The organism is Neoroseomonas oryzicola (assembly GCF_012163135.1).
In the GTDB taxonomy this organism is placed as follows: Bacteria; Pseudomonadota; Alphaproteobacteria; order Acetobacterales; family Acetobacteraceae; genus Neoroseomonas; species Neoroseomonas oryzicola.
Window position 1 is genome coordinate 775,667 of sequence record NZ_JAAVUP010000002.1, and the last position, 54,879, is coordinate 830,545.

Annotated in this window: 56 protein-coding genes and 1 tRNA gene (2 of these 57 only partly in view); 34 read left to right on the forward strand and 23 right to left on the reverse strand. The window is 72.5% G+C overall.

Annotated elements, in window-relative coordinates:
* The 4 genes from lpdA to GWK15_RS10215 form a co-directional block, all read left to right on the forward strand.
* Nucleotides 1-896, forward strand: partial view of a dihydrolipoyl dehydrogenase gene (gene lpdA / locus GWK15_RS10200; protein ID WP_168041174.1) — the 3' portion only. The gene continues 499 nt to the left of window position 1, outside the view; the window shows 896 of its 1,395 coding nt (coding positions 500-1,395); its start codon lies off the left edge, out of view; its stop codon occupies nt 894-896.
* A 73-nt stretch (nt 897-969) separates the two neighbouring features.
* Nucleotides 970-1,944 carry a lipoyl synthase gene (gene lipA, locus GWK15_RS10205; protein ID WP_168041175.1) on the forward strand — a complete coding sequence of 325 codons (975 nt, stop codon included), beginning with the start codon at nt 970-972 and terminating at the stop codon, nt 1,942-1,944.
* A 1-nt stretch (nt 1,945) separates the two neighbouring features.
* Entirely contained in the window at nt 1,946-2,425 is a 480-nt protein-coding gene (locus tag GWK15_RS10210) for a type II toxin-antitoxin system RatA family toxin (protein WP_168041176.1), read from the forward strand.
* Nucleotides 2,426-2,610: 185 nt separating this feature from the next.
* Nucleotides 2,611-3,261 carry a glutathione S-transferase family protein gene (locus GWK15_RS10215; RefSeq protein ID WP_168041177.1) on the forward strand — a complete coding sequence of 217 codons (651 nt, stop codon included), beginning with the start codon at nt 2,611-2,613 and terminating at the stop codon, nt 3,259-3,261.
* A gap of 7 nt (nt 3,262-3,268) precedes the next feature.
* Here the strand turns inward: GWK15_RS10215 and GWK15_RS10220 are convergent, their stop codons facing one another.
* From GWK15_RS10220 to GWK15_RS10230, 3 genes are all read right to left on the reverse strand, one after another.
* Complete coding sequence (locus GWK15_RS10220; RefSeq protein WP_168041178.1) at nt 3,269-3,916, reverse strand: hypothetical protein; 648 nt, start codon at nt 3,914-3,916, stop codon at nt 3,269-3,271.
* A gap of 105 nt (nt 3,917-4,021) precedes the next feature.
* Nucleotides 4,022-4,582 carry a DUF4337 family protein gene (locus tag GWK15_RS10225; protein WP_168041179.1) on the reverse strand — a complete coding sequence of 187 codons (561 nt, stop codon included), beginning with the start codon at nt 4,580-4,582 and terminating at the stop codon, nt 4,022-4,024.
* 61 nt (nt 4,583-4,643) lie between these two features.
* Nucleotides 4,644-5,189: an amino acid synthesis family protein gene (locus GWK15_RS10230; RefSeq protein ID WP_168041180.1), complete on the reverse strand. Its 546-nt coding sequence runs from the start codon at nt 5,187-5,189 to the stop codon at nt 4,644-4,646.
* A 75-nt stretch (nt 5,190-5,264) separates the two neighbouring features.
* Between GWK15_RS10230 and GWK15_RS10235 the strand changes: the two genes are divergently transcribed.
* Entirely contained in the window at nt 5,265-6,332 is a 1,068-nt protein-coding gene (locus GWK15_RS10235; protein WP_168041181.1) for a threonine aldolase family protein, read from the forward strand.
* A 34-nt stretch (nt 6,333-6,366) separates the two neighbouring features.
* Here the strand turns inward: GWK15_RS10235 and GWK15_RS10240 are convergent, their stop codons facing one another.
* The 6 genes from GWK15_RS10240 to GWK15_RS10265 all read right to left on the reverse strand — a co-directional run bounded on the left by GWK15_RS10240 (nt 6,367) and on the right by GWK15_RS10265 (nt 11,926).
* Entirely contained in the window at nt 6,367-7,005 is a 639-nt protein-coding gene (locus GWK15_RS10240; RefSeq protein ID WP_168041182.1) for a YcbK family protein, read from the reverse strand.
* Nucleotides 7,006-7,106: 101 nt separating this feature from the next.
* A complete protein-coding gene (locus GWK15_RS10245) occupies nt 7,107-8,087 on the reverse strand; it encodes a Bug family tripartite tricarboxylate transporter substrate binding protein (RefSeq protein ID WP_168041183.1) in 981 nt (326 codons plus the stop codon).
* Nucleotides 8,088-8,185: 98 nt separating this feature from the next.
* Complete coding sequence (locus GWK15_RS10250) at nt 8,186-8,668, reverse strand: CinA family protein (RefSeq protein WP_168041473.1); 483 nt, start codon at nt 8,666-8,668, stop codon at nt 8,186-8,188.
* A gap of 2 nt (nt 8,669-8,670) precedes the next feature.
* A complete protein-coding gene (locus tag GWK15_RS10255; protein WP_168041184.1) occupies nt 8,671-9,120 on the reverse strand; it encodes a phosphatidylglycerophosphatase A in 450 nt (149 codons plus the stop codon).
* Nucleotides 9,117-9,968, reverse strand: coding sequence for an alpha/beta fold hydrolase (locus GWK15_RS10260; RefSeq protein WP_168041185.1), 852 nt, complete (start codon nt 9,966-9,968; stop codon nt 9,117-9,119). The genes GWK15_RS10255 and GWK15_RS10260 overlap by 4 nt, the downstream gene beginning before the upstream one ends.
* Nucleotides 9,965-11,926 carry a lytic transglycosylase domain-containing protein gene (locus tag GWK15_RS10265; protein WP_168041186.1) on the reverse strand — a complete coding sequence of 654 codons (1,962 nt, stop codon included), beginning with the start codon at nt 11,924-11,926 and terminating at the stop codon, nt 9,965-9,967. Before GWK15_RS10265 ends, GWK15_RS10260 begins: the two co-directional genes overlap by 4 nt.
* 107 nt (nt 11,927-12,033) lie before the next feature.
* Here GWK15_RS10265 and dapA point away from each other — a divergent pair, with 107 nt between their 5' ends.
* From dapA to GWK15_RS10290, 5 genes are all read left to right on the forward strand, one after another.
* Nucleotides 12,034-12,912: a 4-hydroxy-tetrahydrodipicolinate synthase gene (dapA, locus tag GWK15_RS10270; RefSeq protein WP_168041187.1), complete on the forward strand. Its 879-nt coding sequence runs from the start codon at nt 12,034-12,036 to the stop codon at nt 12,910-12,912.
* A 161-nt stretch (nt 12,913-13,073) separates the two neighbouring features.
* Nucleotides 13,074-13,565, forward strand: coding sequence for an SsrA-binding protein SmpB (smpB, locus tag GWK15_RS10275; RefSeq protein ID WP_168041188.1), 492 nt, complete (start codon nt 13,074-13,076; stop codon nt 13,563-13,565).
* Nucleotides 13,562-14,446, forward strand: a complete 885-nt coding sequence (locus GWK15_RS10280; RefSeq protein ID WP_168041189.1) for a hypothetical protein — start codon at nt 13,562-13,564, stop codon at nt 14,444-14,446. Before smpB ends, GWK15_RS10280 begins: the two co-directional genes overlap by 4 nt.
* A 90-nt stretch (nt 14,447-14,536) precedes the next feature.
* Complete coding sequence (locus GWK15_RS10285; protein WP_168041190.1) at nt 14,537-15,205, forward strand: sulfite oxidase-like oxidoreductase; 669 nt, start codon at nt 14,537-14,539, stop codon at nt 15,203-15,205.
* Nucleotides 15,198-15,746: a glutathione peroxidase gene (locus GWK15_RS10290; RefSeq protein ID WP_168041191.1), complete on the forward strand. Its 549-nt coding sequence runs from the start codon at nt 15,198-15,200 to the stop codon at nt 15,744-15,746. Before GWK15_RS10285 ends, GWK15_RS10290 begins: the two co-directional genes overlap by 8 nt.
* 62 nt (nt 15,747-15,808) lie before the next feature.
* On the opposite strand, the gene GWK15_RS10295 is transcribed toward GWK15_RS10290, so the two are convergent.
* A complete protein-coding gene (locus GWK15_RS10295; RefSeq protein WP_168041192.1) occupies nt 15,809-16,441 on the reverse strand; it encodes a uracil-DNA glycosylase family protein in 633 nt (210 codons plus the stop codon).
* Entirely contained in the window at nt 16,438-17,073 is a 636-nt protein-coding gene (locus GWK15_RS10300; RefSeq protein WP_168041193.1) for a LabA-like NYN domain-containing protein, read from the reverse strand. Before GWK15_RS10300 ends, GWK15_RS10295 begins: the two co-directional genes overlap by 4 nt.
* 65 nt (nt 17,074-17,138) lie before the next feature.
* Between GWK15_RS10300 and folK the strand changes: the two genes are divergently transcribed.
* The 10 genes from folK (at nt 17,139) to GWK15_RS10350 (ending at nt 29,328) form a co-directional block, all read left to right on the forward strand.
* Complete coding sequence (gene folK, locus GWK15_RS10305; protein ID WP_168041194.1) at nt 17,139-17,657, forward strand: 2-amino-4-hydroxy-6-hydroxymethyldihydropteridine diphosphokinase; 519 nt, start codon at nt 17,139-17,141, stop codon at nt 17,655-17,657.
* A 175-nt stretch (nt 17,658-17,832) separates the two neighbouring features.
* Nucleotides 17,833-18,225 carry a DNA-directed RNA polymerase subunit omega gene (gene rpoZ, locus GWK15_RS10310; protein WP_168041195.1) on the forward strand — a complete coding sequence of 131 codons (393 nt, stop codon included), beginning with the start codon at nt 17,833-17,835 and terminating at the stop codon, nt 18,223-18,225.
* Nucleotides 18,226-18,235: 10 nt separating this feature from the next.
* Nucleotides 18,236-20,518: a RelA/SpoT family protein gene (locus GWK15_RS10315; protein ID WP_168041196.1), complete on the forward strand. Its 2,283-nt coding sequence runs from the start codon at nt 18,236-18,238 to the stop codon at nt 20,516-20,518.
* Complete coding sequence (gene acpS / locus GWK15_RS10320) at nt 20,515-20,922, forward strand: holo-ACP synthase (RefSeq protein ID WP_168041197.1); 408 nt, start codon at nt 20,515-20,517, stop codon at nt 20,920-20,922. The genes GWK15_RS10315 and acpS overlap by 4 nt, the downstream gene beginning before the upstream one ends.
* Before the next feature lie 86 nt (nt 20,923-21,008).
* Nucleotides 21,009-21,758 (forward strand): signal peptidase I, encoded by a 750-nt coding sequence (gene lepB / locus GWK15_RS10325; protein ID WP_168041198.1) that lies wholly within the window; start codon nt 21,009-21,011, stop codon nt 21,756-21,758.
* Between the two features lie 142 nt (nt 21,759-21,900).
* A complete protein-coding gene (gene rnc, locus GWK15_RS10330; RefSeq protein WP_168041199.1) occupies nt 21,901-22,569 on the forward strand; it encodes a ribonuclease III in 669 nt (222 codons plus the stop codon).
* A complete protein-coding gene (gene era, locus GWK15_RS10335) occupies nt 22,566-23,456 on the forward strand; it encodes a GTPase Era (RefSeq protein ID WP_168041200.1) in 891 nt (296 codons plus the stop codon). Before rnc ends, era begins: the two co-directional genes overlap by 4 nt.
* Nucleotides 23,453-24,196: a DNA repair protein RecO gene (recO, locus tag GWK15_RS10340; protein ID WP_168041201.1), complete on the forward strand. Its 744-nt coding sequence runs from the start codon at nt 23,453-23,455 to the stop codon at nt 24,194-24,196. Before era ends, recO begins: the two co-directional genes overlap by 4 nt.
* Before the next feature lie 32 nt (nt 24,197-24,228).
* Nucleotides 24,229-26,526 (forward strand): DNA topoisomerase IV subunit A, encoded by a 2,298-nt coding sequence (locus GWK15_RS10345; RefSeq protein WP_168041202.1) that lies wholly within the window; start codon nt 24,229-24,231, stop codon nt 26,524-26,526.
* Between the two features lie 96 nt (nt 26,527-26,622).
* Nucleotides 26,623-29,328, forward strand: a complete 2,706-nt coding sequence (locus tag GWK15_RS10350) for a hypothetical protein (protein WP_168041203.1) — start codon at nt 26,623-26,625, stop codon at nt 29,326-29,328.
* A gap of 7 nt (nt 29,329-29,335) precedes the next feature.
* On the opposite strand, the gene tyrS is transcribed toward GWK15_RS10350, so the two are convergent.
* Nucleotides 29,336-30,562, reverse strand: coding sequence for a tyrosine--tRNA ligase (gene tyrS / locus GWK15_RS10355; protein ID WP_168041204.1), 1,227 nt, complete (start codon nt 30,560-30,562; stop codon nt 29,336-29,338).
* Between the two features lie 67 nt (nt 30,563-30,629).
* Between tyrS and GWK15_RS10360 the strand changes: the two genes are divergently transcribed.
* Both GWK15_RS10360 and GWK15_RS10365 read left to right on the forward strand, forming a co-directional pair.
* Entirely contained in the window at nt 30,630-31,724 is a 1,095-nt protein-coding gene (locus GWK15_RS10360) for an anhydro-N-acetylmuramic acid kinase (RefSeq protein WP_209442155.1), read from the forward strand.
* A gap of 50 nt (nt 31,725-31,774) precedes the next feature.
* Nucleotides 31,775-32,833: a site-2 protease family protein gene (locus GWK15_RS10365; protein ID WP_168041206.1), complete on the forward strand. Its 1,059-nt coding sequence runs from the start codon at nt 31,775-31,777 to the stop codon at nt 32,831-32,833.
* Nucleotides 32,834-32,938: 105 nt separating this feature from the next.
* On the opposite strand, the gene GWK15_RS10370 is transcribed toward GWK15_RS10365, so the two are convergent.
* A complete protein-coding gene (locus GWK15_RS10370; RefSeq protein ID WP_168041207.1) occupies nt 32,939-33,832 on the reverse strand; it encodes a dihydrodipicolinate synthase family protein in 894 nt (297 codons plus the stop codon).
* A 4-nt stretch (nt 33,833-33,836) separates the two neighbouring features.
* Nucleotides 33,837-34,796 (reverse strand): tripartite tricarboxylate transporter substrate binding protein, encoded by a 960-nt coding sequence (locus GWK15_RS10375; RefSeq protein WP_168041208.1) that lies wholly within the window; start codon nt 34,794-34,796, stop codon nt 33,837-33,839.
* A 104-nt stretch (nt 34,797-34,900) separates the two neighbouring features.
* On the opposite strand from GWK15_RS10375, the gene GWK15_RS10380 reads away from it, so the two are divergent.
* From GWK15_RS10380 to GWK15_RS10390, 3 genes are all read left to right on the forward strand, one after another.
* Nucleotides 34,901-35,809, forward strand: coding sequence for a LysR family transcriptional regulator (locus GWK15_RS10380; protein WP_168041209.1), 909 nt, complete (start codon nt 34,901-34,903; stop codon nt 35,807-35,809).
* An 89-nt stretch (nt 35,810-35,898) separates the two neighbouring features.
* On the forward strand, nt 35,899-36,762 hold the full coding sequence (locus GWK15_RS10385) for an alpha/beta fold hydrolase (RefSeq protein WP_168041210.1): 864 nt from the start codon (nt 35,899-35,901) through the stop codon (nt 36,760-36,762).
* Nucleotides 36,759-37,283, forward strand: a complete 525-nt coding sequence (locus GWK15_RS10390; RefSeq protein WP_209442109.1) for a GlcG/HbpS family heme-binding protein — start codon at nt 36,759-36,761, stop codon at nt 37,281-37,283. The genes GWK15_RS10385 and GWK15_RS10390 overlap by 4 nt, the downstream gene beginning before the upstream one ends.
* 169 nt (nt 37,284-37,452) lie before the next feature.
* Here GWK15_RS10390 and GWK15_RS10395 read toward each other — a convergent pair whose 3' ends face one another.
* A complete protein-coding gene (locus GWK15_RS10395) occupies nt 37,453-38,121 on the reverse strand; it encodes an alpha/beta hydrolase (protein ID WP_168041211.1) in 669 nt (222 codons plus the stop codon).
* Between the two features lie 385 nt (nt 38,122-38,506).
* Between GWK15_RS10395 and GWK15_RS10400 the strand changes: the two genes are divergently transcribed.
* The 7 genes from GWK15_RS10400 to GWK15_RS10430 all read left to right on the forward strand — a co-directional run bounded on the left by GWK15_RS10400 (nt 38,507) and on the right by GWK15_RS10430 (nt 43,530).
* Nucleotides 38,507-38,995, forward strand: a complete 489-nt coding sequence (locus tag GWK15_RS10400) for an Rrf2 family transcriptional regulator (protein ID WP_168041212.1) — start codon at nt 38,507-38,509, stop codon at nt 38,993-38,995.
* On the forward strand, nt 38,970-40,088 hold the full coding sequence (locus GWK15_RS10405; RefSeq protein ID WP_168041213.1) for a cysteine desulfurase family protein: 1,119 nt from the start codon (nt 38,970-38,972) through the stop codon (nt 40,086-40,088). Before GWK15_RS10400 ends, GWK15_RS10405 begins: the two co-directional genes overlap by 26 nt.
* 17 nt (nt 40,089-40,105) lie before the next feature.
* Nucleotides 40,106-41,296, forward strand: a complete 1,191-nt coding sequence (locus tag GWK15_RS10410; RefSeq protein WP_168041214.1) for a cysteine desulfurase family protein — start codon at nt 40,106-40,108, stop codon at nt 41,294-41,296.
* A 2-nt stretch (nt 41,297-41,298) separates the two neighbouring features.
* Nucleotides 41,299-41,628 (forward strand): ferredoxin family 2Fe-2S iron-sulfur cluster binding protein, encoded by a 330-nt coding sequence (locus tag GWK15_RS10415; RefSeq protein ID WP_168041215.1) that lies wholly within the window; start codon nt 41,299-41,301, stop codon nt 41,626-41,628.
* A gap of 1 nt (nt 41,629) precedes the next feature.
* On the forward strand, nt 41,630-42,334 hold the full coding sequence (locus GWK15_RS10420; RefSeq protein ID WP_168041216.1) for a thiaminase II/PqqC family protein: 705 nt from the start codon (nt 41,630-41,632) through the stop codon (nt 42,332-42,334).
* Nucleotides 42,331-43,434, forward strand: coding sequence for a tRNA 2-thiouridine(34) synthase MnmA (gene mnmA, locus GWK15_RS10425; protein WP_168041217.1), 1,104 nt, complete (start codon nt 42,331-42,333; stop codon nt 43,432-43,434). Before GWK15_RS10420 ends, mnmA begins: the two co-directional genes overlap by 4 nt.
* Before the next feature lie 19 nt (nt 43,435-43,453).
* Nucleotides 43,454-43,530, forward strand: a tRNA-Met gene (locus GWK15_RS10430).
* Nucleotides 43,531-43,602: 72 nt separating this feature from the next.
* Here the strand turns inward: GWK15_RS10430 and GWK15_RS10435 are convergent.
* Nucleotides 43,603-44,070: a YybH family protein gene (locus GWK15_RS10435; RefSeq protein ID WP_168041218.1), complete on the reverse strand. Its 468-nt coding sequence runs from the start codon at nt 44,068-44,070 to the stop codon at nt 43,603-43,605.
* Nucleotides 44,071-44,213: 143 nt separating this feature from the next.
* Between GWK15_RS10435 and GWK15_RS26305 the strand changes: the two genes are divergently transcribed.
* A complete protein-coding gene (locus GWK15_RS26305) occupies nt 44,214-45,002 on the forward strand; it encodes a thermonuclease family protein (protein WP_209442110.1) in 789 nt (262 codons plus the stop codon).
* 4 nt (nt 45,003-45,006) lie between these two features.
* Here the strand turns inward: GWK15_RS26305 and GWK15_RS10445 are convergent, their stop codons facing one another.
* Nucleotides 45,007-45,774, reverse strand: a complete 768-nt coding sequence (locus GWK15_RS10445; protein ID WP_168041219.1) for an arginyltransferase — start codon at nt 45,772-45,774, stop codon at nt 45,007-45,009.
* A gap of 51 nt (nt 45,775-45,825) precedes the next feature.
* Entirely contained in the window at nt 45,826-48,207 is a 2,382-nt protein-coding gene (locus GWK15_RS10450; RefSeq protein WP_338147228.1) for a penicillin acylase family protein, read from the reverse strand.
* Nucleotides 48,208-48,289: 82 nt separating this feature from the next.
* Between GWK15_RS10450 and GWK15_RS26310 the strand changes: the two genes are divergently transcribed.
* The gene (locus tag GWK15_RS26310) at nt 48,290-49,867 is read left to right on the forward strand and encodes a tetratricopeptide repeat protein (protein WP_168041221.1); all 1,578 of its coding nucleotides are present in this window, start codon (nt 48,290-48,292) and stop codon (nt 49,865-49,867) included.
* A gap of 165 nt (nt 49,868-50,032) precedes the next feature.
* Here GWK15_RS26310 and GWK15_RS10460 read toward each other — a convergent pair whose 3' ends face one another.
* The 5 genes from GWK15_RS10460 to GWK15_RS10480 all read right to left on the reverse strand — a co-directional run.
* Nucleotides 50,033-50,524 carry a surface-adhesin E family protein gene (locus GWK15_RS10460; RefSeq protein WP_168041222.1) on the reverse strand — a complete coding sequence of 164 codons (492 nt, stop codon included), beginning with the start codon at nt 50,522-50,524 and terminating at the stop codon, nt 50,033-50,035.
* The gene (gene bchJ / locus GWK15_RS10465) at nt 50,521-51,171 is read right to left on the reverse strand and encodes a bacteriochlorophyll 4-vinyl reductase (protein ID WP_338147229.1); all 651 of its coding nucleotides are present in this window, start codon (nt 51,169-51,171) and stop codon (nt 50,521-50,523) included. Before bchJ ends, GWK15_RS10460 begins: the two co-directional genes overlap by 4 nt.
* A 4-nt stretch (nt 51,172-51,175) precedes the next feature.
* Complete coding sequence (gene bchE, locus GWK15_RS10470; RefSeq protein WP_168041224.1) at nt 51,176-52,834, reverse strand: magnesium-protoporphyrin IX monomethyl ester anaerobic oxidative cyclase; 1,659 nt, start codon at nt 52,832-52,834, stop codon at nt 51,176-51,178.
* A gap of 146 nt (nt 52,835-52,980) precedes the next feature.
* Entirely contained in the window at nt 52,981-54,492 is a 1,512-nt protein-coding gene (locus GWK15_RS10475; RefSeq protein ID WP_168041225.1) for an aldehyde dehydrogenase family protein, read from the reverse strand.
* Nucleotides 54,493-54,567: 75 nt separating this feature from the next.
* A protein-coding gene (locus GWK15_RS10480; RefSeq protein WP_168041226.1) for a tripartite tricarboxylate transporter substrate-binding protein crosses the window boundary here: on the reverse strand, nt 54,568-54,879 show its 3' portion. It continues 660 nt past the right edge of the window; 312 of the gene's 972 nt are visible here — the last part of the coding sequence; its start codon lies off the right edge, out of view — the gene reads right to left on this strand; its stop codon occupies nt 54,568-54,570.

Below are 54,879 nucleotides of genomic sequence, written 5' to 3' on the forward strand. Positions count from 1 at the left end.
TGGTGCCGCCGGCGATGCCGAAGCGGCTGATCGTCATCGGCTCGGGCGCGATCGGGTCGGAATTCGCCTCCTTCTTCCTCAACATGGGCGCCGAGGTGACCCTGATCGAGGTGATGGATCGCATCCTGCCGGTCGAGGATGCGGAGGTCTCGGCCTTCGTCCAGAAGGCCTTCACGAAGCAGGGGATGAAGGTCATCACCGGCGCCAAGGTCCAGGGCGTGCGGAAGGAGGGCGACGGCGTCGCCGCCATCGTCGAGGCCGGGGGCAAGGTGCAGGAGATCAAGGCCGACCGTCTGATCTCGGCCGTCGGCATCGTCGGCAATGTCGAGAATCTCGGCCTCGACGGCACCAAGGTGCAGGTCGACCGCACCCATGTCGTGACCGACGCCATGGGGCGCACCGGGGAAGCCGGGGTCTATGCCATCGGCGACCTGACCGGCCCGCCCTGGCTGGCCCACAAGGCGTCCCACGAGGGCATCATGGTGGTCGAGGCCATCGCCGGGCTGCACCCGCATGCCATGGACACCTCGAACATCCCGGGCTGCACCTATTGCCGCCCGCAGGTGGCGTCCGTGGGCCTGACCGAGGCCGCCGCCAAGGCCAAGGGCCACGAGGTCCGCGTCGGCCGCTTCCCCTTCATCGGCAACGGCAAGGCGATCGCGCTGGGCGAGCCCGAGGGCTTCGTGAAGACGGTGTTCGACGCCAAGACCGGCGCGCTGCTCGGCGCCCACATGGTCGGGCCCGAGGTCACCGAGATGATCCAGGGCTACACCATCGCCCGGACCCTCGAGACCACCGAGGCCGAGCTGATGCACACGGTCTTCCCGCATCCGACCATCAGCGAATCGATGCATGAGAGCGTGCTCGACGCCTATGGCCGGGTGATCCACATCTGAGGCAGGGCGGCCCTGCGCGGGGAAACCTCGCAGGGTCGGCCCGGACGGCCTATATGCCCGGCCGGAAGGCCCCATGACGACCCGCATCGAGATCGACCACCGCAAGCCGCGCACCGGCGCCGAACGGCACCCGGAAAAGGCGCACCGCCCGGACAACCCCATCCAGCGCAAGCCTGCCTGGATCCGGGTCAAGGCGCCGACCCACCCGGTCTATCACGAGACGCGGGCGCTGATGCGCGACCAGCGCCTGACCACGGTGTGCGAGGAAGCGGCCTGCCCGAACATCGGGGAATGCTGGTCCCAGCGTCACGCGACCATGATGATCATGGGCGAGATCTGCACCCGCGCCTGCGCCTTCTGCAACATCACGACCGGCCTGCCGAACGCCCTCGATGCCGACGAGCCCCGCCGGGTGGGGGAGGCGGTGGCGGCGCTCGGCCTGCGGCACGTCGTCATCACCTCGGTCGACCGCGACGACCTGGCCGATGGCGGGGCGGAACATTTCGCGCAGACCATCCGGGCCATCCGCGCCGCCGCGCCGGACACGACCATCGAGATCCTGACGCCCGACTTCCTGCGCAAGGAGGGTGCGCTCGAGGTCGTCGTCGCCGCCCGCCCGGACGTGTTCAACCACAACCTCGAGACGGTGCCGGCGCTCTACCCGACCATCCGCCCCGGGGCCCGCTACTATCATTCGCTGCGGCTGCTCGATCGCGTGAAGCAGCTCGACCCGTCGATCTTCACCAAGTCCGGCATGATGGTCGGCCTCGGCGAGAAGCGGATCGAAGTGCTGCAGGTGATGGACGACCTGCGCTCGGCCGAGGTCGATTTCCTCACCATCGGCCAGTACCTCCAGCCCACCGTGAAGCACGCCGCGGTCGACCGCTTCGTCACGCCCGAGGAGTTCGAGGACTACGCGACGACCGCCCGCGGCAAGGGCTTCCTGCTGGTCTCCGCCACGCCGCTGACGCGATCCTCCTACCACGCCGACCGCGACTTCGCCGCGCTGCGCCAGGCGCGCGAGGAACGCCTCGCGGCCCGCGCCTGACATGCCGACCCACGCCGAAAAGAAGGTCCTGCGCTACACGCCGGAGCAGATGTTCGACCTGGTCGCGGATGTGCGTCGCTACCCGGAATTCCTGCCCTGGTGCGTCGGTGCGCGTGTGCTGTCCCGCACCGAGGGCGAACTCGTCGCCGACCTGACCATCGGCTTCCGGATGTTCCGCGAGACCTTCCGCTCCCGCGTCACGCTGGAACGCCCCGGCCACATCCACGTCACCTACGAGAACGGGCCCTTCCGCTACCTGAACAACCACTGGCGCTTCCATCCCTTGCCGCAGGGCTGCGAGGTCGATTTCTTCGTCGATTTCGAATTCCGCTCCCGCATCCTGCAGATGGCGATCGGCGTGGTGTTCAACGAGGCGGTGCGCTTGATGGTCCGCGCCTTCGAACGCCGCGCCATGGCGCTCTATGGCCGCAACACCGCGCCGGTGACGCCGGGCACGCCGGCGCCTTCCGCGACGGGCTGAACCTGCACCGCGCCGTCATGCTGCTGGCGGGGGCGACGCTACTCCTCGCCCTGGCCTTCCTGATTGTCGCGCCCTTGCTGCCGACGGTGAACTTCCTCCATCACCGCTGACCTTCAGCGGCGCTGATCGCATCCATCACCGCTTTGCGTTGGCGCCGCCCCGGCGCGATGCGGCAGGCTCCCGCCATGACCTACGTCCTTTACGGCGACCGCGGCTCGGGCTCGGCGCCGGTCGAGATGGCCCTGGCCGAGATCGGCGCGCCGGTCGAACTGCGCGCGGTGCCGCTCGCCACCGATGCGCAACTCGCCGCGGAGTACCGGCGGATCAACCCGATGGGGCGCATCCCGACCCTGCTGCTGCCCGACGGCACGGTGGTGACCGAGACCATCGCCATCCTGATCACGCTCGCCGACCGCCACCCCGAGGCCGGGCTGCTGCCCCCGCCGGCGGAATCCGCCCGCGCCGTCGCGTTACGCTGGATGGTGCTGGCAGGCGCGGAGGGCTACCCGCATGTCACGCGATGGGACTACCCGGCCCGCTTCAGCCCCGACCCGTCCCATGCCGAGGCCATCCGAGACCGCGCGCAGGCGATGTATCGCGACCTCTGGAGCCTGGTCGAAGCCGAGGCCGGGCTGACCGGCGATCCCGCCGCCCCCTACCTGCTCGGCGCCCGCTTCACCGTGGCGGACGCGTACATCGCGGTGCTGTCGCGCTGGCTGAAGGGGGCGGACTGGCTGCCCGGGGCCTGCCCGAAGATCGCGGCCCTGGGGCGGGCCGTGGCCGCGCGGCCGGCCATCGCGCCCGTCTGGGCGCGGCATTTCCGCCCGCCGGGCTGACGCCGCCTCAGCCGCCCATGACGTATTTCCCGCCCGACCCGTAGGGCCAGCGCAGCGCATGGGCGCGGTAGAAGTTCTCGCAATGGATCGGGTCCGGCAGGTAGACGCCGTCACCCATGCGGATGGCCAGGAAATGGTCCGCCATCTTCACGCCGGGGTTCTTCTCCGAGGCGAAGTCGTCCTGGCAGCCATGCTGCAGCTTGCTCACCAGCGACTGGTTCATCTCGCGCACCAGGTCGCGGGCCTCGTTCGACCAGACGCCGCGCGCCGCGCCGGGGACGAGCGCCGAGACGTGGATCTTCTGGTACCCCGTCCCGGTCGAGCGCCAGACGCTCATCATGTCGTAGTCCGAGACCATCAGCGTGCCGCCATGGCCCATGACCGTGCCGGTCTCGTTTGTCTTGGCCTTGGTGGCGAAGGTCTTGGCCGGCAGCGTGCCGTGGAAGGCGCGGGCCGACGGCTTGGGGCAGCGGAAGACGATCAGCAGGCCCTTCTGCTGCGTGAAGCGGCGCAGGAACATGATGTCGCGCGCGTCCATGCCGCTGTCCTGCGACAGCCGGATGTCGAGCCCGTCCGCGCCGGCCGCGCGAGCCTCCTGTTCCTTGCCGCGGGCGAGGTCGGCGACGCCGCCGGGGCTGATGCGAAGTCCACTCATGGCGCTCTCCTCCCGAACCGGGCGGACCCTAGTCCGGCGCCGGGCCGGTCTGGAAGCGCCGCGGGCGCCCGGGCGGTTCCGCCCGTGACGCCCATCACACCCGCCCTACAGGTGCACCAGCGTTGGCGCGAAGAAGCCCAGCGCCGCGAAGCCGACGCCGACCACGCCGAGCAGCCCGCCGGCGACCGCCAGCAGCCCGACCCCAGTGATGACGCTCGCCGAGGCCAGCACGATGCCGACCTGGAAGGCGGCGGAGCCGATTTCGTACTGGTGGTAGGCGGCGAGTGACCGGTCGCGCTTCTCCTCCGCCGCGCGGGCGCGGGCGGCGAGTTCGCGGCGGCCCTCGCCGGTCTCGGGCTCGCTTTCCCAACGGGCGGCGGTGGCCCGCCAGGCTTCCTGCTGGCGCATCACATGCGGATGCGCTGCCTCGGGCAGGGCGAGGCGCGCGATCTCCGCCTGCTCGGCCGCCGTGCGGACATTGGTCTGGCGGATGGTGCGGGCCTGGAAGAAGGCCCAGAGGTTCGCCGCCTCGATGTTGCGGCTGATCGCCTCGGTCTGCTGGCTCTTCGCGCCGGTCTCGGCCAGTGCGAGGAACAGCGCCAGCACCGCGATCAGCAGCGCGACGCCCTTGTTGGAGTTGTGGTCGACATGTGCGCCCCCGGCCATGGCACGCCCCCTTTCGTTACAGGATGCTCATCTGCCGGGGCCGCGCGATTCGGGGAAGGGGTCAGCGCGGCGCGCCCTCCCCGATGCGATGCAGCAGCCGTCCGCCGTCGGCCAGCGCGATGGCGACCAGGATCTCATCCGGCCGCGGCCCGTCGCCCAGCGAGACGGTGATGGCGTCGAAATGTCCTCGCGACCAGGCGTCGTCCTTGTGCCCCAGCGGCAGGTCGAGCGTGCTGCCCGGCGGCCCGATCTTCACCGCCGAGGGCATCAGCGCCGCACCCCCGCCGATCGCCGCGCGCAGCGGCTTGCCCAGCTTCGGATGCAGCACGGCGTGCCCGTGCTCGAGTTCCCCCGAGCTTCCGACGATCGCCCCCTTGCCGTAGGCGACGGCGGGCCCGTCGAGCATCTTCACGAGGTCCGGGGCGACGCGCTCGGACAGCGCCGCGCCGGCCTCGATCAGGTCGGTGAGGTCCCGCACGAAGCGCCCCGCGCAGGGATTGACGATGGCGATGAGCGCGACCGCGCGCACGACCGGGCGGTCGACGGTGTGTCCCATCTCGGCAAAGGCCTGCTCGCGCAGCAAGGCGAGCTTGCGGATCTGGACCATGGCGTCCTCCCCCTCTGGCCGGATCGTGGCGCCGGGGGCATGCTTCCCGCAACCGGTCACAACACAGGTTTGATCATGGTCCACGCCCCGAACCGCCCGCCCGCCGGCGCCCCGCCCGTGCGCATCAACCTCTATTCCGACACGCAGACGCGCCCGACGCCCGCGATGAAGGAAGCGATGATGCGCGCCGAGGTCGGCGACGAGCAGCATGGCGACGACCCGACCGTGCACGAGCTGTGCGACCGCATGGCCGCGCTCATGGGCAAGGAGGCGGCCGTCTACCTGCCGTCCGGCACCATGTGCAACGTGATCGCGATCCTCACGCATTGCTCGAAGGGCGACGAGGTCATCGCGCACGAGACCTCGCACATCCTGCATTCCGAGGGCGGCACCCATGCCGCGCTGACCGGCGTGCAGATCATGCCGATGAAGGGCCCGCGCGGGATGTTCACGGCCGACGACGTGCGCGCCGCGATCCGTCCGAAGACGCGCTACGCCCCGCCGCAGCGGTTGCTCGAGGTCGAGCAGACGGCGAACATCGGCGGCGGCGCGATCTGGCCGCTCGCGCAGCTCAACGCGGTCGCCGCGGTTGCGCACGAACAGGGCTGGTCGACCCACATGGACGGCGCGCGGCTGATGAACGCCTGCGTAGGGGCCGGGATCTCGGCCAAGGACATGGTCGCGTCCTACGATTCCGTCTGGCTCGACTTCACCAAGGGGCTCGGCGCGCCGCTCGGCGCGGTGCTCTGCGGGTCCGAGGAATTCATCGGCCGTGCCTGGCGTTGGAAGCAGCGCCTGGGCGGGTCGATGCGCCAGGCCGGCATCTGCGCGGCGGCCTGCATCTACGCGCTCGACAACAACATCGACCGGCTGGCCGAGGACCATGCGAACGCCAAGGCGCTCGCCCGCGGCCTGCGCCAGATCCCGGGCGTGGTGGTCGAGGAGCCGGACACCAACCTGGTCTTCTTCGACATCAAGGGCGCGGGCATGACCGTCGAGCAGCTGCAGGCGAAGCTGCAGATGCGCGGCATCGCGGTGTCGGGCCTTGGCGGGCGGGTGCGCGCCTGCACGCATCTCGACGTGACGGCGCCGATGATCGAGGAAGCGGTGACGGAGATCCGCGCGGCGCTCGCCGCCGCCTGAACCGGGCAGGGGAGGCGCCGGCGGCGTTTCCCCTTCAGTTGATCATCCGGGCCCAGTTCGCCTTCGGCCCGATGTCGACATGGGTGAAGGACCCGTACCAGCCGATCCCCATGAAGCCGAGCATGTTGGACAGGGCCATCGCCTGGTTCACCACGTCGGTCTGCGAGAAGCCCGGCACGATGATGTCGGCGGCCATGCCGCGCATGTGCAGCGAGTTGGGCGCGGCGAAGGGCAGCGTCGCGTTGGTCTGCGGCGTGCGGTAGCCGGAGATCAGCTTGAGCGGCCGCGTGTAGCCGAAGCGTTCCTGCAGCAGGGACAGCATGTCGACCAGCAGCGCGGGGATCGGTCCGGCCGTTTCCGCCCGCAGGTCGCGGAACAGGCGCTGCAGGCGCACCAGCGCGGCGACGTTGTAGTTCTGCCCGGCGCGGTAGGCGACGGCGACTTCCTCGCCGGCATTGTTCTGCACCCAGATCCAGCGTTCGCGCTCCGGCGCCGCCTGGACTTGCGGTTCGGGCTGCGGGGCCGGGGGCGCGGGATCGGTCACCCCCGCCGGCGGCGTCTGCACGGACGGCACGACATCGGCCCGGGCCACCCCGCCGCCGATGGCGGAAGCGCCGAGGCCGGCAAGCAGCGCGCGGCGCCGCAGCCGCGCCAGGCTGGTAACATTAACCATGGCTGAACCTTGCGCCCGCCGACGGGGCGGGAGCAACGGGCGTTGCGATTCCCGCGATACGTGCGCGCCGAGTGTTGCCTGCGCGCCGCGCGCGCGGCGTCTCAATCGGCGCTGGCGCCGGTCAGGCGGACGAGTTCCTCCATCAGCACCAGGTCGCGACGCTGCAGGTCGGCCATCGCCTCCGGCCCGCCGCCGACCGGCAGGTAGCCGAGGCTCGTCATGCGCTGGTTCACCTCCGGCGAGCGGACGCCGGCGGTGATCGCCTGCGACATGGCCTGCACGATGTTCGCGGGCAGGCGCGCCGGGCCGAAGATTCCGATCCAGGAATTGAAGGCGTAGCCCGGCACGGTGTCGGCGATCGGCGGGATGTCGGGCAGCGCGGGCATCCGTTCCGTCCGGCTGATGCCGAGGGGACGCACCTGGCCGCTCTGGATGAAGGACATGGTCTCGGCGAGGGGCGAGAAGACCAGGTCGAGCCGGCCGGCAACGAGATCCGACATGGCGGGCGCGCCGCCGCGATAGGGGATGTGGGTGAACTGCACGCCGGCGCGCTGTTCGAACAGCGCCGCGGCGAAATGCTGCGTGCTGCCCACGCCGCTGGTGCCGATGTTGATCTTGCCCGGATTGGCACGCGCATAGGCGACGAGGTCGGCCACGCTGCGCACCGCGAGCGAGGGATGCACCACCGCCACCGCGCCGCTGACCAGCACCAGCGACACCGGCGTGAAGTCGTTGGCGACGTGGAAGGGCAGGCTCTTGTAGAGGAACTGGTTGGTGGCGTGCGTGCCGACGGAGGCGACGACGTAGGTCAGCCCGTCCGGCGCGCTGCGCGCGACGTGCTCGGACCCGATATTGCCCGCGCCGCCGACGCGGTTCTCCACCACCACGGGCTGGCCGAGCGTCCCGCCGATCGCGTTCGCCACCAGCCGCGCCGTCGTGTCCGTGCTGCCGCCCGCGGCGAAGCCGACGATGAAGCGCACCGGCCGATCGGGCTTCCAGCCCGGTGTGCCCTGCGCGACGGCAGGCAGGGCGGGCATGAGCGGCGCAGCGCCGAGTGCGCGCAGCAGGCTGCGACGATCCATGGGGCGTTTCCTTCCGATCCGTTTGCTTGCGCCGCATGACACGGCGTTCATGCGGGCAGGGAGCCCGGTCGGAAGCGCGCTGTCAAATCAGCGCCGGGTCATCCCGGCATCGCCATCCGCAGCGCCGCTGCGACCGTCGCCGCGCGCACCGCGGCGCGGTCGCCGGGGAAGACGTGGCGTTCGACGATCGTCGCCGCGCCGCGCCGCGCGCGGCCGACGAAGACCAGGCCGACCGGCTTGCCGGGCGTCGCCCCACCCGGCCCCGCGATGCCGGTGCAGGACAGCGCGACGTCGACGCCCGCCTCACGCAGCGCGCCGTCGGCCATCTCGCGCGCCACCGCCTCGCTGACCGCGCCATGCGCGGCGAGCGAGGCCTGCGTCACGCCGACCATGCGTATCTTCGCCGCGTTGGAATAGGTGACGAAGCCGGCCATCACGACGCTCGAGGATCCGGCGATCGCCGTCAGCGCCGCGGCGATGAGCCCGCCGGTGCAGGATTCCGCGGTGGCGAGGGTCTCGCCCCGCGCCTCCAGCGCCGCGAGCAGGGCGCGCGCCTGGTCCAGCGTCTCCTCGGGCAGCATGGTCACAGCACTCCCGGCGCCGCGGCGCCCAGCAGGATCAGCAGCGCGCCGGCGATGGCGCCGGCCAGGATGTCGTCCAGCATCACGCCCACCGGCCCGCCGAGGTTGTCGGCCCAGGAGACCGGCCAGGGCTTGAGGATGTCGAAGGCGCGGAACAGCAGGAAGGCGAGGCCGACGCCGGTCCAGCCCGCCCCGGCCGGCAGCGCCGCGAGCGCGAGCAGCATCCCCGCCGCCTCGTCCACCACCACCCAGCCGGGATCCTGGTCCGGATCGCCGGCGAACAGGTCGCGCAGCGCGATCCAGCCGACGATGGTCACCGCCACGGCGAGGCCGAGCGCCCAACCCGGCCCCAGCAGCGCCGCCGGCAGCACCGCCGCCGAGCCCCAGGTTCCGGGCGCCGGCTTCAGCCGCCCGATGCCGCCCAGCGTCGCGACGGCCAGGGAAGGGCTCACGGCACCGCCTCGAGGAAGGCGTCGATGGCGGCCGCGGCCGGGCCTTCGTCCAGCGTCGGCGCATGGCCCGTGCCCGGCAGCGAGACCACCTGCATGTCCGGTCGCATCTCCTGCATCTCGGCGACCGTGTCGGCCGAGAGCAGCGTGCTCGCCTCCCCCCAGACCAGCATCAGCGGCAGACGCCCCAGGCCGCGGAAGAAGGGCCAGAGGTCGGGCGGCGGCCCGGCCGCGGCGCCGATCGCCTGCTGCGCGATGCGGATGTCCCAGCGCGGATGCCAGGTGCCGTCGGTGCCCTCGCGGTAGGTGCGTCCGGCGAAGCCGCGCCAGCCATCCTCGTCCAGCAGCGGCATCGGCGGGTGATGCTCGCGATACCAGGCGAGGGCCGCCTCGAAGGAGGGGAAGCGATGGTCGCGGCCGATGAATTCGACGATGCGCGAGCGCCCGACATGCTCGATGCGCGGCCCGATGTCGTTCAGCACCACCGCCTGCAGGGAGGCCGGCCGCAGCGCCGCGATCGCCATCGACGCCAGCCCGCCGAAGGACGTCCCGACCAGCGCGACGCCGTGCAGGTGCAGCGCCGCCATCATGTCGATCACGTCGCGGATCAGCAGTTCCGGCTGGTAGCGGCGGGGGTCGGAGGGCCGTTCGCTCTCGCCATGCCCGGCATAGTCGAAGGCCACGAGGCGCCGGCGCCCCGCCAGCCGCGCGGCGAGCCCGCTCGCGTCGAGCGCGTTGCGGCAGATTCCCGGCAGCATCAGCACCGGCGCGCGGCCCGGCGCCCCCGGCCAGTCCAGTGCCGAAAGGGCCAGACCGTCGCGTGCCGAGACGGTGACGCGCCGCGGCGTCACGGACCGCGCCGCAGGTACTGCGCGAGCGGATGCGCGCGCCCCGCGGCCGAGGGATCCTGCGCCCGGTAGACGATGACGTTCTCGATCACGCGCTGGACGTAGTTGCGCGTTTCGGTGAAGGGGATCTGCTCGATCCAGTCGATCACGTCGACATCGCTGCCGCGCGGGTCGCCATAGGTGCCGAGCCACTGGTCGACCCGCCCCGGCCCCGCATTGTAGGCGGCGGCCGCGAGCGGCAGGGCGCCGCCGTAGCGCGCCAGCATCTCGTCCAGATAGGCGGCGCCGAGGCGCATGTTGGTCTCGGGGCTCGCCGTGAGCTGCGCGAGCTGGAAGGGCGTGCCGAGCCGGCGCGCGACCAGCGTCGCGGTCGAGGGCAGCAGCTGCATCAGCCCGCGCGCATTGGCGCCGGACACCGCCTCGGTGTCGAAGTTGCTCTCCTGGCGGGTGATGGCGTTGATGTAGGCGGGCTCGGGGCTCGAGACCGGTGGGCGATAGGGCGCGGGCCAGCCTTCGGGCAGCAGGATGTCGCCATCCGCGCCGGCGCGGCGCGCGATCCAAACCGCATGGTCCGGCCGGCCGATATGCGTCGCGAGCCGCGCGGCGAGCATCCGGTCGGTGCCGTCGTTCGCGAGGTCTTCCAGCCGCAGCAGGAAGATCCGGGCGCGCCGGGTGTCGCCGAGATCGGCGAGCGTCAGCACCGCGCGCGTCAGTTCCCGCGCGGTGAAGTCGGCCGCGCGCGGCGTCGTCACCGGCGGGACGGAGGCGCGGGCGACGCGCGCGGCCAGACGCGCCTCGTCCTCCCCGATCGCGAGCGCGGCGAGTTGCCCGTAGAAGGCGACCGGCAGCTCGGCGGCCTGGGCGTAGCGCGTACGCGCGCCGTTCTGGTCGCCGCGGGCCGAAAGCGCGCGTCCCTGCCAATAGGCGCTCCGCGCGCGGGTGATGACGGAACGGCTGTCCTGCCCGACCGCGACGAAGTGCCGCTCGGCGAGGGCGGGGTCGTTCAGCCGGCGCAGCGCGATGAAGCCGGCGAGGAACTCGCCGTCCTGGCGCGGCTCGCCGGCCGCGGACTGGCCGTGCGCGGCGGCGACGCGATAGGCGTCGCGTTCCTGGCCCAGGCGCAGCAGCTTCCGCGACAGCACCTGGCGTTCCGCCCAGACGGCACGCGCGGCCTCGCCCTGCAACTCGGCCTGCAGGCGCTCGGCGGTGGACCAGACGGCGGCCGCCTCCTGGTCCCGGTCGCGGCGGCGCAGCAGGCGGGCCTGTTCATAGGCGACGCCGATGTCGGGGGCGCGAACGGCGAGCGCGGCATCGTCCTCCCGCGCCAGGGCGAGGCGCAGGTCGGCGGCATTGCGCCGCGCGCCGGACAGGCGCTGCGCCGCGCGGCCCGCGCCGGCGAAGTCCCGCGCGAAGGCGAGCCGGTCGAAGCGGCGCCACTGGTCGTCCTCGGTCAGGGCGGAGCCGAAACGCAGGAGGATGGCTTCCTCGGCGATCGCGTCGCCCGGCGTCTCGGTCCAGCCGCGGCGGAGGACGTCCCGCGCCTCCTGGCCACGGCCGGCGCGGTCCAGGGCCTCGGCGTGGCGCAGCGTGCCGGGCAGGGTGCGGGCCGGGTAGCGGGCGAAGTGCCGCAGCGCGAGGCCGTCGTCGCCCTCGACCGTCAGGGCGGCCTCGGCCCGGCGGGCCATCGCGTCGGGCAGCGGCCAGTCCGGGTTGTCGGCCAGAAAGGAGACGAGCTCGGCGGCCGAGGCCGGCGCCGCCCGGTTCGACAGCCGCATCCACAGCACGATCTTGGCGGCCAGGGGGTCGGCGGCGCCGACATAGGATTCGGCTTCCCCCCAGCGCCCGGCGCCGGCGGCGGCGATGGCCTGGCGGCCGGCGACGCGGGCGCCCTCGGGTGCCCAGGGCTGCGCCGCGGCGGGCAGCGGCAGGGCCAGGGCGGCGATGATCAGCAGTCTGCGCATGGCCGCCTTCCTAGCCGATCCGGGGGGCGCTTGTCCCGCGGCCTTGCCCCGGGGTGGGCCCGCGCCTAGGTTCCCCGATCGCCGCGGCACAAGAGGAGGACGTCGTCATGTTCAGGGGCTCGATGGTTGCGCTGATCACGCCCATGAAGGCGGACGGCTCCCTGGACGAGAAGGCGTTCCAGGACCTGGTGGAATGGCAGATCGTCGAGGGCACCGAGGGCCTGATCCCCGTCGGCACGACGGGCGAGAGCCCGACCCTGTCGCATGACGAGCACAAGCGCGTCGTGGAACTGTGCGTCGAGGCGTCGAACGGCCGCGTGCCGGTGATCGCGGGCGCGGGCAGCAACTCGACCGCCGAGGCGATCGACTTCGCGAAGCACGCGAAGAAGGCGGGCGCGGATGCGACGCTGGTCGTCACGCCCTACTACAACAAGCCGACGCAGGAAGGGATGTACCTGCACTTCACCGCCGTCGCGAATGCCGCGGACCTGCCGCTGTTCATCTACAACATCCCCGGCCGCAGCGTGATCGACATGTCGGTCGAGACCATGGCGCGGCTGGCCAAGCACAAGAACATCGTCGGGGTGAAGGACGCGACGGCGAACCTCACCCGCCCGCTGCACACCAAGCGCGCCTGCGGGGCCGACTTCATCCAGCTCTCGGGCGAGGACCACACGGCGCTGTCCTTCAACGCCGCCGGCGGGGTGGGCTGCATCAGCGTGACCGCGAACGTCGCGCCGCGCCTGTGCGCCGAGATGCACAAGGCCTGGCGCGAGGGCCGCACCGGCGAGGCGATGGCGATCCAGGACCGCCTGGTGCCGCTGCACGACGCGATGTTCAGCGAGACCTCTCCGGGCCCCGTGAAGTACGCCGCGAGCCTGCTGGCCAAGAGCACCGAGCATTGCCGCCTGCCGCTCGCGCCGGTGTCGGACGCCAACAAGGCGAAGGTGCGCGAGGCGATGGTCTCGGTCGGCCTGCTGAACTGAACGGCGGGACTCCCCACATCTAGGCGGCCCGAGGCCCCTGCCTCGGGCCGGGAGCACGAAGCGCGACCGCGCGCGACCAACACCCGCCCCGCGTGCTACACGGGCGCGCGAAGCCAAGGGCCGCGGATGCGGCCCGCCCGGCGTTTGAGGGCAAGGAACGAGTGACCGAACCGCGTAAGAAGGGCCTGATCTCGCACGGCATCGCCGCGCAGAACCGCAAGGCCCGCTTCGACTACAAGATCGGCGAGACCATCGAGGCCGGGCTTCAGCTCATCGGCCCCGAGGTGAAGAGCCTGCGCGCCGGCCGCGCCACCCTCGCGGAAGCCTGGGCCGGCGAGCGCGAGGGCGAGATGTGGCTGTTCAACTGCTACATCCCCGAATGGCAGGCCGGGTCCTTCATGGCGAAGTTCGAGCCGCGCCGCCCGCGCAAGCTGCTGCTGCACCGCAAGCAGGTGCAGTCGCTGACGGGCGCGATCACGCGCGAAGGCGCGACGCTCGTGCCGCTCGACATTCACTTCAACGACCGCGGGCGGGCGAAGGTCCTGCTCGGCCTCGCGGAGGGCAAGAAGAAGCACGACAAGCGCGCGGCCATCGCCGAGCGCGACTGGCAGCGCGACAAGTCGCGGATGATGCGCAACAAGGGCCAGGAATGAGGGCCTGGCCAGCGGCGATCGCGCTGCTGCTGGCGTTGCCGGCTGCTGCCGCGCCGCTCGATGCGCCGCAGGGCGAGTGGCGCGAGCAGTCGCATGCCATCCCGCTGCCGGGCGGGGAGGTGCTGCGCGCGCGCGCCTGCCGCCCGCCGGGGGAGGAGGCGCGGCCGCTCGCACTTCTCACGCACGACGATCCGGCGGTGACGCCGGCGACCCGCCGCAGTTCCTCTTCCATCGCATCGGTCGAGATCTTCTGCTGGTCGAACGAGGCACGCTTTTTCCTCGATCGGGGCATGGCCGTGATCGCCGTCGTGCGCCGCGGCTTCGCCCCGAGCGGCGGCCGGCGCAATGCTCTCGGCCCCGGTTGCCCCGAGGACGGCGCGGCGGGGCTGGCGCGAGCCGAGGCGGCGGACCTCGCCGTCGCACTCGCCTATGGCCGGTCGCTGCCCGGGGTGGCGCCTGCGGGGACGGTCCTGGCGGGGGTCGGCAGCGGCGGCTGGGCCCTGCTCGGCCTTCTGGGTCTGCCCGAGGCGACCGGCATCGCAGCGGCCATCGTCGCGGCACCATTCGCACCGCGCAGCGCGGCGATGCCCGACGCCGGTTGTGCCCCCGAGCCGCTGGCTGCCGCCGCCGGGCGGCTTGCGGCCGGCGCCGCCGCCCCGGTGTTGTGGCTGCAGGTCGAGGGGGAGCGGCGTGGCGGCGGCCAGGGACGGGCGGCGGCGACGGCCTGGGCCGCGGCGGCGCGCGCGCCGCTCCGCTTCGAGGCGCTGCCCCCGCCCGATCCGCGCGGCGTCCCGACCGCCTACCAGCTCATCAACCGGCTCGACGATCGCCCGGTGCCGGCAGGTGCCGCGGCGGCGCGCTTCCTCGACGGGCTGCGCTGACGCCTCGCGGCGGCGGGCGCGCCTCATCCGGCCGGTGGCCCTTGCAACGGGCGGCGCGGGCCGCATTTGATCCAGCGAAGGGAGCCTCCGATGCCCGACGACGACGTCCCCCTGACCGGCCAGGTCAAGGACAAGCTGATCCGCACCAAGGAGCGCTGGGCCGAGGAAGGCCGCCTCCTCACCGGCACCACGGCGGACCCTGAACGCGACCGCCTGCCGCCCGGCCAGACCCTGGTGAAGGACTGGCCGGTGCTCGACCTCGGGGTGCAGCCGGACGTGTCCAAGGCGAAGTTCCGCCTGCGGGTGGAAGGGCTGGTGGAGAACCGCCTCGCCTACGACTGGGACGGTTTCATGGCCCTGCCGCAGTCGGAGATGGTCGTCGACATCCACTGCGTGACCCAGTGGTCCCGCTACTACAACCGCTTCGAGGGGGTGAAGGTCGCCGACATCCTGGCCCTCGCCCGGCCGAAGCCCGAGGCGCGCTTCGTCTCGCTCACCTGCTACGACGGCTACACGACGAACCTCAGCCTCGAGGACTTCGCCGGCGCCGACGTCATGTTCGCCCATGCCTGGGAAGGCCAGCCGCTGACGCGCCAGCATGGCGGTCCGGTGCGCCTCGTCCTGCCGAAGCTCTATTTCTGGAAGAGCCCGAAATGGATCACGCGGGTGGAACTCCTCGCCGCCGACCGGCCCGGCTTCTGGGAGGTCCGCGGCTACCACAACCGCGGCGATCCCTGGATGGAGGAGCGCTATGGCTGATGTGCTGCGCCGTTCCCTGCTGGCGGTGCCATTCGTGACCGCGGCCGCATCGGCGGCCGAGCCCGACGCCTGGTCCTTCCGCTTCCCCTCCCTGGAGGGCGGCGAACTCGATCTCGCGGCCTGGCGCGGGCGCGTGCTGCTGGTGGTGAACACCGCGTCCTTCTGCGGCTATACGCCGCAATACGCGGCACTGCAGCGGCTGCACGAACGCTCCCAGGCGCGCGGCCTCGTCGTGCTCGGCGTGCCGTCCAACGACTTCAACCAGGAAGCGGGATCGAACCAGGAGGTTAAGGCCTTCTGCGACGCGCAGTTCGGCATCGACTTCCCGATGGCCGCGATCTCCCATGTGCGCGGGGCGCAGGCGCATCCCTTCTTCCGCTGGGCGGCGGCCAGGGGCGGCGGGGAGCCGCGGTGGAACTTCCACAAGTACCTGGTGGCGCGCGACGGGCGCAGCGTGCGCGGCTTCGCCACCCGGGTGACGCCGGACAGCATCGAACTGACGCGGGCGATCGATACGGCGCTCGCTGCACCCGGCGCCTGAAGGCGAGGGGGCTCTGCCCCCTCGCGCTCCCCTGCCGAGGGCCGAAAGGCCCTCGGAACCCGTTACTTGAGGCGCTCCAACAGCGCCGAAACGGCATTATCGAACATCTCGGGCGTCAGGCGGCGCGTCGAGGTGTTGTAGCGGCTGACATGGTAGGAATCCGCCAGCAGCAGGCCATCGGGCAGCTCATGGATCGCGCCGTGACCGAAGGCGAAGCGGCTCGCCGGAATGCCCTTCGCCCGCAGCAGCGCGTTGTGCGCCACCACGCCAAGTGCCAGCACCGCCCGCAGCCGCGGCATCGCTGCGAGTTCCGCCTTCAGGAAGCCATTGCAGGTGCGGATCTCGGCCGGCGTCGGCAGGTTCTCCGGCGGCACGCAGCGCACTGCGTTCGCGATGCGGCAGCCCGTCAGTTCCATCCCGTCATCCGGCGATTCCAGGAACTGCCCGCTGGCCTGCCCGAACTTCAGCAGCGTCCCGTAGAGCAGCCGCCCCGCATAATCCCCCGTGAAGGGCCGCCCCGTCCGGTTCGCCCCGCGCACGCCCGGTGCAAGGCCGAGCACGAGCAGCGGCGCGTCCCGTGGCCCCCAGGACGGCACCGGCCCGTTGTGCCAGGCGGGGTTCGCGGCGCGGTTCGCCTGCCGATAGGCGACCAGGCGAGGGCAGAGCGGGCAGTCCTGCCCCGGCGCCTCGCTCACGCCTCGGGCTCCGGCGCCGCGTCGCCATAGGGATCGGCGGGCGTCGCCCGGCCCGGGCGCGGCGCGGCGGGCTGGGCCGGGGCGCGCGTCCGCGGCTCCGTCTGCCGCCGGGTCAGGTCCGGCGCGATCTCCGCCAGGTCGATGAAGGCATCCGCCTGCCGCCGCAGCTCGTCGGCGATCATCGGCGGCTGGGACCGCACGGTGGACACGACCGTGACCCGCACGCCCATGCGCTGCACGGCTTCCACCAGCCGGCGGAAATCCCCGTCGCCGGAAAACAGCACGGCATGGTCGAGTTGCGGGGCGAGTTCCAGCATGTCCACCGCGAGTTCGACATCCATGTTGCCCTTCAGGCGCACGCGCCCGGTCGGGTCGGATTGCTGCTTGGCCGGCTTCGTCACCACCTGCCAGCCATTGTAGGCGAGCCAGTCGGTCAGCGGCCGCAGGGGGGAGTAGTCCTCCGTCTCGAGCAGCGCCGTGTAGTAGAAGGCGCGCACCAGGTAGGTCGACCGCCCGAAGAACTCGAGCATCGCGGCGAAGTCGACCTCGAACCCCAGCGCGCGCGTCGTGTGATACAGGTTCGCCCCGTCCACGAAGACCCCGACCCGTTCCGCACCGCCCGATCGCCGCATGAATCCGTCCGTTCCGTCGCAAAGCCCGTCCGCGGCGTCCGCTACACGCATCCGCGGGGCCTGTCATGGCCGTTGAACGCGCGATCGTCGCCATCGGGGCCAACCTGCCGCGTGCCGACGGCACGCCGGCGATCGAGACCTGCCGCTGGGCCGCCGGGCGGCTTGCGACCATTCCGGGGATGCGGCTGGTCGCCGTCTCCTCCTGGTGGGAATCGGCGCCGATCCCGCCCGATCCGCGCTCGCCCGCCTATGTGAACGGCGCGGCGCTGCTCGAGGGCGAAACGACCCCCGAGACCCTGCTCGCCGCCCTGCACGCCATCGAGGAGGAGGCGGGCCGCGCCCGGCCCTATCCCAATGCGCCGCGGGTCCTGGATCTGGACCTGATCGACCTCGGCGGCCGGGTCCGGGAGGCGGTCGCGCCCATCCTGCCCCACCCGCGCGCCCATCTGCGCGCCTTCGTGTTGCGCCCCCTGGCGGAGCTGGCGCCGGACTGGGTCCACCCTGTCCTGGGCCGGCCGGTCGCCGCCCTGCTGCCCGGGGTGGCCGACCAGGCCATCCGGCGGCTGGGCGGGAAGGGGGCCTGATCCGGCCAGGACGCCCTGTTTCGCGGCCGTCATCCGTCGTCCCGGCGGCGACAGGCCATAGGCTGGCCTGTCTCGTCTTGCACCGCAGCGTGCCGCTGTCTATTTGGAGAGGTTACCGGACATGCCGGGCGCCCGGATCCCCCATCCGCGCGCCCCGAACGTATTTGGAGCCTCCATGGCGCGCGTCACTGTCGAAGACTGCATCGAGAAGATCCCCAACCGCTTCGAGCTCGTGCTGCTCGCCGCCCAGCGGGCGCGCAACATCAGCCGCGGCGAGGCGATCGAGGTCGACCGCGACAACGACAAGAACCCCGTCGTCGCGCTGCGCGAGATCGCCGAGGAGAAGGTCGAGCTGCCCTCCCTCGAGGCCGACCTGATCAAGTCCCTCAGCCGTGCGCCGGAGCCCGAGCCCGCCGAGGAGGAGGTGATGGACATCATCGCCACCGACGAGAACATCTTCGGCATCATGGAAGTCCAGGAGGAAGCCCTCCCGGAGGCCGCGTCCGAGGACATGTCGGCCGACGACATCGAGGCGGCGATCGCCGCCGAGCTGGGCGGCAAGCGCTAAGGCCGCCCGGATGGGCCAGGGCGCCGGCGGCACCCGACGAACCGGCCCCGCGCTGGCCCCCGAGGGGCTGCGCACCGACACGACCGAGAACCCTGGCGCCGAGCTCGCGCGCCAGGTCCTCGCCTACGATCCCCGCGCCGACGCGAAGCTGATCGAGGCCGCCTACCGCCTCGCCGAGGAAGCCCACGCGCCGCAGAAGCGCGAGGACGGGCAGCCCTACATCGTCCATCCGCTCGCCGTCGCCGGCATCCTCGCGGGCTACCGGCTCGACGCCGCGACCATCGCGACCGCCCTGCTGCACGACACGGTGGAGGACACCGGCGTCACGCTCGCCGAGCTCGAGAAGCGCTTCGGCAAGGAAGTGGCGCGTTTGGTCGATGGCGTGACCAAGCTGACGCGCCTCGAGCTGCAGTCCGAGCGCACCAAGCAGGCCGAGAACTTCCGCAAGCTGGTCCTGGCGATGAGCGAGGACATCCGCGTCCTCATCGTCAAGCTCGCCGACCGTCTGCACAACATGCGCACCCTGGGCGGCAAGGCGAGCCCGGACAAGCGCCGCAAGACCGCGCGCGAGACGCTCGAGATCTATGCCCCGCTCGCCGAGCGCATCGGCATGGACGCGCTCAAGACCGAGATCGAGACGCTGTCCTTCCGCGAGATGAACGCGGATGCCTGGCAGACCATCGCCGCGCGCCTGACCTACCTGCGCGGCCAGGGTGCCGACCTGATCGAGGAGATCGAGCAGGACGTCCGCCGCGTGCTGCGCGACGCCGACGTCGAGGTGGTCGAGGTGCAGGGGCGCGAGAAGTCGCCCTATTCCATCTGGCTCAAGATGCAGCGCAAGAACGTGGCGTTCGAGCAGCTGTCCGACATCATGGCCTTCCGCGTCATCGTGAAGGACAAGCACGACTGCTACGCGGCACTCGGCGCCATCCATTCCGCCTATCGCGTGGTGCCGGGCCGCTTCAAGGACTGGATCTCCACCCCCAAGACCAACGGCTACCAGTCGCTGCACACCGGCGTGACCGTGCCCGAGCGGCGCAACGCCAAGATCGAGATCCAGATCCGCACCGCCGAGATGCACGAGGTCGCCGAATTCGGCGTCGCCGCGCACTGGATCTACAAGCAGGGCGCACCCGGCACGGCGCCCAACCGCAAGCGCTACCCCTGGGTGCGCGATCTGCTCGAGATCCTGGAATCGGCCGCCGACCCGCAGGATTTCCTCGATCACACCAAGCTCGAGCTCCATCGCGACCAGGTCTTCTGCTTCACGCCCAAGGGCGACCTGATCGAATTGCCGCGCGGGGCGACGCCGGTCGACTTCGCCTACCAGGTGCACAGCCAGGTCGGCGACAACACGGTCGGCGCCAAGGTCAACGGCAAGATCGTCCCGCTGCGCCACACGCTCGAGAACGGCGACCAGGTCGAGATCATCACCGCCCGCGGCGGCACGCCGAACCCGGCCTGGGAACGCTTCGTCGTCACCGGCAAGGCGCGCGCGCGCATCCGCCGCTTCGTCCACGCCCGCCAGCGCGCCGAGCAGCGCGAGGAAGGCCGCGCGGCGATGGCCAAGATCTTCCGCGCGGCGGGCCTCGACTTCTCGGAGAAGATCGTCGACCCGGCGGTCAAGGCGCTGAAGCAGCCGGACTTCGAGACGCTCTGCGTCGCCGTCGCCTCCGGCCACATCTCCGCGCGCGACGTGCTGCATGCGGCGGTGCCCGAACTCCGCACCCCGGCGCGCAGCGTGGATCAGATGCCGCTGGCCCGCCCCCGCGGGCGCCTCGGCGCCGGGCCGACGCTGACGGCGGGCAAGGCGGACCGCAACGCGGCCCTGCGGCGCGAGACGGCGATGGGCGTCACCGGCCTCGTCGCCGGCATGGCGGTGCATTTCGCCGGCTGCTGCCACCCGCTGCCCGGGGACCGCATCGTCGGCATCGTCACCACCGGCCGCGGCGTGACCATCCACAAGCATGACTGCCACGGGCTCGAGGCCTTTTCCGCGACGCCCGAGCGCTTCATCGACGTGGACTGGGAATACGACAGCGACGCCAAGGGCGGGCATGTCGGGCGCATCGAGCTCACGGCCGAGAACAACGCCGGCGCGCTGGCGGGCCTGACGACCGCGATCGCGCGGCAGGACGGCGCGGTGAACAGCCTGCGCATCGTCAACCGCGCCGGGGATTGGTGCGAGGTGCTGGTCGACGTCGAGGTGCGCGACACCGGGCATCTCGCGGCGATCCTCGCCGCGCTGCGCGCCTGTCCCGGCGTCACCCAGGTGGAAAGGGCCAAGGGGTGATCATCGGCATCGGCTCGGACGTGCTCGACATCCGCCGCCTCGAGAAGACCATCGAGCGACATGGCGAAAGATTCATCGAGCGCATCTTCACCCCGGTGGAGCGCGCCAAGGCCGAACGCCGCACCGAGCGCATCCGCGTGGCCACCTACGCCAAGCGCTTCGCGGCGAAGGAGGCGGCGTCCAAGGCGCTCGGCACCGGCTTCCGCGCCGGGGTGTTCTGGCGCGACCTCGGCGTGGTGAACCTGCCCTCGGGCCAGCCGACGCTGCGGCTGACGGGGGGCGCGGCCGAACGGCTCGCGGCGATCACGCCGGCCGGCCACCGGGCCGAGATCGCGCTGACCATGACGGACGAGTTTCCTTACGCCCAGGCCATGGTGGTGATCACCGCCGTGCCGCTTCCTTGACAGCGGCCGCGCCCGCTGGTTTCCCTGCCGCGCCCGCGCCATCCGGCCGGCGCGGAACCCCCTGACCAGGCCGTCCGGTACCCACCATGGCGAAGAAGAAGTCCGGCGGCTGGCTGGAAAGCATCAAGACGATTGTCTACGCGGCGCTGATCGCCATCGGCATCCGCACCATCGCCTTCGAGCCGTTCAACATTCCCTCCGGCTCCATGATCCCGACGCTGCTGGTGGGCGACTACCTCTTCGTCTCGAAGTTCTCCTACGGCTATTCGCGCCATTCGATGCCGTTCAGCCCGAACCTGTTCAGCGGGCGCATCTTCGGCAGCCTGCCGCAGCGCGGCGACGTCGCCGTGTTCAAGCTGCCGCGCGACCCGAGCCAGGACTACATCAAGCGCATCATCGGCCTGCCCGGCGACCGCATCCAGGTCCGCGGCGGCATCCTGCACATCAACGGCCAGCCGGTGCGGCGCGAGCTGCTCGGGCCCTACACCGCCGATGACGGCGTGCGCATGACGGTGCGCCTGTATCGCGAGATGCTCCCCGGATCCGACGGCCAGCCCGGCGTCACGCACCGCATCATCGAGCAGTCGGACGACGGCCCCTTCGACAACACCATCGAGTTCCGCGTGCCCGAGGGCCATGTCTTCGCCATGGGCGACAACCGCGACAACAGCCTCGACAGTCGGGCGCAGGACGCGGTGGGCTTCATTCCGATCGAGAACCTGGTCGGCCGCGCCGAGTTCATCTTCTTCTCGGTCGACGGCTCGGCCGCCTGGTGGGAGGTCTGGGGCTGGCCCTTCGCGATCCGCTGGAGCCGCCTGTTCTCGGCCGTTCGTTGAGTCCGGGTCCGGCCTCAGGCGCCGGCGCTCGCATCCGCGGGCTTGGCTGGCGGGCCGGAGCGCCGGGCGTCGATGTGGTCGCGCTGTGCGCTCCCGGTCCCAAGCGTGGCTTCGTGCCGCCTGGATGCGGTAGGGAAGGGCGATGACCCCCATCGAGGAACGCCTTGGCCACCGCTTCGCCGACCCGGCGCTGCTGTCGCATGCCCTGACCCATCGCAGCGCGGCGGATGCGCGCGGCGGGCAGCTCGATTCCAATGAAAGGCTCGAATTCCTGGGCGACCGCGTGCTCGGCCTGCTCATCGCCGAATGGCTGATCGAGCGCTATCCGGAGGAGCGCGAGGGCAACCTCACGCGCCGCCTCTCGGCCCTGGTCGCCTGGGAGACGCTGGCCCGGGTCGGTGAGTCCATCGGCCTGGCCGAGGCCATCCGCATCCCGCCCGGCGAGGAGCGCGCCGGCCTGCGCGCGCGCCAGACTGTCATGGCCGATGCGGTGGAGGCGCTGCTCGGCGCCGTCTATCGCGACGGGGGGCTCGAGGCCGCGCGCGGCGTGATCCGCCGGCACTGGTCCGTGATGCTCGACGCCGCGACCAAGCCGCCGGTCTCGGCCAAGAACCGGCTGCAGGAATACACGCTGGGGCGCGGGCTCGGCCTGCCGGCCTATCGGGTCGTCTCGGCTTCGGGGCCGTCCCATGCGCCGCTGTTCGTCGTCGCCGTCGCGGCCGAGGGGCGGGAGGCTGAGGGGGCCGGGGAGACCAAGCGCGCGGCGGAACTCGCGGCCGCGGAAGCCTGGCTTGTCGGAGTGACGCCATGACGCGCTGCGGCCTCGTCGCCATCGTCGGCGCGCCCAATGCGGGCAAGTCGACCCTCGTGAACCGCCTGGCCGGGACGAAGGTGACGATCGTCTCGCCCAAGCCGCAGACCACGCGCTTCCGCATCCGCGCCGTGGTGATGCACGAAGGCGCGCAGATCATCCTGGTCGACACGCCAGGCATCTTCGCCCCGCGCCGGCGGCTCGACCGCGCCATGGTCGCGGCCGCGTGGGGCGGGGCGCAGGACGCCGACCTGTCGCTGCTGGTGGTCGATGCCCGCGCGGGGCTGACCGACGCCGTGCGCAAGATCGCCGAGGGGCTGGCGAAGGCGCGCGGCCCGGTCTGGCTCGCGCTCAACAAGACCGACCTGATCCCGCGGGAGCGGCTGCTACCGCTGACCGCCGAGCTCAACGCCATCCTCGCCTTCGCCGAGACCTTCATGATCTCGGCGGAGAAGGGCGACGGCCTCGATCGCCTGCAGGACAAGCTGGCCGCGGCGATGCCGCCCGGCCCCTACCTGTTCCCCGAGGACGAGCTCACCGACCTGCCGAACCGCATGCTGGCGGCCGAGATCGTCCGCGAGCAGATCCTCCGCCAGACGCACCAGGAAGTGCCGCACCACGCCTCGGTCGAGACCGAGCAGTGGACGGAGAACGAGGACGGCTCGGTGCGGGTCGACTGCACCATCTACGTCTCCCGCAAGACGCAGAAGGCGATCCTGATCGGGGAGAAGGGCAGCCGCATCCGTGCCATCGGCCAGAGCGCGCGGATCGAGCTGACCAAGCTGCTGGAGCGCCCCGTCCACCTGTTCCTCAACGTGAAGGAACGGGAAGGCTGGGACGAGGAACGGGCGCGGATCCGGGCGATCGGGCTGGACGACGCGGGATGAGCGTCGAGTGGGCCGCCCCGGCCGTGGTGCTGGAGGTGCGACCCCATGGCGAAGGCGGCGCCGTCGTCACCCTGCTGACGGAGGAGCACGGACGACATGCGGGCCTCGCCAAGGGCGGAGCCTCGCGCGCCCAGGCCGGGCTGTGGCTGCCGGGCAACCTGATCGAGGCGCGCTGGTTTGCCCGTCTGCCGGATCAGCTCGGCGCCCTGGCGGGCGAGATGGTCCACCCGGCGGCCGCGCTCGCCATGGAGGACCCGCTGGCGCTGGCGCTGCTCTCCTCGGCCTGCGCCATTGCCGCCGATGCGCTGCCGGAACGCGAGCCGCATCCGCGGGCCTTCCGGGCGCTGGTGTCGTTGATCGGCCACCTCGCCGGCGGGGCCGAGGGCATCATGGCCGACTATGTCCGCTGGGAGGCCCTGGTCCTGACAGAATTGGGCTACGGCCTCGACCTGTCCGCCTGCGCATTGACCGGGGCAACGGAGGGGCTGACCCATGTCTCCCCCCGCACCGGCCGGGCGGTCTGCGGGGCGGCGGCGGAGGCCTATCTCGACCGCCTGCTGCCGCTGCCGGGGTTCCTGACGGCAGGTGACGACCCTGGCGATGCGGCGGCCTGGGATGCCGGGCTGCGCCTGACCGGCCATTTCCTGGAACGCGATGCCTTCGGCGCCCGCCACCGCCGGGTGCCCGAGGCGCGGCACCGGCTGGCGGACCGGGTGGCGGCGCTGGCCGCATCCGTGTAATCCGGCGCCCAAGAGAACGAAGCGCGAATCCCATGCCCGACGACATCAAGGACCTGCCCGAAGGCGGCGCGACCCGCGAGACGCGGCTCGCCGATGCTTTGTCCGAGCGCTACCTCGCCTATGCCCTGTCCACCATCACCGCGCGGTCGCTGCCGGATGTGCGGGACGGGCTGAAGCCGGTCCATCGCCGCCTGCTCTGGGCGATGCACCAGCTGCGGCTCGACCCCGAGGCCGGGTTCAAGAAATGCGCCCGCATCGTCGGCGACGTGATGGGCAAGTATCACCCGCATGGCGACAGCAGCATCTACGAGGCGCTGGTGCGCCAGGCGCAGGATTTCGCCGCGCGCTACCCGCTGGTCGAGGGCCAGGGGAACTTCGGCAACATCGACGGCGATAACGCCGCGGCCATGCGCTACACCGAGGCTCGCCTGACCGAGGTCGCGCAGGCGATGCTCGACGGCATCGAGGAGAACGCCGTCGACTTCCGCGCCACCTATGACGGCGAGGAACGCGAGCCGGTCGTCCTGCCCGCCGCCTTCCCGAACCTGCTGGCGAATGGTGCGGCGGGCATCGCGGTGGGCATGGCGACCTCCATCCCGCCGCACAACGCCGGCGAGCTCTGCGACGCCGCGCTGGCGCAGCTCGAGGAATTCCACCGGCGCAAGCTGACGCGCGAGGCGCTGAACGCGGGGGCTGCCGACGCGCGCGCCGCCTTCTTCGAGGCCAGCCTGCCGCTGATGCTGGACGTGCTGTCCGGCCCGGATTTCCCGACCGGCGGCGTGCTGGTGGAATCGAAGGACTCCATCCGCGACGCCTACCTCACGGGCCGCGGCGGCTTCCGCGTGCGCGCGAAGTGGGAACGCGAGGCGCTCAAGAACGGCACCTGGCAGATCGTCGTCACCGAGATCCCCTACCAGGTTCAGAAGGCGAAGCTGATCGAGCAGATCGCCCAGTTGCTGGAGGAGAAGAAGCTCCCGCTGCTCGGCGACGTCCGCGACGAGAGCACCGACGTGGTGCGCCTGGTGCTGGAGCCGAAGTCGCGCACGGTGGAACCCGCCGTGCTGATGGAGACGCTGTTCCGCGCGACCTCCCTGGAATCCCGCTTCCCGCTCAACATGAACGTGCTGGATGCGGAGCGTACCCCGCGCGTGATGGGCCTGCCGGAGGTGCTCTGGTCGTGGCTGGACCATCGCCACGTCGTGCTGGTGCGGCGGACCGAGCATCGCCTGGCGGCCATCGCGCGGCGGCTCGAGATCCTCGACGGCTACCTGATCGCCTATCTCAACCTCGACGAGGTGATCCGCATCATCCGCACTGAGGACGAGCCGAAGCCGGTGCTGATGGCGGCCTTCTCGCTGACCGAGCTGCAGGCGGAATCGATCCTCAACATGCGCCTGCGGTCGCTCCGCAAGCTCGAGGAGATGGAGATCCGCAAGGAGCACAAGAAGCTCAGCGCGGAACAGAAGAAGCTGCAGGGGCTGATGGGCTCCGAGACGAAGCGCTGGACCGCGATCGCCGAGGAGATCGCCGCGACGCGCGCGAAGTTCGGCGACGGCGCGCTCGGCAAGCGGCGCACCGAGACCGGCCGCGTCCTGCCCGCCGTGCTGGTGGACGAGACCGCCTTCGTCGAGAAGGAGCCGATCACCGTGATCCTGTCCGAGAAGGGCTGGATCCGCGCACAGAAGGGGCACATCCCGCTCGACGGCGAGATCCGCTTCAAGGAAGGCGACAGCCTGCTCGCGGCGATGCACGCGCAGACCACCGACCGCATCGTGATCTTCGCGACCAACGGCAAGGCCTACACGCTGAAGGCCGAGGCCATCCCGCGCGGTCGCGGCGACGGTCAGCCGGTGCGCCTGATGATCGACATGACGAACGAGGACGCGGTGGTGCATATGTTCGTCCACGAGGACGGCAAGCGCTTCCTGGTCGCCGCCTCGGACGGGAAGGGCTTCGTCGTGAAGGGCGAGGACCTGCTGGCGGAGAAGCGCACCGGCAAGCAGGTGCTCAACGTCGATCCGCCGGTGGAGGCCGCCGCCTGCGTCCTTGTCGAGGGCGACAGCGTCGCGGTGATCGGCGACAACCGGAAGCTGCTGGTCTTCCCGCTCGAGCAGGTGCCCGAGATGGTGCGTGGCCGTGGCGTGCAGCTGCAGGCCTATCGCGATGGCGGCCTGTCGGATGTGCGCGTCTTCGCGCGGTCCGAGGGCCTGTCCTGGACCCTCGGCGGACGGACGCGGACCGAGGCCGACCTGCGGCCCTGGCTCGGCAACCGGGCGGGCGCCGGCAAGGCGCCGCCCAACGGCTTTCCGCGGTCGAATCGTTTCGACTGAGGGGGCGGAGTCGGGGGATAAGAATTCCCTGGAAACGGCACCGCCCGATCCGGGATGCTAGGTTCGTCACCCTGGCAGCCACCCCCGGACCGAGCGGTGAACGACCACCCTGATCGCGACTCCATCGCCGAGATGCGCGACGTGGGCGACAGCCCGCGAAGCGCCGCGCGCGCGCGGTGGCGCCGGTGGGTGGGGGCTTCGATTGTCGTCCTGGCGCTGGCGATCGCGACACCGGCGGGCGCGGATGCCCCGGTGATCGGGCTGCGGGTCGGCTCGCATGAGAATCACGGGCGCCTCGTCTTCGATTGCCCGGCGCCGATCGGCTACCGCGTGGAGCAGGACGGCCAGCGCATCGTCCTGCAGTTCGAGGAGCCGGCGGAATTCCGCCTCGGCGCCGCGGCGCGCGGCGGCATCCGGAACCTGGTCTCGGTACGCGAGGATGGCGGGGCGGTGGTGCTGGAGACGGCGCCGGGCGCACGCCTGCGGCACTTCCGGCTGGGCAACCGCGTGGTGATCGACCTGGTGGACGGCCCGCCCGGGGCAGCGCAGGCCGAGGCGGCACCACGCCCGACCCCGGCGCCGGCCGAGGCGCCCGCGGTGGCCGAGCGCGCCGCGGCCCCGGCGGGCGACCCTCCGGCCCCGCATGCCGCCGGCCCGCCGCCCGAGGCGGCCGCTGCGGCGCCGTCGCGCAGCACGCGGGGCCGCCGGGCCGAGCCGGTCCTCGCGGCACCCCCGCCGGCCGCGACGCCGGCCCCCGCCGATGCGCCGGCGCACGACGCGCCTGCCCCGGCCGCGCTCGCCGCAGCCCCGCAGGTGGAGGCCGCCCCGGGCCCGGCCGCGGCGACGCCATCGCGCAGCCCGAGGGGGCGGCGCCCCGCGACGGCCGAGCCGGCGCCGTCTCGGCCTGCCGTCGCGCCAGCGCCGGCCGCCGCGCCGGCAAGCGACGCTCCGTCGCCGGCCGCCGTCGCCGCCGCGCCGCAGCCGGAGGCGGCCCCGGCCCCTGCCGCGGCGGCACCGTCGCGCAGCCAGCGTCCCGCGACCGCCGGGCCGGCCCAGCCGCCGATCGCGACACCCGGCCCAGTCGCGGAGCCTGCGGAACCGCCGCCCGCGGCCCACGTCGCGCCGGGACTGCCTGGGCCGGTCGCGGCCGCCGCGCTCGAACCCTATGGACCGCCCGCACCCAACCGGCGTCAGCGCGGGCGCCGGGCCCCCACCGCGACGGCCGAGGCGCCGGCCCCGCCGCCCGCCCCGAGCGCGGCTGCCCCCGCCCTGGCCGAGGCCGCGCCGCCCGTCCCATCGCTGCCCTTCGTGATGGGTGCCATCGAGGCGCCGCGCCGCGCCGAACCGCCACCGGCGCCGGGCATGCTGCAGCCACAGGCTGCATCGCCACCGACCGCGCCCGCGCCGGAGCCACCGCGCCAGGCGGCCGCGCCGCCCGCGCCCGCCTCCGCGCCCGAAGGCGTTGCGCCCTCGGCGCTCGGCCTCGCGCCTTTGGGCCAGTCCATGGCGACCGCCATCGTGCCGCCGCCAGCGCCCGCTGCGGGGATTGCGCCGGAAGGCCGGCCGGTAGCGCCTGCTGCCGCGCCCCAGAGCGTCCCTGTGGCCCCACCCGACCCGGCGCCGGCAAACCCGCCGATGGTGGCCGCTCCTGCGCCCGCGACGCCCCGGGCCGTCCCGGCAGCCCCCGACCCCGCACCCGCGATCCCGCCGGTGGCGGCTGCTCCTGCGCCCGCGGTGCCCCGTGCCGTCCCGGCGACCCCCAGCCCCGCGCCCGCGATCCCGCCGGCGATGGCCGCCCCTGCAGCCGTGGCGCCCCGCACCGTCCCGGCGGCTCCCGACCCCGTTCCGGCGATTCCGTCGGTGGCGGCCGCTCCCACGCCCGTGCTGCCCCGCACCGTCCCGGCAGCCCCCGACCCCGGGCCGGCGAACCCACCGGCACCGTCCTTCCACGCCGCCCTGACGCCGCCCCAGGCCGCCACGCCGGACCCGCGCGCCGCGCGCACCCGGCCGCCGCCCCGCCGGCCCGAGGCCTCGGTCGCACCCGACACCCCCGCCGTCACGCCGCCGGTCCCGGCCGAACCCCTCGGTTCCCACCGCACGCATGTCGAGCGCGACCTGCGGCTCCTCGGCTATGGCACCCCGGATCCGCGCCCGATGTCGGACCGGGCCTTCCGCGACGCCGTCCGCGCCTATCAGCGCCAGATCGGCGCCGAGCCGACCGGCGCGCTGACCTACGAGCAGACCGAACGGCTGCGCCGCGCGCGCAGCCTGCTCGCGGAACCGCGCGTCACGACGGGGCAGATGATGCTCGTCTCCGGCGACACCCAGGTCATCGCCAGCGGGACATGGAGCATGCTGGCCGGCCAGCCGGAGCACCCGGTGAACCGGTCCTACATCTCGTGCTCCCGCCAGCAGGCGACCTGCGTCGAATCGGTCGCGCGCCTGGCGCTGTCCGACACCGGTTCGGGCGCGACGCTGTCGAGCGAGCTCGTCTCCTACCGCGTCATCGCCTGGAACATGCGCGAGGTGGTGGCCGAACTCAGCCTGCGCTGCACGACGCGGGTGCTGACCATCCGGCTGCTGTCGCAGGACATCGTGCTGACGGACCGACCGCACCCGACGCCGGCCTGCCGGACGGATACCGAGATCTCGGCTGGCATCCAGCTGCTGCGCCATGGCGCGGAACCGCTGGCGCGCTTCTACGACGAGCGTCGGTCAGGCGCCGCGGCGGATGCGAGCCCCGACCTGCGGGCCTCGACGAGCGAGGCGATGCCGACGGCGACGATCGCCGGCTGGCGCTGAGCCTCTCTCAGCCCGCCCGCACCAGCACGTGCCGCTTGCGCCCGGCTGACAGCTTCGCCGCGCCGTCCTGCAGGTCGGCCGGCGTGACGGTCAGCGCGATGTCGGTCACCACCGCGTCGTTCAGGCGCAGGCCGTTCTGCGCGATCAGCCGACGCGCCTCGCCCTTCGAAGCGGCCAGCCCCGCCTGCACCACCAGGTCCACGAAGGGGGAGGGCAGGGCCGAGGTGATGGAGGGCAGGCTGTCGGCCGCCGCCCCTTCCTCGAAGGCGCGGCGCGCGGTCTCGGCGGCGGCCTCGGCGGCGGCGCGGCCATGCAGCAGGGCGGTCGCCTCGGTCGCCAGCACCTTCTTCGCGTCGTTCACCTCGGCACCCTGCAGCGCACCCAGGCGGCGGACCTCGTCCATCGGCAATTCGGTGAAGAGGGCGAGGAAGCGGCCGACATCCGCATCCTCGGTGTTCCGCCAGAACTGCCAGTAGTCGTAGGGCGACAGGCGGTCGGGGTTGAGCCACACCGCGCCGGCGGCGGTCTTGCCCATCTTGGCACCCGAGGCCGTAGTGAGCAGCGGTGTCGTCAGCACATGCGCGTGCCCGCCCGCCATGCGGCGGATGAGCTCCGCTCCCATGACGATGTTGCCCCACTGGTCCGACCCGCCCATCTGCAGCACCGCGCCGTGGCGGCGGTGCAGTTCCAGGAAGTCGTAGGATTGCAGCAGCATGTAGTTGAACTCGAGGAAGGAGAGCGAATGCTCCCGCTCGAGCCGCAGCTTCACGCTGTCCATGGTCAGCATGCGGTTGACGGAGAAATGCCGGCCGACGTCGCGCAGGAACGGGATGTAGCGCAGCTCGTCGAGCCAGGCGGCATTGTCGAGCATCATCGCGCCGCCGTTGAAGTCGAGCAGCGCGTCGAAGGTGCGGCGGATGCCGGCCTTGTTGGCCTCGATGACCTCCTCGGTCAGCAGCTGCCGCGCCTCGTCCTTGCCGGAGGGATCGCCGACCTTGGTCGTGCCGCCGCCGATCAGCGCGATCGGCCGCCCGCCGGTCTTCTGCAGCAGGCGTAGCAGCATGGTCGGCATCAGGTGGCCGACATGCAGGCTGTCGGCCGTGCAGTCGTAGCCGATATAGGCGACGAGGCCCCCCTTCAGCAGCGCGGCATCCAGTTCCGCCTCGTCCGAGGTCTGGTGGATGTAGCCGCGTTCCTTGGCAATGCGCAGGAAGTCGCTCTTGGGGCCGCTCATCGTGCTGTCCTGGGTCTCCGGGGGGCTTTCGCCGGAAGGGCTGGGGGGCTAGCACGTCGAAGGCATGCTGAGAACCATCGGGCTCATGAGCGGGACCTCGCTGGACGGGGTGGACGCCGCCTATCTGGAGACGGACGGGGAGGTCATCGGCCGGCTCGGCCCGCGGCTGACCCTGCCCTATGACCCGAAGCTGCGGCGGCAGCTGCGCGGCCTGCTCGACCGCGCCGAGACGCTGGCCGAGAACGATCCCGAACTGATCGACGCCGTCCGGCGCCTGACCGACCGCCACGCCGAGGCGGTGGAAGCCCTGGGGCTCGAGGCCGACCTGATCGGGTTCCACGGCCAGACCATCCTGCACCGGCCGCCGGTCGTGGGGCGGAACTACCAGCCCTTCACCTGGCAGGTGGGGGATGCGACGTCGCTCGCGCGGCGCACGGGCATGACGGTCGCCTACGATTTCCGGTCCGCCGACGTGGCGGCCGGCGGGCAGGGGGCGCCGCTGGTGCCGGTCTTCCACCGCGCGCTCGCCGCGCCACTGCCCAAGCCGCTCGCGATCCTGAACCTCGGCGGGGTGGGCAACGTCACCTGGCTGGGGCCGGAGGGCGAGATGCTCGCCTTCGACACCGGGCCGGCCAACGGGCCGCTCGACGACTGGGCGCGCAAGCATACCGGCAAGGACTACGACGCTGCGGGCAAGCTCGCGCTCGCGGGGCAGGCCGATGGCGCGGTCCTGGGGCGGCTGATGGCCCATCCCTACCTGACGGCGCCGCCGCCGAAATCGCTCGACCGGCTGGACTTCGACCGGGCGCTGAAGGAAGCCGGGGCGGCGGAACTCTCGGCCGCGGACGGCGCGGCGACGCTGTGTGCCTTCTGCGCGGTCTGCGTCGCGGCGGCCGCCCGGCTGTTCCCCGAACCGCCGCTGCAATGGCTGGTCGCCGGCGGCGGGCGACGCAACCCCGCGATCATGCGGGCCTTGCAGGGCGCGCTCGAAGAACCCGTCCGGGCCGTCGAGGTCGCTGGCTGGGACGGGGATGCGCTCGAGGCCCAGGCCTTCGGGCTGCTCGCCGCGCGGGTGGCGCGCGGGCTGCCCATCACCTTCCCCGGCACGACCGGCGCGCCGCGGCCGCTGACGGGCGGGCGGATCGTGGGGTCGCTGCTGTAGCGCGGGACGCGCGAACGCATGGAAGCCGCCGCACGGCGGCAGGAGTGAGCATGGCCTGGTCCTTCCCCATCGCGACCGTGCGCGGGACGGTCATCCGGATCCACGTTACCTTCTTCCTGCTGCTGGCCTGGATCGGCGCCATGCATGCGCGCGAAGGCGGCCTCGCCGAGGCCGTCTCCGGCATGGTCTTCGTCTGCCTGGTCTTCGCCTGCGTCGTGCTGCATGAGCTCGGCCACGCCGCCGCCGCGCGGCGCTACGGGATCGCCACGCCCGACATCACCCTGCTGCCGATCGGCGGCCTCGCGCGGCTCGAGCGCATCCCGGAGGAACCCTGGCGCGAGATCGCGATCGCGCTCGCCGGACCCGCGGTGAACCTCGTCATCTGCCTGGCGCTGGCGGCTATCCTCGGCGGCGTTCCGTCCCCGCAGGAAGGTCTGATGGTCGAGGATGCGCGGTCGGACATCCTCGCGCGGCTGTTCTGGGTGAACGCCTTCCTGCTGCTGTTCAACCTGATCCCGGCCTTCCCGATGGATGGCGGGCGGGTGCTGCGGGCGGTGCTCGCCTTCCGCATGAGCCACCGGGACGCGACGCGGGCGGCGGCGAATGTCGGGCAGGGGGTGGCGATCCTGCTGGGCTTCCTCGGGCTGTTCGGCTCGCCGATCCTGATCTTCATCGCGCTGTTCGTCTGGCTCGGCGCCGCGGGCGAGACGGCGGAGGAGGACCTGCGCGCCGCGACGCGCAGCCTCGCGGCCGAGGATGCGATGGAGACGCGCTTCGAGGCCCTGCCGCCCGAAGCCGATGTCGGTGCGGCGGCCGAGGCGCTGCTGCGCACGCCGCAGCGGGACTTCCCGGTGGTGGACGGCACGGGACGCATCCTGGGCCTGCTGACGCGCGATGCGATCATCCACGCGCTGCGCGCGACCGGGCCGAGCACGCCGGTCGCGGATGCGATGCAGGACGTGCCGCGCGTGAAACGGGGCGTGCCGCTGAACGAGGCGCTGAAGACGCTGGCGGCGGCGCCGGCGGTGGCGGTGGAGGACGGCGAGGGGCGGCTCGCCGGGCTGCTGACGCCGGCGAACGTGGCCGATCTGATTGCGCTGAAGGGGTAGGGCGGGGGGAGAAGGGAACTTCTCCCCCCGAAACCCCCCTCAACCTTCCTTGGAACCAAGAAACAAAGAAGGGAGGGGGCTCGGGGGAGGTTCTCCTCCCCCGACCTACAACGCCGGCAGCCCCCGCCCGAGCCGTTCCAGGATCTCCACCCCCAGCGGATGCGGCTCCACGCAGGGTCGGCGCCCGTGCGGCGGCGCGATCCCCGCGCGCTTCGCGAAGAACGGCTTGCCATAGGCCGCGAAGTGCTCGGCCGTGCGGGGCATCATCATGAAGGTCGCGAGCGGCAGCACGCTCCGATGCAGCGCCTCTGCCGCCTCCTCGTCGCCCGCGTCCATCAGGTTCCAGATGCGTGCCTGCACGTCCGCGACATCGGGGGCGGGGATCATCCCGGCGCAGCCGATGCGATGCGTGTCCGTCAGCTCGAGCCCGGCGAGGCCGTTGAAGATCGCGAATGCGCCCTCGGTCTCCTCGATCAGCCGCTTCACGTAAAGGATCGGGCCCTCACCCTTCATCATGCGGAACTGCGGATGCGCGCGGTTCAGCGTGCGCAGCGCGGAGGCCGACAGCGCGACATCCATCATCGCCGGGTTGTTCTGCGGGCCGCAGGGGATCGACACGCCTTCGGCGAGCGCGCCCATGAAGCGGACCAGCGCGGCCTCGTTCATGCCGGCCATCTGCGGCGGCTGCAGGATCAGCCAGGCGGCGCCGGCGGCCTCGGCCGCCCGGCAGACCTCGAGCGCCGCGGCGACGCCGGCCTCGTTGACGGTGACGGCGACCGGCACGCGGCCGGCCACGTCCTCGAGCACCCAGTCGATGATGGTGCGGCGTTCGACCAGCGTCAGCTTGTGGAACTCGGTGACCAGGCCGAGCACCGCGATGCCGTGCGCGCCGCCGCGGATGCAGGCCTCGACCTGCGCGCGCATCGCGGCGCGGTCGAGCCGTTCCTGCGCATCGAAGAAGGCGTAGAGGATCGGCCAGACGCCGCGGAACTGCGCCACCGCGTCACTCCTTCCAGGGATGCTGCGCCCAGAGCGCCTGGTAGCGCGTGCGCAGCGCGATCAATTCGGCGCGGTAGGGCTCGGGGCCGAGGAAGCGCAGCGGCAGGTTCTGCTGCGCGGCGAGCGCCTTGAACTCGGCATCGTCCACCGTGCGCCGGACGGAAAGGGCGAGGCGCTCCATCACCTCGGGCGGCATCCCCGCCGGGGCGGCCATGCCGCGCATCGAGCCCTCGACGATGTCGAGGTTGAATTCCTTGAGCGTCGGCACCTCGGCCGCCGGTTCCCAGCGCGTCGCGCCCATCTGCACCAGGGGCCGGATGACGCCCTGGCGCCATTCGTTGATGCCCTCGGCCATGTTCATCACGGCGAGCGGAATCGCGCGTGAGAGCAGGTTCTGCTTCACCTGCGCCGAGCCGGCGAAGGGGATGTGCAGGAACTGCGTGTTCGTCGCCCGCTCGATGGCGAGCATCGCGAGGTGGTCGTCCGACCCGATGCCCGTCGTCCCGTAGCCCACCGCGCCCGGCCGCGCCCGCGCGGCGGCGAGCATGCCCTGGAAGTCGCGCATCGGGTTGTCGTTCAGCACCCAGATCCCGCCCGGGTCGTCGACGATGTTCGCGATCAGCGCGAAGTCGTCGAGGCTGAAGCGCGCGCGCCGCTCGATCGGCACGGTGACGATGGAGGGCGTGTTGATGAAGCCGATCGTGTAGCCGTCGGGCCGCGCGCGGGCGAGTTCGGAGAAGCCGATCTCGCCCCCGGCGCCGGGCCGGTTCAGCACCACCACCGGCTGGCCGAGGTCCTTTTCCATGAAGCGCGCGATGGTGCGCGCCGCGGTGTCCGTCCCGCCGCCGGCGGCATAGGCGACGATCATGGTGATCTGCCGGTCCGGCCGCCAGCCGCCCTGGGCGCGGGCGATGGCAGGCACGGCGAGTGCGGCGGCGATCATGCCGCGGCGGGTGGCGTTCATGTCGTTGTTTCCTCCCGGGATCGGTCGCTGCACGATGCACGGGCGCCGGGCGGCCGCCTAGGGGGCCGCGCGCGGCGCGCCGCCGTGATGGGCCTGCCGACCGGATGGATCGCCTCGACACCCTTGCCGTCTTCGTCGCGGTCGCCGAGCAGGGCGGCTTCGCGGCGGCCGCGCGGCTGCTGCAGCGCTCGCCCGCGGCGGTGACGCGTGCGGTCGCGGACCTCGAGGACCGGCTGAAGGTGCGGCTGCTGCAGCGGACGACGCGCGCCGTCTCGCTGACCGAGGCTGGGCAGCGTGCGCTCGAAAGCGCGCGGCGGATCCTCGCGGGGATGGAGGAACTCGACGCCGTCACCGAGGATGTCGCGGCGCTGCACGGCAGCGTCGCGGTGACGGCGCCGACCATGTTCGGCCGGCTGCACGTGCTGCGGCTGGTGCAGGGCTTCCTCGTCCAGCACCCGGGCGTGGCGGTGCGGCTGATGCTGCTCGACCGCGTGGTCTCGCTGGCGGATGAGGGTCTCGACCTCGCCGTGCGCATCGGCGCGCTGCCCGACAGCGCGCTGCGCGCGACCAGGCTCGGGGAGGTGCAGGAGGGGATCTACGCCAGCCCCGCCTACCTCGCCGCCCATGGGCGGCCGGAGGCGCCGCGCGACCTCGCCGGCCACGCGGTGATCGCCTGCACGGCGCTGGCGCCGGTGCCGGACCGCTGGACCTTCCCCGGCGCGGCCGTCGTGGTGGTGGCGCCGCGGCTGGTGGTGAACACGCCGGATGCGGCGGTGGACGCCGCGGTTGCGGGGCTCGGCCTCGCCAACCTCGTCTCCTACCAGGCGGCCGCGCATGTCGCGGCGGGGCGGCTGCGGCGGGTGCTTTCCGCCCATGCGCCGCCGCCCGAGCCCGTGCATCTGGTCTATGCGCCGACGCGCCACCTGTCGCGACGCGTGCGGCTGCTGCTGGACCATCTGGCGGACGGGTTGCGGCGCGACTGCGCCGCCATTGCGCGGATGGCAACAGAGTAGCGCGGCGCGCGCGCATTCAGCCGCGGCGGCGGCCGGCGCATCTGCCGGGCGCACACCGGCATCGCGCCGGTGACCAAGGAGCACCCCGCATGACCATCCGCCATCGCCGCACCCTCGTGGACGGCGTCGAGATCTTCTCCCGCGAGGCCGGCGACCCGGCCAACCCCACCATCCTGCTGCTGCACGGCTTCCCGACCTCCTCGCACATGTACCGCAACCTGATCCCGCGCCTCGCCGACCGCTGGCACGTCGTGGCGCCCGACCTGCCGGGCTTCGGGTTTTCCGGTGCGCCGGCGCGCGAGGCCTTCGCCTACCGCTTCGACGCCATCGCGCGGCTGGTCGAGCGCTTCACCGAGACCATCGGCCTCACCCGCTTCGCGATCATGGTCTTCGACTACGGCGCCCCGGTCGGCTTCCGCCTGGCGCTGCGGCACCCCGAGCGGATCGCCGCCATCGTCACCCAGAACGGCAACGCCTATCGCGAGGGTCTGAGCGAGGGGTGGAACCCGATCCAGGCCTATTGGCAGGCGCCGAGCGAGGCCAACCGCGCCGCGCTGCGCGGCTTCCTCGCCCCCGAGACGACGCGCTGGCAGTACGTCCATGGCGCGCATGACGAGAGCCTGGTCGCGCCCGAGGCCTGGACGCTCGACCAGGCGCTGCTCGACCGGCCCGGCAATGCCGAGATCCAGCTGGACCTCTTCCTCGACTACCGCTCGAACGTCGAGCTCTATCCGGAGATCCAGTCCTACCTGCGCACCCACCGCCCGCCGCTGCTCGCGGTGTGGGGGCGCAACGACCCCTTCTTCCTGCCCGCCGGCGCCGAGGCCTTCCGGCGCGACGTGCCGGGGGCGGAGGTGCATCTGCTCGACGCCGGGCATTTCGCGCTGGAGACCCGGGGCGAGGAGATCGCCGCCCTGGTGCGGAATTTCCTCGGCCGGGTGCACGCGGCGTGAGGGCGGCCGCAATGGCGCTGCGGGTCGCCCTGCGCCTCGCGGTGCTGCTGCTGTCCGCGCAGCCGGCCATGGCGCAGGTCCGGCATGGCGAGGGGCAATTGCCCCTCGCCCTCGCCATCGAGGCGGCGCAGGAGGCGGTCCGCGCCTGCGAGGCGCAGGGCTGGCCGGTCTCGGTCTCGGTCGTCGACACGGCGGGCGTGCTGCGCCTGCAGGCGCGCGGCGACCACAGCACGATCCACACGGAGCAGAGCAGCTTCCGCAAGGCCTATACGGTGGTCACGCTCGGGCCGGTCTTCGGCTTCGCGACCAGCGGGGAGTTCGCCGGCCTGGTCGCGCGCAGCCCCGCGGGGCCGGCGCTGGTCTCGCTGCCGAACATCCTGCCGCTGGCCGGTGGCGTCGCGATCCGGCGGGGCGAGGAGATCATCGCCGCCATCGGCGTCGGCGGCGCGCCGGGGGGCGAGCGGGACGAGGCCTGCGCCCGCGCGGGCCTGGCGCGGATCGCGGGGCGGCTCGGCCCGTGACGTGATCCGGATCGCTGCGCCGGCCCCGTGGCTGGCGCAGCCTGCGATGCGGAGGTTCCCCGGGCGGCTTGCCGCCTGCTCCCGGTGCCCGCCAGGCGCCGCAAAAAGCGAAGGGCCGCCGGTCTGCCCGGCGGCCCTCCCGTGAGGCCGATGCGATTGCGTCGGTGTCTCAGTCGGCGGCGAGCGCCATCCGGCTGCGGTTCAGCACGCCCATGACGTGGTCCTCGGCGGCGTCCACGACCTTGTCGGTCTGCTCGGGCGTGTAGACGTGCCCTGCACCCGGCATCACGCGATAGTCGATGGTGATGCCCTTCTGGGTGTTCAGCTTGTCGACCAGCTTGCGCACCGACGGCTCGGGCACGAGTTCGTCGTCCGCGCCGTGGAAGATCAGCCCGTTGCACGGGCAGGGCGCGAGGAAGCCGAAATCGTAGTGGCTGGCCGGGGCGCTGATGGAGATGAAGCCGCCCATCTCGGGCCGCCGCATCAGCACCTGCATGCCGACGTAGGACCCGAAGGAATACCCCGCGACCCACAGCATCGAGGCGTTCGGGTTGACCGCCTGGAGGAAGTCGAGGCCCGCGCAGGCATCCGACACCTCGCCGATGCCGCCGTCATAGCGACCCTGGCTGCGGCCGACGCCACGATAGTTGAAGCGGAGGACCGAGAAGCCCATCGCCTGGAAGCGCTGATAGAGGGAGTAGGTGACCCGGTTGTTCATGGTCCCGCCGTGCAGCGGGTGAGGGTGGAGGATCAGGGCCACCGGGGCATTGGGTCGTTTCGCGTGATGGTATCGTCCTTCGAGCCGGCCATCCGGCCCGGCGAACATGACCTCGGGCATCGTGCGTTCAATCCAATGCGGTTGCGTCGGGCTCGTCGCTCTGCCGCGCCTGCTGGCGCGACGAAGCCAGAGCAGCGGGCCCGCCGCAGTTTGGGGAACCTCATCGACGGTGCGGGGGCACCGCCACGAACACGGCGCGACCGACGGATTCTTGACCGTCCTGGTCGGAAATTCTACCCTGCTCCGCGCAACGAAGACGTCTGCGGAGTGGTCCTAAACCCTTCGACATCAAAGAGTTTTCTGCCGTGGTGCCCCGGGAGAGGTTCCCGTCTCCCCGAGGACCGCCGGAATATAGGTAGGCCGGTCGGATTTTCATAACAGAATCACTATCTGGTTCCCATGTGCCGGGCGTGAACCAGGGTTGCTGCAAGAGCGGAGTAGGCGAATGCGACTGTCCACCCGCGGGCGATACGCCGTGATGGCGATGGTGGAGATGGCCGCCCGCGCGCGGCCCGGCGGCACCTGCGCCAATGGCCGTCCCGTCACCCTCACCGAGGTCGCGCAGGCCCAGCACCTGTCCGTGGCCTATCTCGAGCAGCTGTTCGGCCGGCTCCGGCGCGCCGGGCTCGTCGCCTCCGCGCGCGGTCCGGGCGGCGGCTACCGCCTGGCGCGACCGGCGACCGAGATCGCCATCGCCGAGGTGGTCGAGGCCGCCGACGAGCCGATCGTGGCGACGCGCTGCGAGGATGGCGGGCCGGGCTGCCTCGGCGGCGAGCGCTGCATCACCCACGACCTCTGGGCCGAGCTCGGCGACCAGATCCGGCTGTTCCTGCGCGGCATGACGCTGGCCGACGTGATCGACGGCAAAGTGATCGGCCGCGCCCAGCCGCCCGCCGGCCGGCCCGAGGATGCGCCGGCCCAGGCGGCGCAGTAGCGACGTGCTCCTGCTCGACGCCAACGCGACCGAGCCGCTGCGGCCCGAGGCGCGGGCGGCGGCCATCGCGGGACTCGACCTGCCGGGCAATCCGTCCTCGGTCCATGCGGAGGGGCGGGCGGCGCGGCGGCTGCTCGAGGACTCGCGCTCGGCCGTGGCGGCCGCCTTCGGCGCGCGGGCGCAGGATGTCGTCTTCACGGCCGGCGGGACGGAGGCGAATGCGCTGGCCGTTCGCGGGCTCGCGGTCGGCCGTCGCGTGCTCGCCGGTGCGACGGAACACCCCGCCGTGCTGCGCGCGGCGCCGGGCGCCACGCCGCTGCCGGTGCTGGCGGACGGGACCGTCGACCTCGCCGCGCTGGAAGCCGCGCTGGCCGGCGGCGCCCCCGCCCTGGTCTGCCTGATGGCCGCGAACAACGAGACCGGCGTGCTCCACCCGATCGCCGCGGCCGCCGCCATTTGCCGCCGCCATGGCGCGCTGCTGCATGTCGATGCCGTCCAGGCGGCCGGGCGGGTCCCGGTCGCGCTGGGCGAGGCTGACAGCCTCGCGATATCGGGCCACAAGCTGGGCGGGCCGAAGGGGGCGGGGGCGCTGCTGCTGCGCCCGGGGTTGGACCTCCCGCCGATCTTCGCCGGGGGCGGACAGGAACGCGGCCGGCGCGGCGGGACGGAACCATTGCCCGCCATCGCCGGCCTCGCCGCCGCCGTCCGCGCCGCGGTTCCGGAAGGCGCCGGGCCGCTCGCGGCGCTGCGCGACGCGATCGAGGCGGCCATCGCCGCCATCGCCCCCGAGGTCCGCTTTCCCGGCCGCGAAGCGCCGCGGCTGCCCAACACCACCTCCATCCTGCTGCCTGGCGTGCCGGCGGAAACGCAGGTCATCGCGCTCGACCTGGCGGGCGTGCGGGTCTCGGCCGGGGCGGCCTGTTCCTCGGGCAAGGTCGCGGCGAGCCATGTCCTGGCCGCCATGGGCTTCGGGCCGGAGGCCGGATCGGCCATCCGCGTCTCGCTGCCCTGGAACGCGCCCGACGACGCGGCGGAGCGTTTCGTCCAGGCGTGGTCGGCCATGCGGTCGCGTCTCTCCCGCCGCGCCGCCTGAAGGGCCATCTTGACGCCATGACCGCCGGACCGAACCGCCCGATCTACCTCGACTGCCACGCGACCACGCCGGTCGACCCGCGCGTGCTCGCCGCCATGCGGCCCTGGTGGGAGGAGAACTTCGCCAACCCCGGCAGCGTCGAGCACGCCCTGGGCCGCGCGGCCGAGGAAGCGGTCGAGGAGGCGCGCGGATACGTCGCCGAACTGATCGGCGCGGATGCGAAGGAGATCATCCTCACCTCCGGCGCCACGGAATCGAACAACCTCGCCATCAAGGGCGCGGCGCGCTTCGCCGCGGCACAGGGTTCGGACCGCCGGCGCATCGTCACCGTGGCGACCGAGCACAAATGCGTCCTGGAGAGCGTGAAGGCGCTGGCCGGGGAAGGCTTCGAGCCGGTGATCCTGCCGGTCGACGCGAACGGGTTGCTGGACCTCGATGCGCTGCGGGCGGCGGTGGACGAGACCACGCTGCTCGTCTCGGTCATGGCGGTGAACAACGAGATCGGCGTGATCCAGGACCTCGCCGCGATCGGCGAGGTCGCGAAGGCCGCCGGCGCCCTGTTCCACACCGATGCCGCCCAGGCCGCCGGGCGCATCCCGCTCGACGTCGAGGAGATCCGCGCCGACCTGATGTCCCTCTCGGGCCACAAGATCTACGGGCCCAAGGGGATCGGGGCGCTCTATGTCCGCCGCCGGCCGCGGGTGCGGCTCGCGGCGCTGTTCTCGGGCGGGGGGCAGGAGCGGGGGCTGCGGTCCGGGACCCTGCCGGCGCCGCTCGTGGTCGGGTTGGGCGAAGCGGCGCGCATCGCCGCGATCGAGGGGATGCTCGATTCCGGGCGCATCGCCGGGCAGCGGGACCGTTTCCTCGAGGCGCTCACCGCCGCCGTGCCGGGCGTGGCGCTGAATGCGCCGGAGGCCCCCAAGGTGACCGGCAACGTCAACATCGCCTTCCCCGGGGGCGTCTCGGCCCAGGACATCATGGCCGCCGCGCCCATGGTCTGCGTCTCGACCGGGTCGGCCTGTTCCTCGGCCGAGGTCGAGCCCTCCTACGTTCTCAAGGCGATCGGGCTGGACGAATCGCGCGCCCGGGCCACCTTGCGGATCGGCATCGGACGCTTTACCTCGCCCGCCGATGTGGACCAGGCCTCCGCCCTGCTGGCGGAGGCGTGGTCCAGGGCAGTTTCCGGAACAAGCAGGGCGGCGGAGTAGCAATGCCGAAGATGGTGTTCGTCGAGCGCGACGGGACGCGCAAGGAAGTGGATGCGCCGCTCGGCCTGTCCGTGCTCGAGATCGCGCACCGCCATGGCATCGACATCGAGGGCGCCTGCGAGGGCTCGCTCGCCTGCTCGACCTGCCACGTGATCGTCGATCCGTCCTGGTTCACGAAGCTCGCCGCGCCGACCGAGGACGAGGAGGACATGCTCGACCTGGCCTTCGACCTGCAGGAGACCTCGCGCCTCGGCTGCCAGATCATCATGACCGAGAAGCTCGACGGGCTCGAGGTCAAGCTGCCCAAGGGCAGCCGCAACGCAGGCGGCTGACGTGGCGGGCGCGGCGCGCTGGGAGACCGATTTCGGCGCGCCGGGCGGCCTGTTCCGCCGGCTGCGCGCCGAGGCCGCCGAGGCCTGGTCGGGCTACACGTGGCATCCCTTCGTGCAGCGCCTGTCGGACGGCACGCTGCCGCTGCCGGCGTTTCGCACCTACCTGATCCAGGACTACCTGTTCCTGATCCACTTCGCCCGCGCCAAGGCGCTCGCGGTGGTGAAGGGCGAAAGCCTGCAGGCGATGCGCGACAAGGCGGCGGCCGTTCTCGCCATCCTCGACGAGACCAAGCTGCACCTGAAGTACTGCGCCGAATGGGGCCTGTCCGAGGGCGACGTCATCGCGACGCCCGAGAGCGCGGAGACGGTCTCCTATACGCGCTGGGTGCTCGACCGCGGGTTGTTCGGGGACATCCTCGACCTCGAGGTCGCACTGGTGCCGTGCACGGTGGGCTATGGCGAGGTGGCGCTGCGCATCCTCGCCGACCCCGCGCGCCAGGCCGAGGGCAACGCCTACCAGTCCTGGATCGACACCTACGGGTCCGAGGACTACCAGGCGATGGCCCGCGCCGCGGCCGCGCGCATCGACGCTCTGGGCGAAAGCCATGGCGGGACGGCGCGCTTCGGTCGGCTCGCCGCCGACTTCGCCGAAGCCGCACGGCTCGAGCAGCGCTTCTGGCAGCAGGGGCTGGATTTCGCCCGATGAGGATCCTCGTCGCCATGTCGGGCGGCGTCGATTCCTCGGTGGTGGCCGGGCTGCTGGCCGAGGAAGGCCACGAGGTCGTCGGCGCCACGCTGCAGCTCTATGACCATGGCGCGGCGGTGCAGAAGAAGGGCGCCTGCTGCGCCGGGCAGGACATCCATGATGCGCGCGACGTGGCCGACCGGCTCGGCATCCCGCATTACGTGCTGGACCGCGAGCAGGTCTTCCGCCGCGAGGTGATCGAGGATTTCGCCGACACCTATGCCCGCGGCGAGACGCCGGTGCCCTGCATCCGCTGCAACCAGACGGTGAAGTTCCGCGACCTTGTGGCGCTGGCGCGCGACCTGGGCTGCGAGGCGCTGGCGACGGGGCATTACGCGCGGCGCGTCGAAGGTCCTCAGGGCGCCGAGCTGCACCGCGCGGCAGACCCGGCGCGGGACCAGTCCTACTTCCTCGCCGCCACGACGCGCGACCAACTGGACTTCGCCCGCTTCCCGCTGGGCGGCATGGCGGACAAGGCGGCGGTGCGGGCGGTCGCGGCGCGGCTCGGCCTGCCGGTCGCCGAGAAGCCCGACAGCCAGGACATCTGCTTCGTGCCGGCTGGCCGCTACGATTCGCTGGTCGCGCGCCTGCGTCCGGAGGCGATGGAGCCCGGCGAGGTGGTCCATGCCGATGGCCGCGTGCTCGGCGCGCATGAGGGCATCGCGCGCTACACGGTGGGGCAGGGGCGGGGCCTTGGGCCGGCCTCCTGGGACGGTGACGAGCGGCTCTTTGTTGCCGGCGTCGATGCCGGGCGCCGGCGCATCCTGGTCGCGCCGCGCGGGTCGCTCGAGACGACGGCGGCGAGCGCCGGCGAGATGAACTGGCTGATCGACCCGCCGGCGGCGCCGCTGCGGTGCGAGGTGAAGCTGCGGGCGCGGGAGGTGCCGCGGCCGGCGCAGGTGGCCTGGGACGCCGGCGCAGGGCTTGCGCGGATCACGCTGGACGCGCCCGGCATCGTGGCGCCGGGGCAGGCCTGCGTGCTGTACGATGGCGATCGCGTCCTGGGCGGTGGCTTCCTGCGCGCGCCGGGATCGGTTGACACGGAGCGGGCCGCGGCCTAACTCGCGCTCCCGTTCGGATGGCGGCGTAGCTCAGCTGGTTAGAGCACGGCACTCATAATGCCGGGGTCAGCGGTTCAAGTCCGCTCGCCGCTACCATCCTTCCGGTTCCCGACATCGATGTCGTTCCGCACGGGGCGCCGGCTTCCGCCGCGGAGCCCCGCCGGCACTTCAGCGCGCCTTGATCGGCCGCTTGCCGTGGCTGTCCTGCGGCACGCCGCGGCCGAGCGACATGTGGCTGTGCACGCCGACCCAGCGCCCGTCCGGCTGCTTCTGCAGCACGATCGTCGCGCGGCCGGGACGGTCGAACTCACTGCCGTCCGGGTTCCAGCCGGTGCTGGTCCAGGGCGTGACGGCGATCGCCATCTTGCCGTCGGGCGAGGCCAGGATCTCGGTGTTCGCGATGTCGAAGGCGAAGTCCTTGGTGCGCGGCCAGACGTTGGACCATTGCGTGTCGGTCCAGGCCTGCCGGCTGCGTACCAGCTCCTGGAAGGTGCCGAAGATGATGATGTCGTCGTGCCAGAAGGGATAGGCGCTCTTGAAGTCGACCTCGCGCACGCAGGCGGCGAAGCGCTCGAGCCAGTCGGCGATCTCGGCGGTGGTGGCGGCGTCGGCCACCGGGATGGGCAGGTTGGTCATGGCGGGCGGATCCCTGTTCGCTCCCGCAGCGAAGGCCGCGGGCGACAATCGGTCAATGGTGCCCGCCGCAGCATGTCGCCGTGCCGGCATTGGGCTACCCTCGAGCATCGAGAATCGATGAACCGGGACCGGGAAACGACCGCGTGTGGCGACGCCGACGCCAATTGCCGCCTGAACTGCGCGACGCCTTGCGTGATGCCGAACGGCGAACGCGGCGGGACCGCAACCGCACGCTGATATGGCGGCTGCGGCCGCTCGGGCGGGTGCTGGCGCCGGTGGCCGCAGGGCTGGCCTTGCTTGGCGGTTTCGTTGCCTGGCAGGCGCGGATGGTCGCGACGAATCCCGGACAGGCACAGTCCTCTGCGTCCGTAGCGGCGCGACCCCCGGCGGCCCCGCCGTCCACGCCGACGACCGTCGCTCCGCCACCCGCCGCCCCGCCCGGCGGCCTGCCGCGCGTCGTCTACGGCCCGGTCCCCGAGGCGCCGGAGCCGGCCGCGCCTGCGGTCCAGCCAGCGGCCACGCGCTTTTCCGTCCGTCCCGCCGTCATCGACGGGGACACGCTCGCCGCCGGCACCGATCGCCTGCGCATCCACGGCATCGACGCGCCCGAGATGGACCAGACCTGCCAGCGCCGCGGCGGCACCTATCCCTGCGGCAGCGCGGCGCGCGACGCCATGGTCGCCATCGTCGGCCGCGGCGGCCTGACCTGCGAGGCGCTCGACACCGACCGCTACGGCCGCAGCGTCGTGCGCTGCGTGACCGACCGCGGCACCGACATCGGCGCGGAACTGGTGCGGCAGGGCTGGGCGGTCGCCTTTCGGCGCTTCTCGCTCGACTACGTCGCGCAGGAGGCGGACGCGCGGGCCGCGCGGCGGGGCATCTGGGAAGGCAGCTTCATGGACCCGTCCGACTGGCGGGCGCGCAGCCGGTAGGCGCCTACGCCTCGATCCGCGACATGGTCGGTTCCACGGCGACGGGCGGGGTGTCGCCCAGCACGCGCCAAGCGCCACCGGTGAGCACCTCGCTCGGCCGGAAGCGCGCCTTGTAGGCCATCTTGCGGCTCTCCGGGACCCAATAACCCAGGTAGACGTAGGGAAGGCCCAGCTCCCGCGCCCGGTCCACCAGCCACAGCACCGCATGTGTGCCGAGGGACCGCTTCTCGAGCATCGGGTCGTAGAAGGAATAGACCGCCGAGAGACCGTCCGAGAGCCGGTCGGTCAGGCAGCCGCCGAGCAGCCGGTCGGTGGCGTCGCGGAACTCGACCACGGTCGTCGTGATCGGCGTGTCCTCGACCATGGCGCGGTAGTCGTAGAAGCCCATCGCCGCCATGTCGCCATCGGCGTGGCGGGCCTTCTGGTAGCGGTGGAACAGGGCAAACTGCTCGGCCGTCGCGCGCGCGGGCATCTCGATCGCGGAGACGTCGGCATTGTCGCGGGCGATGCGGCGCTGGGTGCGGTCGGGCTCGAAGGCGCCGGCGACGATGCGGATCGGGATGCAGGCCTGGCAGCCCGGGCAGACCGGCGAATAGGCGATGTTGTGGCTGCGGCGGAACCCGGCGCGGGAGAGCCGGTCGTGCAGCGCCTCGGCCTCGGCGCCGGACAGTTCGGTCACGATCTTCCGTTCCGTCCGTCCGGCCAGGTAGGGGCAGGGCAGGGGCGCGGTCGTGTAGAAGAACTGCGGGCGGCGGTTGGGGCGCTGGAGCATCTCGGAAGCCACAGTGTCGGCCCGCCGCGCGCCGGAATCAACCGCCCCGCGTCACGGCACCAGGTCGATGCGGCCCGAGGGCGCGCCCTCGATCGGCCCGAGGCGGACCTGCCCCCCGCCGACCCAGCGCGCGGTCAGGTCCGACCAGTGCGGGCTGAGGAAATGCCCTGACTGCCCCGTCGCGATGACGACGAAGGCGCCGGCGGGATCGGCGAGGTCGAAGACGCCACGGAATCCCGCCCCGTGGACATTGGCGAAGATGCCGCCCGATTCGCCGCGCGACCCGGCGCGGTTCACCGTCTCTCCATCGCCCGGGGAGGGTGTGGAGATCCGCACCCGGTCGCCGAGGAAGGGCACGAAGCGCAGCACCGGATGGTCGAAGCGCGCCGGATGGGCGGCCCCCCAGCGCCAGCTTGCCGGATCGGGGCCGTGGACCGGGGTGAGGTCGGCCACCGCCTGGGTCAGCGCTGCCGACAATGCCGGCCCGCAGCCGCCCTCGCCACACCAGGCGCGGCCCGCGGCCGGGTCGGTGAGGATGCGGGCGAGGAACTCCGGCGTGGCGCGCCAGGCGTCCTCGGTCACGCCGGCCGAGGCCAGCAGCGCGCGCCCGAAGCGGCCAAGCGTCGCGTGCAGGATCAGCGGCTCCGGTCGTCCCGCCGCAGCGCGCCCGTCCCAACCCGCCACCAGGTCCTGCGCCGCGCCGGCCGCTCCGGCCGGCCGCGGCGCGGCGCGCAGGGCCGGCAGCACCTCGAGCGCGAAGAGCGAGAGCGTATCCGCCTGCATCGCTCCGAAGCCCCGCGCATCGTGCCGCGGCGCGCCGGCGAGCATCTGGCCGATGCGGCGGAACCGCCAATCCCCGTTCCAGTCGGCGCCGAGGAAGACCGGCCCGTCGGCCGGGGCGGGGCGGTTGTTGCCGTTGGCGACCATGCCGCTCGCGGGGCTCTCGACATGGGGCATGGCGTCGAAGGGGACGAAGCCCGTCCAGTCATGCGCCCCGTCCCATCCCGGCACAGGCAGGCTGCCATCCCCGGCGCGGCGGATCGGCGTGCGGCCGGTCAGGTACATCGCGATGCCGCCATCGGCGTCCGCGACTGTCAGGTTCTGCGGCGGGCTGGTGATGAGCCGCGCGGCGGCCCGCGCATCGGCGATGCTGCGCCCCGAATTCAGCGCCAGCAGCCCCGCCGCGGCGGTGTCCGCCGGCGCGAGGTTCGCCATGGCCAGCGCGACGACTGTGCCGTCCGCGCGGCCCTGCGGCGCGTCGAGGTCCGACAGGACCGGCCCGTGCCGGCTCTCCCGAACCCGCATCGTCACGGGCTCACCGAAGCGGACGCGGATGACCTCCTCCCGCTCCGTGAAGGGGCGGGGACCGTCCGGCGTCTCATAGGCGTCGGGCCCGGCCAGGCGTTCGACGAAGACGTCCTGGGTGTCGGAATGGGTGGTGGTGAAGCCCCAGGCGAGGCGCTCGTTCCGCCCGATGACGATGCCCGGCACGCCCGGCGCCGTCGCGCCGGCGAGGACCCGACCGCCCGGCAGCTCGATCCGCGCGAGATACCAGATGACCGGCGCCTGGTAGCCAAGATGGGGGTCCGAGGCGAGCAGCGGCGCGCCCCCCGTCGCCCGGGCCCCACCGACCGCCCAGGCGTTGGAGGCGCTGGAGGGGATCGGGTTCTCCTCCGGGAATCGGGGCAGTTGTGCGATCAGGGTCTCGAAGCCCCGCAACGGCTCGATCGCGCTCATGCCGGCCGGCGGTCCCGATCCGGCGCCGAGATCCGGCCGGTCCGGCCGCCCCGGCGAGGTGTCCACCGGCCAGAGCGTCGCGAGGCGGTCGGGCGGCAGGATCGCGGCCAGCCGCGCCCGGTCGAGGTCGCCCCGGAAATTCCCCGACAGCGACAGCCCCATCGCCTTGCCCCACAGCAGGCTGTCGAGCGACCGCCACGGCTCCGGCGCGCCGAGCAGGACGAATTCCGGCGCCGCGAAGCGTCCCCGCGCCGCGATCCAGGCATTCACCCCCCGGGCATAGGCGTCGAGCGCCGCGCGCGTTTCCGCCGGCAGGGCCGCGAGGTCCATCGCCGCGCGCTGCTCGAAGCCGAAGAGGCGCATGTAGCGGTCGAAGCGCAGCGCGGCCGATCCGGTGATCTCCGCCACGCGGCCGGTCGCGCCGCGGCGCATCATCTCCATCTGGAAAAGCCGGTCGCGCGCATGCAGCCAGCCGAGCGCGGCCCAGGCATCGGCCTCGCTGCCGGCGCGGATGCGCGGGATGGCGTTGGCGTCGAAGGCGATCTCGACCGGCGCGGCGAGTCCGGGCAGGGCGACCCGCCCGTCGCGCGCCGGCAGCGTCCACCACAGCGCCGCCGCGAGACCCCCCACGGCGAGCACGACCAGGATCAGAAGGCCGAGGAGCGTGCGCCCGGCCCAGCGAAGGATGCGTCTCACCCCCGAGACATGGCCCGCCGCGCGCCCGCTGTGAACCGGCCTCGTCATCGACCGTTCAGCACGATGCTGCTAGGCGGGGGCCATGTCGCAACCCGAAGGCCAGACCGACGCCGGGGCGCCCGAGGCGGCGCTCGAGGCCATCCGCTCCGCTATCGCCGCGGCCCCGCGCGATCCGCGCCTGCATGCCGACCATGTCGCGCTGCTGCGCGGCCTCGGCCGGACCGAGGACGCGATCGCGGCCGCGCGCGCGGCCGTCGCCGCGACCCCGCTGCGCGCCCCGGCGCATGTGCTGATGGGGGAGACGCTGCTCTGGGCGCAGCGGCGCCCGGCCGCGCAGGCTGCCTTTGCCCGCGCGCGCGAACTCGACCCCGCCGACCGGCGCGCGCTGCTCGGCGCGATCCTCGTGGAGCCTGCCGCCAGCGGCGGGCAGGAAGCGGGGCCGCTGCTGGCGGGGGAGATGGAGCGCCTCCTCGCCGTTGGCGCGCCGCCGGCGGAGTGGCTCGCGCTGACCGGCGCGCTGCGGGAACAGGGGCGCGTGCCTTTGGCGATCACCGTCGCGGCCCGCGCCGTCGCGGCGCTGCCCACCGAGGCGGCGCTGCATCTGCGCCTCGGAGCGATGCGCATGGCCGCCGGCCGCGCGGTGGAGGCCGAGCCGGCCTTCCGGGAGGCGGCGCGGCTGGACCCTTCGCTGCTGGACGCCTGGCTCGGCCTGACCGACGCCTTGTGGCGCCAGCGCCGCATCCCCGAGGGCGTGGCGGCGCTCGCCGAGGCGGTGGCGGCGCATCCGGACAGCGCGACGCTCGCTTCCCGCCAGGCGACCTTCCTGGTCGCGGCGCATGAGCCCGTCGCGGCGGAACGGGCGGCGCGCCGGGCGCTGTCGCTCGATGCGCAGGATGAATCGGCCTGGCTGTGCCTGGGCGATGCGATCTGGCGGCAGCACCGCCAGCGCGATTCCGTTCGCGCCATCGAGGAAGGCCTGGTCGCGATGCCGGACAGCGTGGCGCTGGCCGCGCGGCTCGGTCACCTGTTGATCAGCCAGGATCGCCGCGCGGCGGCGGTGGAGGCCTTCCGCCGCGCCGTCTCGGGCGACCGCGCGCCGGCGCATGTCTGGCTCGGCTTCACCGACGCGCTGTGGCGGGCCGGGCAGGCGGAGGAGGCGGCGGAGGCGGTGCGCCGGGGCCTCGCGGCGCATCCGAACAGCGCCGAACTGCGCGCGCGGCTGGCGCAGCTGCTGATGGCCGGCGGCGAGGAGGAAGGCGCCCGCACGACGCTCGCCGAGGCGCTGGCGACGGATCCGGCGTCGGAGGAGGTGCACCTGGCCATGGCGGATGCGCTGTGGCGCCAGGGCCGCCGGGCCGAGGCGGTGGCCGCGGCGCGGGAGGCGGTGGCGGCGGTGCCGGACAAGCCGGCGGTCGCGGCCCGGCTGGGGCATCTGCTGCTCGAGGCTGGGGAGATCGCGGAGGCCGCGGCGATCTTCGAGCGCGTGACGGCCCAGGCGCCGAAGCTCGTGACCGGCTGGGTCGGGCTGTGCGACGCGGAGCGCGAGCGCAAGAACATCAAGGCGGCGATCGCCGCGCTGCGGAGCGCCGAGGCGGCCGGGGCGGACCGGCCGACCATGCGGATGCTGCGCTACCGGCTGTTCGGGGATCTCGAGGAGTAGGCGGTGAAGAACCGGAGGGTCGCCGCCCCTCCAGACCAACCTGCCAGGGGCCGACGGCCCCCTGGACCGCGGCCAAATGCCGCGCGGTATCGGTCCCCAAAGGCCTTTCGGCCTTTGGCGGGGTGAGCCCGAGAGGGGCGGCGCCCCTCTCGGATGCGCCGCGCTTCAGAGCGAGCAGGCGGCGTCCAGGAAGGATCCGCCGAGCGTCCCCGGCGCCGCCGGCCGGAAGGCGCTGCCGCGGGGCCGTTCGGCGTGCACCGGGTCCTGCGCGTTGGGCCTGGCGAACCAGGCGCCTTCCAGCGGCCGCCACTGGCGTTCCGCGCAGCGGTATTCGGCGACGAAGCGCACCGACTGCGCGCGGCCGCCCGTCTCCGGGATCGGGATCGATTCGCGCAGGTTCAGCAGGATCCAGGCGCGGCGGACGGGGCCGCGGGTGACGAGGCCGCGTTCCTGAACGAAGCCTCCCGCGATGTCCCCCTGCCCGGTCAGGGAGGTGATCGGCACCCAGCCGACCGGCGGCGGCGGGGGCGGCGGTTCGGCGGGCGGCGGCGGGGGCTCGGCGGCGCAGGCGGCGAGCAGCGTGGCGAAGGCGAGTGCCGCGACCGGACCCCGGCGGCGAGGGCGGGTGGCGGCTGCGTTCACGTTCCAGTCGGTCATGCGGCGGATGGTGAACCCCTGTCGGGCCGGCGTCCATCCGCAGGGCCGGAACGGCCGGGCCAGCGGATTTCGAACAGGCAGGATGGGCTGCCCATCGCTTCGCAGGCGGTCTCGGTGACCGCGGTCGCGGGATGCACCAGGGCGCGGAACAGGCCCTGGAATGTCGCGGCGCAGTAGTCGCAGGCCGGGCGGTCGGCGGCCTGGCCCCGGGCCATGGGATTGTCCGCGATGGCGAAGCGGATCGGGCGCCCCCACTGCACGGCGAAGCGCCCGCTGCCGGCGAAGGTCCAGGCATGACGGCCGATGGCGGCGAGCAGGATGCGCGCGGCGAGCCGCTCCGGCAGGCGGGGCAGGAGGATCCGCATGACTCGCGGGATGCGGTGGGCGAGGAGGTAGTCCGCCGTGCGCCGCCCGGCATCGGCGGCGATGGTCGCGGCGTCGGCCGGCGGCAGCGTCGCGCGCAGGGCCGCGTGCAGCGCGCGCACTTCGTCTTCCGGGACCATGCGCTGCGGCGGCACGGCCAGGCGATGGGCGAGGCCCGCCCGGCCGAAGACCGCTGTCGCGATGGGCTCGCCGCGCGCGGCGCGCAGCGCCTCGGCAAGCCGCGTCACCGCATTGGGGCCGATGCGCGCGGAGGCCTCGGACACGGCGTCAGTCCCCCTGCAGCGGCGCCCTTTCGCGCGGCGCGCCGACGGCATCCATCTGCGCTTCGGTGAGCTGCTCCGCGCCGCCGCCGCAGGCGCGGATGTCGGCATTGGCCGCCGGCATCTTCACCTTCGGCCGGTGCATCGTCTTCCACATCGCATTGTGCGGGGCGCGCGCGGCATCGGCGGTCAGGGTGCGGCTCTCGTCGAAATGGAAGTCGACGTTCTTCTTGGATTGCGGGCCCCAGTAGCCGACCTTGCCGAGGTCGTAGAAGGTCCGCTGGAAGCCCGATTTCGCGAAGGCCCAGAGGCAGCCGAGCATGTACTTCCGCTTCACCTTGTCGCGCAGCCACGGGTAGGAGAGGAAGGTCTTGCGCAGGTAGAAGCGCCGGTAGTTGTGCATGGTGCGATCGAGCAGCGTCGCGCGGTCCATCGCATCCGGCTTCATGATCGGCGTGACGAAGTTGTACTTCGAGAAGTCGAACACCTCGACCTTGTCGCCCAACTCCTTGAACAGGTCGTTGAACGGCCAGGGCGTGTACATGGCCCAGTTCGCCATGTCCGGATCCCAGTCGAGCGCCATGCGGTAGGTCTCTTCCAGCGTCTCGACCGTCTCGTTCTCGAGGCCGACGATGAACTGCGCCTCGGCGACGATGCCGTTCTGGCGCAGCAGCTGGATGGCCTTCTTGTTCTGCGCGACCGTCGTCTCCTTGTTGAAGCGGTCGAGCTTGAGCTGGGCTGCGGCTTCGGTGCCGAGCGAGATGTGGATCAGCCCCGCCTTGCGATAGAGCGGCAGCAGCGCCTCGTCGCGCAGGATGTCGGTGACGCGGGTGTTGATGCCCCAGAGCACCGGCAGGTTGCGTTCGATCAGCGCCTCGCAGAACTCGACGAACTTCTTCTTGTGGATGGTCGGTTCCTCGTCCGCGAGGATGAAGAAGCCGACGCCGTGGTTGCGCACCAGGTCCTCGATCTCGTCCACCACCTTGCGCGGGTCGCGCACGCGGTAGTCGCGCCAGAACTTCCACTGGGAACAGAAGGAGCAGGTAAACGGGCAGCCGCGCGCCAGGTTCGGGATCGCGACCTTCGTGTTCATCGGGATGTAGATGTAGTTCGACCAGTCGAGGATGCCCCAGTCCGCGACGATGCGGTCGACCTCCTTGATCGGCGGGCAGGCGGGCGTGGCCTTCACCGTGCCGTCCGCGGCGGTGAAGGCGATGCCCTTCACGCTGTCGCGTTCCGCCGGCCAGCGGCCCTCGTCGATGCAGCGTACCAGGTCGGTCAGCACCTGCTCGCCCTCGCCGCGCACCACCACGTCGATCCAGGGCGCCTCGGCCAGGACCTGGGGGTACATGAAGGTGCCGTGGATGCCGCCGAGCACGGTGACCGCCTCGGGGCAGGTCTCCTTGGCGATCTTCAGCAGCGCTTCGGCTTCGTAGATGGCGGGGGTGATGGCGGTGGCGCCGATCACGTCGGGCTTCAGCGCCGCGAGACGGTCCCGCAACTGGTCGTGCGAGAGGTGGTTCGTCATCGCGTCGATGAAGGTGATGTCGGTGAAGCCCTCGGCTTTCAGCCAGCCGGAGAGGTAGGCCACCCAGGCCGGCGGCCAGTTGCCGGCGATCTCGGCCCCGCCGGAATGGTAGTTCGGGTGGATCAGGACGATGCGCATCGGACGGCCTCCCGCCGCGTCGGCCGCGGTCGGGAGGAAGCCTTGCGCAGGGGCGCGGGGGGCGCCTTGCGGTATGTCAAGTCAGGTTGACGATCGAATCGTCAACCTGACTTGTCGTTTGGGCGATGGCGAGGCGCGGCGGCGCCTCAGGCCATGTTCACCATGATGGTCTTCTTGTGCGTGAAGTGCTCGAGCATCGCCTCGAGCGAGGCTTCCTTGCCGAGGCCCGAGGACTTCACGCCGCCGTAGGACAGGTTCGCCTGCACCACGAGGTTCTGGTTGATCTGCACGAGGCCCGCTTCGAGGCGGTGCGCGAGGTCGAGCCCGACCTTGAGGTTGTTCGTCCAGAGCGAAGCGGCGAGGCCGTAGTCGGAGTCGTTCGCATCCGCCAGCACCGCCTCGGGGTCGTCGAAGGCCTGGATGACGGTGACCGGGCCGAAGATCTCCTCCTTCACCAGGCGGCTGTCCTTGGTCAGGCCGGTGAAGATCACGGGCTGGATGAACAGGCCCTTCTTCAGCGCCGGGTCGCTCGGCATGGCGGAGCAGACATGCGCGGTCGCGCCCGGCGTCGCCGTGCCTTCCGCGATGTAGGCCTTCACCTTCTCGAGCTGGCCTTCGGAGACGATGGTGCCGATGTCGGTCTTCTCGTCGAGCGGATCGCCCATGACCATCTTGTTCACCGCGTCCTTCATCGCCTGGACGAAGCGATCGAAGATCGGGCGCTCGACATAGATGCGCGACGCCGCGGTGCAGGACTGGCCCTGGCGCGTGAAGCGCATGGAGGTCAGCGCGCCCGAGACGGTCTTGTCGAAGTCGCAGTCGGCGAAGACGATCATCGGCGACTTGCCGCCGAGTTCGAGCGTGACGGGGATCAGCTTCTCGGCCGCCGCGCGGGCGACGATCTTGCCGGTCTCGACCGAGCCCGTGAACGTCACCTTGCGCACCTTCGGGTGCATCACGAGCGGCGCGCCACATTCCGGCCCGAAGCCCGAGACCATGTTGAACACGCCGGGCGGCAGCACGCGGTTCATGATCTCGCAGATGCGCAGCACGGCGAGGGGGGCTTCCTCGGCCGACTTCACCACGACGGCATTGCCGGCGACCAGCGCGGGCGCGACCTTCAGCGCCATCAGCAGCATCGGCACGTTCCACGGGATGATCGCGCCGACCACGCCGAGCGGCTCGCGCACCGTCACCGACAGCACCTTCGGGTCGAAGGGCACGCTCTCGCCCTTCAGCTCGGACCCGAGGCCGCCGAAGAACTCGAAGACGTCGGCGACGACGTTCGCCTCGACGCGGGATTCGGTGCGCAGCGCCTTGCCGGTCTCGAGCGCGATGAGGCGGCCGAGCTCGTCGACATGCTCCTTCAGCAGCTGCGCGCACTGGTGGACCATCGCGCCGCGCTTGCGGGCCGGGACCTTGGCCCATTCCTTCTGCGCCTTGGCCGCGTTCTGCACGGCGGCGTCGACGTCGGCCGCGTCGCCCTCGGCGGCGCGGGCCACCTCGGCGCCGGTCGCGGGGTTCACCACGGCGAAGGTCTTGCCCGAGCGCGCCGGGACATAGGCCCCGCCGATGAAGTGCACGCCGGACAGCGCCTTGGCGAGCGCGAAGGGATCGGTGGACGGGGCGGCGGGGGTCGGGTGCGGGCGGTCGAGCATGGGACGCTCCTCGGCGGTCTCGTTCGGGCGGCAGCAATAGACCCGGCCGGGTCCGGTGGGAACCGCCGGGGCGGGTCAGCGCCGCTCGATCCGCACGCCCGTTTCGGCCACGACCCGGCGCCAGCGCGCGAGTTCCGCCCGGGCGAAGGCCGCGGCCGTCTCGGGCGTGCTGTCGGCGACCGCGATGGTGCCGATCTCGGCCAGCCGGGCGGCCAACTCCGGCTCCGCCAGCGCTGCGTTGAAGGCCGCGTTGAGCCGCATCAGCACCGGCGCCGGCGTGCCGGCCGGGGCGAGGGCGAGGATCCAGGTCTCGGCATCGAAGCCCGGCACGGCGAGGTCGGCGATGCTCGGCAACCCGGCCTGCGGCCCCGCGGGGCGCTGGCTCGC

What these genes read in the sequence shown, in the direction of transcription:
- GWK15_RS10400 (WP_168041212.1), top strand. Translation starts at nt 38,507, where the DNA reads ATGCGACTGTCCACCCGCGGGCGATACGCCGTGATGGCGATGGTGGAG.
- GWK15_RS10405 (WP_168041213.1), top strand. Translation starts at nt 38,970, where the DNA reads ATGCGCCGGCCCAGGCGGCGCAGTAGCGACGTGCTCCTGCTCGACGCC.
- GWK15_RS10380 (WP_168041209.1), top strand. Translation starts at nt 34,901, where the DNA reads ATGGATCGCCTCGACACCCTTGCCGTCTTCGTCGCGGTCGCCGAGCAG.
- GWK15_RS10475 (WP_168041225.1), bottom strand. Translation starts at nt 54,492, where the DNA reads ATGCTCGACCGCCCGCACCCGACCCCCGCCGCCCCGTCCACCGATCCC.
- GWK15_RS10245 (WP_168041183.1), bottom strand. Translation starts at nt 8,087, where the DNA reads ATGGATCGTCGCAGCCTGCTGCGCGCACTCGGCGCTGCGCCGCTCATG.
- GWK15_RS10395 (WP_168041211.1), bottom strand. Translation starts at nt 38,121, where the DNA reads ATGCCCGAGGTCATGTTCGCCGGGCCGGATGGCCGGCTCGAAGGACGA.
- GWK15_RS10220 (WP_168041178.1), bottom strand. Translation starts at nt 3,916, where the DNA reads ATGAGTGGACTTCGCATCAGCCCCGGCGGCGTCGCCGACCTCGCCCGC.
- rnc (WP_168041199.1), top strand. Translation starts at nt 21,901, where the DNA reads ATGACCCCCATCGAGGAACGCCTTGGCCACCGCTTCGCCGACCCGGCG.
- GWK15_RS10285 (WP_168041190.1), top strand. Translation starts at nt 14,537, where the DNA reads ATGCCCGACGACGACGTCCCCCTGACCGGCCAGGTCAAGGACAAGCTG.
- GWK15_RS10265 (WP_168041186.1), bottom strand. Translation starts at nt 11,926, where the DNA reads ATGCGCAGACTGCTGATCATCGCCGCCCTGGCCCTGCCGCTGCCCGCC.
- lepB (WP_168041198.1), top strand. Translation starts at nt 21,009, where the DNA reads ATGGCGAAGAAGAAGTCCGGCGGCTGGCTGGAAAGCATCAAGACGATT.
- GWK15_RS10365 (WP_168041206.1), top strand. Translation starts at nt 31,775, where the DNA reads ATGGCCTGGTCCTTCCCCATCGCGACCGTGCGCGGGACGGTCATCCGG.
- GWK15_RS10345 (WP_168041202.1), top strand. Translation starts at nt 24,229, where the DNA reads ATGCCCGACGACATCAAGGACCTGCCCGAAGGCGGCGCGACCCGCGAG.
- GWK15_RS10375 (WP_168041208.1), bottom strand. Translation starts at nt 34,796, where the DNA reads ATGAACGCCACCCGCCGCGGCATGATCGCCGCCGCACTCGCCGTGCCT.
- GWK15_RS10225 (WP_168041179.1), bottom strand. Translation starts at nt 4,582, where the DNA reads ATGGCCGGGGGCGCACATGTCGACCACAACTCCAACAAGGGCGTCGCG.
- GWK15_RS10315 (WP_168041196.1), top strand. Translation starts at nt 18,236, where the DNA reads ATGGGCCAGGGCGCCGGCGGCACCCGACGAACCGGCCCCGCGCTGGCC.
- GWK15_RS10210 (WP_168041176.1), top strand. Translation starts at nt 1,946, where the DNA reads ATGCCGACCCACGCCGAAAAGAAGGTCCTGCGCTACACGCCGGAGCAG.
- GWK15_RS10300 (WP_168041193.1), bottom strand. Translation starts at nt 17,073, where the DNA reads ATGCGGCGATCGGGCGGTGCGGAACGGGTCGGGGTCTTCGTGGACGGG.
- era (WP_168041200.1), top strand. Translation starts at nt 22,566, where the DNA reads ATGACGCGCTGCGGCCTCGTCGCCATCGTCGGCGCGCCCAATGCGGGC.
- bchE (WP_168041224.1), bottom strand. Translation starts at nt 52,834, where the DNA reads ATGCGCATCGTCCTGATCCACCCGAACTACCATTCCGGCGGGGCCGAG.
- GWK15_RS10445 (WP_168041219.1), bottom strand. Translation starts at nt 45,774, where the DNA reads ATGCTCCAGCGCCCCAACCGCCGCCCGCAGTTCTTCTACACGACCGCG.
- GWK15_RS10410 (WP_168041214.1), top strand. Translation starts at nt 40,106, where the DNA reads ATGACCGCCGGACCGAACCGCCCGATCTACCTCGACTGCCACGCGACC.
- GWK15_RS10435 (WP_168041218.1), bottom strand. Translation starts at nt 44,070, where the DNA reads ATGACCAACCTGCCCATCCCGGTGGCCGACGCCGCCACCACCGCCGAG.
- mnmA (WP_168041217.1), top strand. Translation starts at nt 42,331, where the DNA reads ATGAGGATCCTCGTCGCCATGTCGGGCGGCGTCGATTCCTCGGTGGTG.
- recO (WP_168041201.1), top strand. Translation starts at nt 23,453, where the DNA reads ATGAGCGTCGAGTGGGCCGCCCCGGCCGTGGTGCTGGAGGTGCGACCC.
- GWK15_RS10250 (WP_168041473.1), bottom strand. Translation starts at nt 8,668, where the DNA reads ATGCTGCCCGAGGAGACGCTGGACCAGGCGCGCGCCCTGCTCGCGGCG.
- folK (WP_168041194.1), top strand. Translation starts at nt 17,139, where the DNA reads ATGGCCGTTGAACGCGCGATCGTCGCCATCGGGGCCAACCTGCCGCGT.
- GWK15_RS10415 (WP_168041215.1), top strand. Translation starts at nt 41,299, where the DNA reads ATGCCGAAGATGGTGTTCGTCGAGCGCGACGGGACGCGCAAGGAAGTG.
- GWK15_RS10290 (WP_168041191.1), top strand. Translation starts at nt 15,198, where the DNA reads ATGGCTGATGTGCTGCGCCGTTCCCTGCTGGCGGTGCCATTCGTGACC.
- GWK15_RS26310 (WP_168041221.1), top strand. Translation starts at nt 48,290, where the DNA reads ATGTCGCAACCCGAAGGCCAGACCGACGCCGGGGCGCCCGAGGCGGCG.
- GWK15_RS10280 (WP_168041189.1), top strand. Translation starts at nt 13,562, where the DNA reads ATGAGGGCCTGGCCAGCGGCGATCGCGCTGCTGCTGGCGTTGCCGGCT.
- dapA (WP_168041187.1), top strand. Translation starts at nt 12,034, where the DNA reads ATGTTCAGGGGCTCGATGGTTGCGCTGATCACGCCCATGAAGGCGGAC.
- GWK15_RS10235 (WP_168041181.1), top strand. Translation starts at nt 5,265, where the DNA reads ATGGTCCACGCCCCGAACCGCCCGCCCGCCGGCGCCCCGCCCGTGCGC.
- GWK15_RS10385 (WP_168041210.1), top strand. Translation starts at nt 35,899, where the DNA reads ATGACCATCCGCCATCGCCGCACCCTCGTGGACGGCGTCGAGATCTTC.
- tyrS (WP_168041204.1), bottom strand. Translation starts at nt 30,562, where the DNA reads ATGAGCGGCCCCAAGAGCGACTTCCTGCGCATTGCCAAGGAACGCGGC.
- GWK15_RS10240 (WP_168041182.1), bottom strand. Translation starts at nt 7,005, where the DNA reads ATGGTTAATGTTACCAGCCTGGCGCGGCTGCGGCGCCGCGCGCTGCTT.
- GWK15_RS10460 (WP_168041222.1), bottom strand. Translation starts at nt 50,524, where the DNA reads ATGACCGACTGGAACGTGAACGCAGCCGCCACCCGCCCTCGCCGCCGG.
- lipA (WP_168041175.1), top strand. Translation starts at nt 970, where the DNA reads ATGACGACCCGCATCGAGATCGACCACCGCAAGCCGCGCACCGGCGCC.
- GWK15_RS10230 (WP_168041180.1), bottom strand. Translation starts at nt 5,189, where the DNA reads ATGGTCCAGATCCGCAAGCTCGCCTTGCTGCGCGAGCAGGCCTTTGCC.
- rpoZ (WP_168041195.1), top strand. Translation starts at nt 17,833, where the DNA reads ATGGCGCGCGTCACTGTCGAAGACTGCATCGAGAAGATCCCCAACCGC.
- GWK15_RS10215 (WP_168041177.1), top strand. Translation starts at nt 2,611, where the DNA reads ATGACCTACGTCCTTTACGGCGACCGCGGCTCGGGCTCGGCGCCGGTC.